Source organism: Candidatus Rokuibacteriota bacterium (genome assembly GCA_016188005.1).
Lineage (GTDB): Bacteria > Methylomirabilota > Methylomirabilia > Rokubacteriales > CSP1-6 > UBA12499.
In genome coordinates this window covers 1-57175 of sequence record JACPIQ010000083.1, presented here as the reverse complement: position 1 = coordinate 57175, position 57175 = coordinate 1, and the positions used below count along the sequence as shown (strand labels likewise).

General features: G+C 71.5%; 51 protein-coding genes and 2 pseudogenes. 43 read left to right on the top strand and 10 right to left on the bottom strand.

Features of this window, described 5'->3' with window-relative positions:
- Window positions 1-314: 314 nt before the first annotated feature.
- The 15 genes from HYV93_16290 (at window position 315) to HYV93_16220 (ending at window position 16820) form a co-directional block, all read left to right on the top strand.
- Window positions 315-1463: an acyl-CoA dehydrogenase family protein gene (locus tag HYV93_16290; GenBank protein ID MBI2527531.1), complete on the top strand. Its 1149-nt coding sequence runs from the start codon at window positions 315-317 to the stop codon at window positions 1461-1463.
- A 5-nt stretch (window positions 1464-1468) separates the two neighbouring features.
- A complete protein-coding gene (locus tag HYV93_16285) occupies window positions 1469-1912 on the top strand; it encodes a cobalamin B12-binding domain-containing protein (GenBank protein MBI2527530.1) in 444 nt (147 codons plus the stop codon).
- Complete coding sequence (locus HYV93_16280; protein ID MBI2527529.1) at window positions 1896-2141, top strand: hypothetical protein; 246 nt, start codon at window positions 1896-1898, stop codon at window positions 2139-2141. The genes HYV93_16285 and HYV93_16280 overlap by 17 nt, the downstream gene beginning before the upstream one ends.
- A complete protein-coding gene (locus HYV93_16275) occupies window positions 2141-3127 on the top strand; it encodes a TAXI family TRAP transporter solute-binding subunit (GenBank protein MBI2527528.1) in 987 nt (328 codons plus the stop codon). Before HYV93_16280 ends, HYV93_16275 begins: the two co-directional genes overlap by 1 nt.
- Before the next feature lie 3 nt (window positions 3128-3130).
- Window positions 3131-5155, top strand: a complete 2025-nt coding sequence (locus HYV93_16270) for a TRAP transporter fused permease subunit (GenBank protein ID MBI2527527.1) — start codon at window positions 3131-3133, stop codon at window positions 5153-5155.
- A 19-nt stretch (window positions 5156-5174) separates the two neighbouring features.
- The gene (locus HYV93_16265; GenBank protein ID MBI2527526.1) at window positions 5175-6803 is read left to right on the top strand and encodes an AMP-binding protein; all 1629 of its coding nucleotides are present in this window, start codon (window positions 5175-5177) and stop codon (window positions 6801-6803) included.
- A 2-nt stretch (window positions 6804-6805) separates the two neighbouring features.
- The gene (purB, locus tag HYV93_16260; protein MBI2527525.1) at window positions 6806-8173 is read left to right on the top strand and encodes an adenylosuccinate lyase; all 1368 of its coding nucleotides are present in this window, start codon (window positions 6806-6808) and stop codon (window positions 8171-8173) included.
- On the top strand, window positions 8170-9558 hold the full coding sequence (locus tag HYV93_16255; GenBank protein MBI2527524.1) for an MmgE/PrpD family protein: 1389 nt from the start codon (window positions 8170-8172) through the stop codon (window positions 9556-9558). Before purB ends, HYV93_16255 begins: the two co-directional genes overlap by 4 nt.
- 40 nt (window positions 9559-9598) lie before the next feature.
- On the top strand, window positions 9599-10375 hold the full coding sequence (locus tag HYV93_16250; protein ID MBI2527523.1) for a hypothetical protein: 777 nt from the start codon (window positions 9599-9601) through the stop codon (window positions 10373-10375).
- 11 nt (window positions 10376-10386) lie between these two features.
- Window positions 10387-12072, top strand: a complete 1686-nt coding sequence (locus HYV93_16245; GenBank protein MBI2527522.1) for a methylmalonyl-CoA mutase — start codon at window positions 10387-10389, stop codon at window positions 12070-12072.
- 148 nt (window positions 12073-12220) lie between these two features.
- Window positions 12221-13213 (top strand): LLM class flavin-dependent oxidoreductase, encoded by a 993-nt coding sequence (locus HYV93_16240; GenBank protein ID MBI2527521.1) that lies wholly within the window; start codon window positions 12221-12223, stop codon window positions 13211-13213.
- Complete coding sequence (locus HYV93_16235; protein ID MBI2527520.1) at window positions 13210-14361, top strand: acyl-CoA dehydrogenase family protein; 1152 nt, start codon at window positions 13210-13212, stop codon at window positions 14359-14361. Before HYV93_16240 ends, HYV93_16235 begins: the two co-directional genes overlap by 4 nt.
- Window positions 14362-14392: 31 nt before the next feature.
- Window positions 14393-15424 carry an LLM class flavin-dependent oxidoreductase gene (locus HYV93_16230; GenBank protein MBI2527519.1) on the top strand — a complete coding sequence of 344 codons (1032 nt, stop codon included), beginning with the start codon at window positions 14393-14395 and terminating at the stop codon, window positions 15422-15424.
- A complete protein-coding gene (locus HYV93_16225) occupies window positions 15421-16434 on the top strand; it encodes an LLM class flavin-dependent oxidoreductase (protein ID MBI2527518.1) in 1014 nt (337 codons plus the stop codon). Before HYV93_16230 ends, HYV93_16225 begins: the two co-directional genes overlap by 4 nt.
- A 107-nt stretch (window positions 16435-16541) precedes the next feature.
- Complete coding sequence (locus HYV93_16220; protein MBI2527517.1) at window positions 16542-16820, top strand: hypothetical protein; 279 nt, start codon at window positions 16542-16544, stop codon at window positions 16818-16820.
- An 18-nt stretch (window positions 16821-16838) separates the two neighbouring features.
- On the opposite strand, the gene HYV93_16215 is transcribed toward HYV93_16220, so the two are convergent.
- Together HYV93_16215 and HYV93_16210 are read right to left on the bottom strand one after the other, a co-directional pair.
- Window positions 16839-17711: an isocitrate lyase/PEP mutase family protein gene (locus HYV93_16215; protein MBI2527516.1), complete on the bottom strand. Its 873-nt coding sequence runs from the start codon at window positions 17709-17711 to the stop codon at window positions 16839-16841.
- Window positions 17712-17877: 166 nt separating this feature from the next.
- On the bottom strand, window positions 17878-18591 hold the full coding sequence (locus tag HYV93_16210) for a lactate utilization protein (protein MBI2527515.1): 714 nt from the start codon (window positions 18589-18591) through the stop codon (window positions 17878-17880).
- Window positions 18592-18704: 113 nt separating this feature from the next.
- On the opposite strand from HYV93_16210, the pseudogene HYV93_16205 reads away from it, so the two are divergent.
- The 3 genes and pseudogenes from HYV93_16205 (at window position 18705) to HYV93_16195 (ending at window position 19749) form a co-directional block, all read left to right on the top strand.
- Window positions 18705-18908 (top strand): annotated as a pseudogene (locus tag HYV93_16205) (MmgE/PrpD family protein).
- A 43-nt stretch (window positions 18909-18951) separates the two neighbouring features.
- Window positions 18952-19143, top strand: a complete 192-nt coding sequence (locus tag HYV93_16200) for a hypothetical protein (protein MBI2527514.1) — start codon at window positions 18952-18954, stop codon at window positions 19141-19143.
- A gap of 12 nt (window positions 19144-19155) precedes the next feature.
- Window positions 19156-19749: an MmgE/PrpD family protein gene (locus HYV93_16195; GenBank protein MBI2527513.1), complete on the top strand. Its 594-nt coding sequence runs from the start codon at window positions 19156-19158 to the stop codon at window positions 19747-19749.
- On the opposite strand, the gene HYV93_16190 is transcribed toward HYV93_16195, so the two are convergent.
- Entirely contained in the window at window positions 19744-21183 is a 1440-nt protein-coding gene (locus HYV93_16190; GenBank protein ID MBI2527512.1) for a hypothetical protein, read from the bottom strand. The two genes, HYV93_16195 and HYV93_16190, sit on opposite strands and share 6 nt — an antisense overlap.
- A 373-nt stretch (window positions 21184-21556) precedes the next feature.
- On the opposite strand from HYV93_16190, the gene HYV93_16185 reads away from it, so the two are divergent.
- The 7 genes from HYV93_16185 to HYV93_16155 all read left to right on the top strand — a co-directional run bounded on the left by HYV93_16185 (window position 21557) and on the right by HYV93_16155 (window position 30818).
- Window positions 21557-22915: a tetratricopeptide repeat protein gene (locus HYV93_16185; protein MBI2527511.1), complete on the top strand. Its 1359-nt coding sequence runs from the start codon at window positions 21557-21559 to the stop codon at window positions 22913-22915.
- Window positions 22915-23199 carry a PqqD family protein gene (locus HYV93_16180; protein MBI2527510.1) on the top strand — a complete coding sequence of 95 codons (285 nt, stop codon included), beginning with the start codon at window positions 22915-22917 and terminating at the stop codon, window positions 23197-23199. The genes HYV93_16185 and HYV93_16180 overlap by 1 nt, the downstream gene beginning before the upstream one ends.
- Window positions 23192-25327 (top strand): ATP-grasp domain-containing protein, encoded by a 2136-nt coding sequence (locus tag HYV93_16175; protein ID MBI2527509.1) that lies wholly within the window; start codon window positions 23192-23194, stop codon window positions 25325-25327. Before HYV93_16180 ends, HYV93_16175 begins: the two co-directional genes overlap by 8 nt.
- A 40-nt stretch (window positions 25328-25367) precedes the next feature.
- Window positions 25368-26735: an alanine racemase gene (locus HYV93_16170; GenBank protein ID MBI2527508.1), complete on the top strand. Its 1368-nt coding sequence runs from the start codon at window positions 25368-25370 to the stop codon at window positions 26733-26735.
- Window positions 26732-28420 (top strand): urea transporter, encoded by a 1689-nt coding sequence (locus HYV93_16165; GenBank protein ID MBI2527507.1) that lies wholly within the window; start codon window positions 26732-26734, stop codon window positions 28418-28420. The genes HYV93_16170 and HYV93_16165 overlap by 4 nt, the downstream gene beginning before the upstream one ends.
- Before the next feature lie 71 nt (window positions 28421-28491).
- On the top strand, window positions 28492-29799 hold the full coding sequence (locus HYV93_16160) for a homogentisate 1,2-dioxygenase (GenBank protein ID MBI2527506.1): 1308 nt from the start codon (window positions 28492-28494) through the stop codon (window positions 29797-29799).
- Entirely contained in the window at window positions 29799-30818 is a 1020-nt protein-coding gene (locus tag HYV93_16155; protein MBI2527505.1) for an LLM class flavin-dependent oxidoreductase, read from the top strand. The genes HYV93_16160 and HYV93_16155 overlap by 1 nt, the downstream gene beginning before the upstream one ends.
- 112 nt (window positions 30819-30930) lie before the next feature.
- Here HYV93_16155 and HYV93_16150 read toward each other — a convergent pair whose 3' ends face one another.
- The gene (locus HYV93_16150) at window positions 30931-31869 is read right to left on the bottom strand and encodes a P1 family peptidase (GenBank protein ID MBI2527504.1); all 939 of its coding nucleotides are present in this window, start codon (window positions 31867-31869) and stop codon (window positions 30931-30933) included.
- A gap of 1 nt (window position 31870) precedes the next feature.
- The gene (locus HYV93_16145; protein MBI2527503.1) at window positions 31871-33010 is read right to left on the bottom strand and encodes a hypothetical protein; all 1140 of its coding nucleotides are present in this window, start codon (window positions 33008-33010) and stop codon (window positions 31871-31873) included.
- Between the two features lie 167 nt (window positions 33011-33177).
- Between HYV93_16145 and HYV93_16140 the strand changes: the two genes are divergently transcribed.
- Complete coding sequence (locus HYV93_16140; protein ID MBI2527502.1) at window positions 33178-33531, top strand: hypothetical protein; 354 nt, start codon at window positions 33178-33180, stop codon at window positions 33529-33531.
- Between the two features lie 220 nt (window positions 33532-33751).
- On the opposite strand, the gene hisC is transcribed toward HYV93_16140, so the two are convergent.
- A complete protein-coding gene (gene hisC, locus HYV93_16135; GenBank protein MBI2527501.1) occupies window positions 33752-34846 on the bottom strand; it encodes a histidinol-phosphate transaminase in 1095 nt (364 codons plus the stop codon).
- A gap of 60 nt (window positions 34847-34906) precedes the next feature.
- Here hisC and glnD point away from each other — a divergent pair, with 60 nt between their 5' ends.
- From glnD to HYV93_16115, 4 genes are all read left to right on the top strand, one after another.
- The gene (glnD, locus tag HYV93_16130; protein MBI2527500.1) at window positions 34907-37627 is read left to right on the top strand and encodes a [protein-PII] uridylyltransferase; all 2721 of its coding nucleotides are present in this window, start codon (window positions 34907-34909) and stop codon (window positions 37625-37627) included.
- Window positions 37628-37639: 12 nt separating this feature from the next.
- Entirely contained in the window at window positions 37640-38239 is a 600-nt protein-coding gene (locus tag HYV93_16125) for a CDP-alcohol phosphatidyltransferase family protein (GenBank protein ID MBI2527499.1), read from the top strand.
- A gap of 132 nt (window positions 38240-38371) precedes the next feature.
- Entirely contained in the window at window positions 38372-40477 is a 2106-nt protein-coding gene (locus tag HYV93_16120) for a transglycosylase SLT domain-containing protein (GenBank protein MBI2527498.1), read from the top strand.
- Window positions 40470-41009, top strand: a complete 540-nt coding sequence (locus tag HYV93_16115; protein MBI2527497.1) for an RDD family protein — start codon at window positions 40470-40472, stop codon at window positions 41007-41009. The genes HYV93_16120 and HYV93_16115 overlap by 8 nt, the downstream gene beginning before the upstream one ends.
- Here the strand turns inward: HYV93_16115 and HYV93_16110 are convergent.
- Complete coding sequence (locus HYV93_16110; GenBank protein ID MBI2527496.1) at window positions 40911-41591, bottom strand: M48 family metalloprotease; 681 nt, start codon at window positions 41589-41591, stop codon at window positions 40911-40913. The two genes, HYV93_16115 and HYV93_16110, sit on opposite strands and share 99 nt — an antisense overlap.
- 161 nt (window positions 41592-41752) lie before the next feature.
- On the opposite strand from HYV93_16110, the gene msrP reads away from it, so the two are divergent.
- The 4 genes from msrP (at window position 41753) to HYV93_16090 (ending at window position 45371) form a co-directional block, all read left to right on the top strand.
- Window positions 41753-42703, top strand: a complete 951-nt coding sequence (msrP, locus tag HYV93_16105) for a protein-methionine-sulfoxide reductase catalytic subunit MsrP (protein MBI2527495.1) — start codon at window positions 41753-41755, stop codon at window positions 42701-42703.
- Between the two features lie 4 nt (window positions 42704-42707).
- Window positions 42708-43373, top strand: a complete 666-nt coding sequence (locus HYV93_16100; GenBank protein MBI2527494.1) for a sulfoxide reductase heme-binding subunit YedZ — start codon at window positions 42708-42710, stop codon at window positions 43371-43373.
- Window positions 43374-43409: 36 nt separating this feature from the next.
- Window positions 43410-43754, top strand: a complete 345-nt coding sequence (locus tag HYV93_16095; GenBank protein ID MBI2527493.1) for a hypothetical protein — start codon at window positions 43410-43412, stop codon at window positions 43752-43754.
- A gap of 165 nt (window positions 43755-43919) precedes the next feature.
- Window positions 43920-45371, top strand: coding sequence for an NAD-dependent malic enzyme (locus HYV93_16090; GenBank protein MBI2527492.1), 1452 nt, complete (start codon window positions 43920-43922; stop codon window positions 45369-45371).
- A gap of 65 nt (window positions 45372-45436) precedes the next feature.
- Here HYV93_16090 and HYV93_16085 read toward each other — a convergent pair whose 3' ends face one another.
- On the bottom strand, window positions 45437-45583 hold the full coding sequence (locus tag HYV93_16085) for a hypothetical protein (GenBank protein MBI2527491.1): 147 nt from the start codon (window positions 45581-45583) through the stop codon (window positions 45437-45439).
- Between HYV93_16085 and HYV93_16080 the strand changes: the two are divergent.
- Window positions 45576-45839: pseudogene (locus tag HYV93_16080) on the top strand (ABC transporter ATP-binding protein). The gene HYV93_16085 and the pseudogene HYV93_16080 overlap by 8 nt on opposite strands.
- 151 nt (window positions 45840-45990) lie before the next feature.
- Here the strand turns inward: HYV93_16080 and HYV93_16075 are convergent.
- Together HYV93_16075 and HYV93_16070 are read right to left on the bottom strand one after the other, a co-directional pair.
- Entirely contained in the window at window positions 45991-46269 is a 279-nt protein-coding gene (locus tag HYV93_16075; protein MBI2527490.1) for a NifU family protein, read from the bottom strand.
- Between the two features lie 83 nt (window positions 46270-46352).
- Entirely contained in the window at window positions 46353-47744 is a 1392-nt protein-coding gene (locus HYV93_16070) for a radical SAM protein (protein ID MBI2527489.1), read from the bottom strand.
- Between the two features lie 199 nt (window positions 47745-47943).
- Between HYV93_16070 and HYV93_16065 the strand changes: the two genes are divergently transcribed.
- The 8 genes from HYV93_16065 to HYV93_16030 all read left to right on the top strand — a co-directional run.
- Complete coding sequence (locus HYV93_16065) at window positions 47944-48942, top strand: nitronate monooxygenase (protein MBI2527488.1); 999 nt, start codon at window positions 47944-47946, stop codon at window positions 48940-48942.
- A gap of 22 nt (window positions 48943-48964) precedes the next feature.
- Window positions 48965-49825, top strand: a complete 861-nt coding sequence (locus HYV93_16060; protein ID MBI2527487.1) for an SDR family oxidoreductase — start codon at window positions 48965-48967, stop codon at window positions 49823-49825.
- A 2-nt stretch (window positions 49826-49827) separates the two neighbouring features.
- The gene (locus HYV93_16055; protein ID MBI2527486.1) at window positions 49828-50835 is read left to right on the top strand and encodes a methyltransferase domain-containing protein; all 1008 of its coding nucleotides are present in this window, start codon (window positions 49828-49830) and stop codon (window positions 50833-50835) included.
- A gap of 85 nt (window positions 50836-50920) precedes the next feature.
- Window positions 50921-51592 (top strand): EthD family reductase, encoded by a 672-nt coding sequence (locus HYV93_16050; GenBank protein MBI2527485.1) that lies wholly within the window; start codon window positions 50921-50923, stop codon window positions 51590-51592.
- A gap of 141 nt (window positions 51593-51733) precedes the next feature.
- Window positions 51734-52735 carry an LLM class flavin-dependent oxidoreductase gene (locus tag HYV93_16045; protein ID MBI2527484.1) on the top strand — a complete coding sequence of 334 codons (1002 nt, stop codon included), beginning with the start codon at window positions 51734-51736 and terminating at the stop codon, window positions 52733-52735.
- Window positions 52736-52912: 177 nt separating this feature from the next.
- Complete coding sequence (locus HYV93_16040; GenBank protein ID MBI2527483.1) at window positions 52913-53692, top strand: fumarylacetoacetate hydrolase family protein; 780 nt, start codon at window positions 52913-52915, stop codon at window positions 53690-53692.
- Between the two features lie 164 nt (window positions 53693-53856).
- Window positions 53857-54672 carry a thioesterase family protein gene (locus HYV93_16035; GenBank protein ID MBI2527482.1) on the top strand — a complete coding sequence of 272 codons (816 nt, stop codon included), beginning with the start codon at window positions 53857-53859 and terminating at the stop codon, window positions 54670-54672.
- A 416-nt stretch (window positions 54673-55088) separates the two neighbouring features.
- Window positions 55089-57175, top strand: a 2087-nt coding sequence (locus HYV93_16030; protein MBI2527481.1) for an indolepyruvate ferredoxin oxidoreductase family protein, incomplete at its 3' end; no start/stop codon positions are given.

Below are 57175 nucleotides of genomic sequence, written 5' to 3'. Positions count from 1 at the left end.
CTTGACAGTCCGATGCCGGCTGTGTTGGACTCGTGCCCGTGTATGTAGGCGCCTGTGAAGACGCACACTGCCGGCCTTGTCGTCCTTGTCCGGTCCGTGCGAATCCGTCGCTGCTCGCTGAGCGGGCTTGCCAGGCGCTCCGCGTGGCCGTGGGTTCCCCGCGGATTCATCAGATGACGCGCACGTACGTCCCGGCCGACGGCAGGCAGGTCGAGTTCGCGGTGTCCTCCTAGGTCCCGGCGACCGCTACCGGTCCGAGAGCACGATCTCGACGTGACGCACCCAGCTTGCCGCACGACTGTGCGGAGGGTCTCATGAGGTGGGAGATTCCGGACGAATTCGAGCTCCTCGTGAGCAGCGTCCGGCAGTTTGTCCAGCGCGAGCTCGAGCCCGCGGTCGGGTCGATCGAGCGGACGGGCGAGATTCCCGAGCGCGTCATCGAAATGCTGCGGAAGGGCGGCTACTTCGGCCTCACGATCCCGGTCGAGTACGGCGGCGCCGGGCTCGGCGTCGTCCCCTACTGCCTGCTCCAGGAGGAAATGGGACAGACCCACTCGGCCTTCGGGACGCTCATCGCCGGCAACAACGGGATCGGCGGCCACGCGCTCGTGCACTTCGGCACCGAGGAGCAGAAAGCGAGATACCTCCGCCCGATGGCGCGCGGCGAGCTGATCGCGGCCTTCGCCAACTCGGAACCCCCGGCGGGCTCGGACGCCGAGGCGATCGAGACCAGCGCGGCAGCGGTCGACGGCGGCTTCGTCCTGAACGGGCGCAAGCACTTCATCTCGCGCGCCACCGTGGCCGGCCTCTTCACCGTGATGGCGGTGACCGATCGGACGGCGACGCCGCGGCGCAAGGGGATCACCGCGTTCCTCGTGGAGCGCGGGACGCCGGGGTTCGTCATCGGTCCGCCTCACAGGACGATGGGGACGGACGTCGTGCCCGCCGGCGAGCTCGTGTTCGAGGACTGTCGGATCCCGGCCGCGAACGTGATCGGCAAGGTGGGCGGCGGGTTCGCGGTGGCGATGAGCACGCTGGCCCAGGGACGGCTGAACGTCGCGGCCAAGTGCGTGGGGACGGCCCGGCGGCTCCTCGAGATGAGCGTCGCCTACGCGAAGGAGCGTGTCCAGTTCGGCAGGCCGATCGGGCGGAATCAGGGGATCCAGTGGATGCTCGCCGATTCGGCGACTGAGATGGCCGCCGGCCGCGCGCTCCTCTACTCGGTGGCGCGCGAGCTCGAGCAGGGGCGTGACGTCAGACGCGACGCCTCGATGGTGAAGCTCTTCTGCGCGGAGATGGTCGGGCGGGTCGCGGATCGCGCCGTCCAGATCCACGGGGGCATGGGGTACATGAGCGAGCTGCCGATCGAGCGCATGTACCGCGAGGTGCGGCTCTGGCGGATCGTCGAGGGCACTTCGGAGATCCAGCGCGTGATCATCGCGCGCGGCTTGCTGGAGGAATGATGAGGATGGCGCACACAGACGGCGGCTCGAAACCGATTCGCGTGCTCCTCGCCAAGCCCGGCCTGGACGGCCACGACCGGGGCGTCAAGGTCATCGCGCGCGCGCTGCGCGACGCCGGGTTCGAGGCGCTCTACACCGGGCTCCACCAGACCTGCGAGCAGATCGTCGCGATCGCGGTCCAGGAGGACGTCGACGCGATCGGCGTCAGCATCCTGTCCGGCGGTCACATGGGGGCGCTGTCGCGGATCATGGAGCTCCTCCGGGAGCAGCACGTCGCGGACGACATCCTCGTCGTCGCCGGCGGCTTCATCCCCGACGAGCGCGAGGTCGCGGCGCTCAAGGCGCTCGGCGTGCGGGAGATCTTCGACGTCGATACGCGCACGGACACGGTCGTCACGTTCCTGCGCGAGGCGGTGGCGGAGCGGCGAGCCGGTGCGGCACGCCGGTAAGATCCAGGCGGCGGCGCTCGTCGCGCTGTTCGTGGCCCTCACCGTCATGGGGATGCGGAACCTCCAGCTCATGCGGTTTCATCTGTTCGCGGCGCTCCTGGTCGCGCTCATCGTCGCGGTGCTGGTCGTCTTCGCGGTGTCCACCCGGGGTGCCCCGCCCCCCGGAGAAACGCGAGGGCGCGCGGGCGCCGGACACGGCGAGGGCGCGCGCGGGAGAGGGAGAGAATGATGGACAGGATCCTCAGGGTCGGTCTCGTGACACTGCTCGTCCTCGGCGCCTTCGCGTCCGGCGCCGCCGCGCAGGGGGACTACAAGTTCGTGCGCATCGTGGGCGGCACGCCCGAGGGCAGCTGGGGCATCACGGGCAGCAAGCTGGCGGAGCTCATCAACCGGTCGGTCAAGGGCGTCACGGCGAGCGCGAGCCCCGGCGCCACGGTGGCGAACGTCGTCAACGTGAACGACAGCCGGGCGCAGCTCGGCATCACCACCGCCGACGTCGTGCACGAGGTCGCCCATGGGCTCGGCCAGTGGAAGGGCAAGGAAGCGAAGAACGTCCGCTTCCTCGCGTCGATCCACACGGTGCCCGCGCACGCGTTCGTGCGCGCCGAGAGCCAGATCAAGGAGTTCAAGGACATCGCGACCAAGCCCGTGCGGGTCCAGGGGATCAGCAAGGGCTCCCAGACGTACCGGCACGTCGAGCAGAGCCTCCAGATCTACGGCTCCTCGGTCGAGGATCTCTTGAAGCGCGGCGGCGTCATCCACTACGTCAGCGACGGGCCGGCCGCCGAGATGATGAAGAACAACCAGATCGATCTGATCTACCGGAACACCGGCGCACCGTCGTCGTGGATCCTCGAGGCGGAGACGGGGATGACCCTGCGCTTCCTCCCGTTGGGCGACGCGTATCTGAAGGCGATCACGACCCGCATCCCGGGCCTCGTGATCGACGTGATCCCGGCCGGCACCTACAAGGCGATGAAGGAGGACTACAGGACCTTCTCCGTCGTCACCGCCCTCATCGTGCCGGCGAACATGCCCGATGCCGTGGCGGAGGGGATCACCGCCGCGCTGTGGGACAACCTCGAGGAGTTCAAGAAGATCGGCGGCTTCGCGAAGTCCATCACGTTCGAGCAGGCGCTCCGCGGCAACACGATTGCCGTGCATCCCGGCGCCGCCCGCTACTACCAAGCGAAAGGGCTCCGGGTCGGACCGTAGGCGATGGATTCCGACACGCCGCTCGACCTCGAGACGTCTGCCGGCGCCAGCCGGCGCAGCTCGCTCGACGACTTCCTCGATCGGTCCCGGCCGTGGTCGGCTCGTGGCATCGCGTTCCTCGTCGCGCTCACCGCGCTGGTCTTCAGTGTCTATCACCTCCTCATGGGGTACTTCGCGCAGCCTCAGGCGATGACGCACCGCATGGTCCACGTCTCCCTGATGCTGTTCCTCGTGTTCCTCGTGTTCCCACTCCGCGCGAAGGGGCGGTTCACCGTGGCGGCCGCGCGTGCCGTCGACGGCGCCGTGCTCGCGGCGGTGGCCACCGTCACGGTGTGGGTGCTGCACGACGTCGACGCCTTTCTCTCGAAGGAGTGGGAACCCCTCAGCGCGTTCGACGTCGTGATGGCGCTCGTGCTGATGGCGCTGGTGCTCGAAGCGGTCCGGCGCACGGACGGCATCGTGCTCGTCCTGGTCGTGGTGTTCTTCCTCGTCCACGCGTTGTTCGCCGACCATTTCCCGTTCATCTTCTACGGGCCGCCGACCCCGTGGGACGGGCTGCTGAAGATCGAGGTCGTCCTCTCGATGGGCATCTTCGGACTGCCCATCATGGTCATGGCCGACTACCTCACGCTCTACATCATCCTCGCCGTGTTCCTCATGCGGTGCGGGACCGGGAAATTCTTCATCGACATCGCGATGGCGATGTTCGGGCGGCAGACCGGCGGCCCCGCGAAGGCCGCGGTGATGGCGAGCGGCCTCTTCGGCACGATCTCGGGCAGCAGCGTCGCGAACGTCGTCGGCGTGGGGACCTTCACGATCCCGCTGATGAAGAAGATCGGCTACCGGCCCTACGTCGCCGGCGCCATCGAGGCCGTCGCCTCCTCGGGCGGCCAGATCATGCCGCCGGTCATGGGTGCCACGGCCTTCGTGATGGCCGAGCTCATCGGCGTGAGTTACGCGACCGTCGCGCTCGCGGCGGCGATCCCCGCCACCCTCTACTACGTGTCACTGCTGCTCATGGTGCACTTCGAGGCGTGCAAGCACGATCTCCGCGGCCTCGACCGGAACGCGGTGCCGCGGGTGCTCCACGTGCTCCGGCACGAGGGGTACCTCGTCGTGCCCCTGCTCGTGCTGGTCGGCCTGCTCGCGAACGGCTCGTCGGTGATCCGCGCGGGATTCTGGAGCGTGATCGCCGCGTTCGTCGTGAGCTTCGTGCGGCCGAGTTCGCGGATGGAGCCCCGGCGGCTGCTCGGGGTGCTCATCGACGGCGCGAAGCTGGCCGTGCCGGTGTCGACGGCATGCGCGGGCGCGGGCATCTTCATCGGCGCGATGACGGCCTCGGGCGTGGGCGATCGCCTGTCGACGCTCCTGATCAACGCCGCCGGCGGACAGCTCTGGTTCGCGCTGTTCCTCACGATGATCGCCTCGTTCATCCTCGGGCTCGGGCTGACGACCACCGCCGACTACATCATCCTCGCCACGCTGGTCGTTCCGGCGCTCGTCCAGCTCGGCGCGCCCCTCATGGGCGCGCACATGTTCGCCTTCTACTTCAGCTCGATCTCCGGGATCACGCCTCCGGTCGCGATGGCGGCGTTCGCGGCCGCAGGCATCGCGGGCGCGAGCATGCAGAAGACGGGATGGGAGGCCTGCCGCATCGGGATCGCGGCCTTCCTGATCCCGTACATGTTCGTGTACGCCCCGGAGCTGCTGCTCAGGGGCGAGCTGCTCCAGGTCGCCTTCGTGTCGACCACGGCGATCCTCGGGACGGGCGCGCTTGCCGCGGCCTTCCAGGGCTGGCTGCTCACCAGGGCGACCTGGCTCGAGCGCGGCCTCCTGGTCGGTGCGGCGCTGCTTCTCACGAGACCCACCGCCACGACGGTCCCGTTCGGCGCCGGCACGTTGGCGGTGGTGATCGCGGTCCAGCTGGTGCGGAGGCGCCGGGCTCGCGCGCGGGCAGCGGGGGAGTTCGGCGCATTGCACGAATCGCTGGTCACCGACGTCAAGGGAGCCACCGATCATTCCCATTGAGACTGTCGTCACGTCCGAGATGATCGCCCGCTACACGGAGGCGGGCTTCTGGGGTTCGCGCATCTGGACCGATTACCTCGACGAGACGGCCGAGCGCGCGCCGGACCGCCCGGCGCTCATCGACGCGTCCGGGTCGCTCACGTACGCGGAGCTGCGGCGGGCGGTCGATGGGCTCGCGCTTCACCTGCTGGACCTCGGCGCGACGAAGGGGGACCGCTTCGGCATCCAGCTGCCGAACTGGCGCGAGTTCGTCGCGACGCGGTTCGCGCTGGCGAAGATCGGCGCCGTCGCGGTCCCGATGCCGGCGGACTGGCGGCGGAAGGAGGTCGAGTACGTGCTGGGCGCGACGGCGGCGATGGGCTTCGTCGCGCCCGCTCAGTACCGCGGGCGCGACTACGTCGAGGAGTACGCGCCCATGCGCCAGGCGCTGCCCGGCCTCCGGACAGTCATGGCGGCGCGCCCGACGGCCGGCGTGCCCGACGGCTGGCGCGCGCTGCCGCCGCTCGGCGGGCTCACCGTGGACCCGCGCGCCGCGGAACGGCTCCGCGCCGCCCGCCCCGGCCCGAACGACGTGGACCTCATCGTGACGACCTCGGGCAGCACGGCCGCGCCGAAGCTCGTCGTGCGGACGCCCAACTGCTTCCTCACGACGACGAAGCAGTTCGTCGGCTCGCGCGGGTTCCTGACGGGGACCGACGTCGTGGCAGGACTCGCGCCGATCGCGCGCGGCGTCGGCTACTGGATCGGCGTCGCGGCGCCCATCCTCGCCGGCTGCACGATGGCGCTCCTCGAGCACTTCACTCCCGAGGGCGCGCTCCGCTGGCTCGCCGACACGCGGGCGACGGCGGCCATCGCCGTGCCCACACAGATCGTGAAGATGCTCCAGGTGCCCGACGTCGAGCGCTACGACCTGCGCGCGTTCCGCCTCTTCGTCAACGGGGGCGCCGCGATTCCGCCGAGCGCCGCCGAGGAGGTCGAGCGCCGGATGGGCTGCGTCACGATGAGCGCCTACGGCGCTGTCGAGGGCGGTATCCCGACCTGCACCTCGATGGACGACCCGCCGGACAAGCGCTACCGCACCGTGGGGCGCCTCATGCCCGGCATGGAGATGCGCATCGTGGACGATGCCGGGCATGCGCAGCCGGTCGGCACCCCAGGCGAGCTCGTCTACCGCGGGCCGAACCTCTCGGTCGGCTTCTGGGCCAACCCGGACGCCTACCGGCAGCTGTTTGACGGCGACGGGTGGTTCCGGAGCGGCGACCTCGGCGTGATCGACGCGGCGGGCTATCTGACGATCGTCGGGCGCAAGAAGGAGATCGTCATCCGCGGCGGGATCAACATCAGCCCGACGGAGGTCGAGGGACTCCTCCAGGACCATCCCGGCGTCCGGCAGATGGCGATCGTGAAGATGCCCGACCGCGTGCTCGGCGAGCGTTGCTGCGCGTACGTCGTGCCGGCGCCGGGCGCCACGGTCACCGTCGAGTCCCTCGCCGAGTTCCTCGCCGCGCGCGACGTCGCCAAGTACAAGTTCCCCGAGCGCGTCGAGCTCCTCGACGACCTGCCGACGACGGGCGAGGGCGGCAAGGTGCTGCGGCGCGCGCTCGAGGACGACATCCGCACGAAGCTCGAGCGCGAGGGGAAGGTCTGACCATGGCCTCGAGCGCCTTCGACTACGTGACGCTCGGCTCCGAGTTCAACACGCCGGCGATGCGCGCGGTGTGGGAGGAGCGGAACCTGCTTCAGAAGTGGCTCGACGTCGAAGCCGCGCTCGCGCGCGCGCAGGCGAAGGTCGGGATGGTGCCGGCGGAGGCGGCCGAGGAGATCACGCGCAAGGCGAAGGCCGAGCTCGTCGACCTGGAGCGCGTGCGCGCCGAGATCAAGCGCGCCGGGCACCTGATCGTCGGCGTCCTCCGCGGCTGGTCGCCGGTGATCGAGCACGGCGCCGAGAAGTGGGTGCACTACGGCGCGAGCTCGCCGGACGTGCTCGACACGGGGCTCGCCCTCCTCCTGAAGGAGGCGGTGGAGGTCGTCCAGGCGGACCTCCAGGGCATCCACCGGCTCCTCATCGAGCTGACCGAGCGCCACGCGCGGACGCTCATGGCGGGCCGGACGCACGGCCAGCACGCGCTGCCCATCACCTTCGGCTTCAAGCTCGCCATCTGGCTGGCGGAGATGGGCCGGCACCTCGACCGGCTCGACGCGTGTCGCGGGCGCGTGCTCGTCGGGAACCTCACCGGTGCCGTCGGCACCCAGGCCGCGTTCGGTCCACGTGGCGAGGAGATCCAGCGGCTCGCGCTCGACTCGCTCGGGCTCGGCGTACCGGAGATCGTGACGCACATGCTCCAGCGCGACCGCCACGCGGAGCTCGCGGGCGTGCTCGCGAGCGTCGGATCGTCGCTCGGCAAGATCGCGCACGAGATCTACCTCCTCCAGAAGACCGAGGTCGGCGAGCTGAGCGAGGGCTTCCGGAGCGGCGACCAGGTGGGGTCGAGCAGCCTGCCGCAGAAGCGGAACCCGCTTCGCTGCGAGAACATCTGGGGCATCGCGAAGGTGCTGCGGGGGCTCTCGGTCTCCGTGCTCGACGCGCAGGAGATCGAGCACGAGAACGACACCTCGCTCTTCGCGGCGAGCTTCGTCGCGCTGCCGGCGATGTTCATGCTTGCCGCCCGGGCGCTCCACGACACGCGGCACATCCTGAAGGGACTCGTCGTCGATCAGGCGCGGATGCTCGCGAATCTGCGGTCGACCCACGGCCTCATCGTCGCCGAACGCGTGATGATCGCGCTCGCGGAGAAGCTGGGCAAGCCGGCGGCGCACCGGCTCGTCTACGAGGCGGCCATGGACTGCTACGCGAAGTCGATCCCGCTCGCGGAGGCGCTCGGCGCGCGCGCGGAAGTGCGCGCGCTCCTCACCACGCGCGACCTCGAGACGCTCTGCGACGCGGAGACGTACATCGGCACGGGCGCCGAGCAGGCGCTCGACGTCGCCCGCCGGGCGCGCGCGAGGTACGGGGCGTGACCGAGGCGGGCGCCGCGACCGATGCGCTCCTCGCGTTCGCGACGAAGACGACCGTCGCCGACCTGCCGGCGCCCATGCGCGCGTGGGCGGCGCAAGCGGTGATGGACACGATCGGGGTCGCGATCGGTGGTCGCGACGCGGCTGGGATCGTCGAGGCGCGCGGGCTCGTCCGCGCCTGGGGCGGGAAGCCCGAGGCGACGCTCTGGGGCTCACGCGACCGCGTCCCCTCGCCGCACGCGGTGCTCGTCAACGCGTCGGCCTCGCGGGCGCTCGACTTCGACGACGTGTTCGACGCGATCCCGTTCCACCCGAGCGCGTACCTCGTGCCCGCGGCGGTCGCGGCCGGCGAGCTGGCGGGTGGGGGCTCCGGCGCGGATCTCGTCGCGGCCGTCGCCGTGGGCGCCGAGGTGATGATTCGGCTCGCGCTCGGGCGGGGCCCGACGGACCCGGACGCGGCGCGCGTGCCCCTCTCGCGCGTGCTCGGCCCGACGGTTGCCGCGGCGCGCATGCTGGGGCTCGACGTCGCGCGCACGCGGCACGCGCTTGGCCTCGCGTTCTGCCTCTCGGCCGGCGAGCTCCAGAGCTACGAGGATGGCGCGCTCTCGATCCGGCTTCAGCAGGGGTTCGTCGCCGAGGCGGCGCTCCGCGCGGTGTGCCTCGCGGCGGCCGGGATCACCGGGCCGTGGAACTTCCTCGAGGGGCGGAGGGGGCTCGCGCGCGCCGATGGGATCGCGGACGCGTCGGCGGTCGTCGACGGGCTCGGCGAAGTCTTCCACGCGGTGGAGACCGACATGAAGCCGTATCCGTGCTGCCGGTGCTCGCATCCCGCGATCGCGGCGGCGCTCCGGCTCCGCGCGGCGCATTCGCTCGCCGTGGAGGCGATCGCCGCGGTGCGCGTCACCGTGGCGCCGAAGACGGCGGCGATCGTCGTCGAGCCGCGCGCGGTGCGGTTCGCGCCTGCGACGGTGCCAGTCGCCCAGTTCAGCCTGCCGTACGCGGTGGCCGCCGCGCTCGCGACCGGCGAGGTCGGGCTCGCGGCGTTCTCCGCCGAAGGACTGCGCGATCCGGTGACGCGAGGGCTGATCGGGCGCATGCAGGTGGACGTTGACGAGGCGCTCGGCACGCGCGCAGCCGGGATGATCGCGCCGGCGCGCGTCGAGGTCGCGCTCGCGAGCGGCGTGCGCGTCGGCGTCGAGGCGACGCCGGAGACGTGCCGCGAAGACCTCGCGGGCGGCGGCGCCGAGCGCAAGTTCCGGAGCTGCATGGCCGCCGGCGGGCGCGGCTCTGTCACCGAGCGCGCGCTCGGTGTACTCGCGCACCTCGAGGACCGAGCGGACGCGGTGTCGTCGCTCGTCTCCATCATGGCGGGTGAGGGGTCGTGCTGATCTCTGGCGGTGGCGAAGGGTGACGGAAAGGAGACTGGCGATGCGGCTTTGGGTGCAGAGTGCGGCGGCGCTCGAGACGGACGCGAGGTATGAGGTGTACCGGCGGGCGCTCGCGGAGCACGTGAGCGGGATCGCGCGGCCGGGTGCGGAGATCGAGGTGCATGGGGCGAGGGTGATGGTGCCGGAGCTCGACTACGTGTACGTCGAGTATCTTCACACGCGGCAGATCATCGAGAACGGGATCGAGGCGCAGCGGCACGGGTTCGCGGGGTTCGTGGTGAACTGCTGGGACGATCCAGGGCTCACGGAGCTCAGGAGCGTGCTCGACATCCCGGTCGTGTCGATCGGCGAGAGCTCGATGCTCGTGGCGACGACGCTCGGGGAGCGGTTCGGGCTCATCACCCGGAACGAGCGCGTGGGCGCGCGGGTGTGGGAGAACGCGACGGCGTACGGGCTCGCCCCGCGGGGGATCCGGCCCGTGTACTGCCGCGTGTCGCTGCCGGATCTCGGGCAGGCGTTCGCGGAGCCGGCGCCGATCATCGATCGGTTCATCGAGGCCGGGCGGCGCTCGATCGCCGAGGGCGCCGAGGTGCTGATCCCGGCGTGCGGCATCCTCAACCTGCTGCTGCGCGTGAACAAGGTCACGCAGATCGACGACGCGCCGGTGATCGACGGGACGGCGGTGGCGGTCAAGCTCGCGGAGGGGATGGTGGACCTGTGGGCGGCGGGACTCGCGCCCAGTCGCCGAACGCGCTACGCGCGGCCGCCCGCGCACGTGCTCGAGTCCGTCAGGACCGTCTACGGGCAGGGCCACTGAAAGGAGACGCGATGGACGCCGACGATTATCTGAAGAAGCTCCAGGCGGCGCGCGAGGCGTGGGAGACGGCGAACCAGGAGGCGTTCGCCGCAGAGGAGAAGCCCGAGTTCGTGAACGACTCGGGGATTCCGCTCAAGCGCGTCTACACGCCGGTCGACCTCGCGGAGAAGCGGTTCGAGTACCTGCAGGATCTCGGGTTCCCGGGCGAGTTCCCGTACACGCGCGGCATCACGCCGTCGATGTACCGGGCGGCGCCGTGGCGCATCCGCCAGTACGCCGGCATCTCGACGGCCGCGGAGACGAACCGGCTGTTCAAGGCGATGATCCACCAGGGGCAGAACGCGCTGTCGCTGGCGTTCGACCTGCCGACCCAGCTCGGCTACGACTCCGACGACCCGCGCGCGCGCGGCGAGGTCGGCAAGGTCGGCCTGACGATGAACTCGCTCCGCGACTGGGAGACGGTCTTCGACGGCATCGACGTCAACTCGATCTTCGTCAACTCGGTGTCCAACGCGCAGTCGGTGATGACGCTCGCCATGCACGTGAGCGTGGCGAAGAAGCAGGGGATCGATCCGCGCGTGCTCAAGGGGAGCCTGCAGAACGACATCCTGAAGGAGTACATCTGCCGGGGGAACTTCATCTATCCCGTCGAGCACGGCATGCGGCTCGCCGTCGACAGCTTCATGTACTGCATCGACCATCTGCCGGAGTACTGGCCGGTGAACCTGGGGCAAGTGCACCTGTCGGAAGCCGGCGCGAGCCTCGTCCACGAAGCGGCCTTTGCCCTCGGCAACGCGCTCGCCTACATGGACGCGGTCGCGCGCCGCGGCGGCGACGTCGAGCGCTTCGCCTCGCGCTTCTCGTTCGCCGTCTGCCAGGACCACACCGACTTCTTCGGGGAGATCGCGAAGCTCCGTGCCCAGCGGCGACTCTTCGCGCGCCTGGTGCACGAGCGCTACGGCGTGAAGAACCCCGACGCGATGATGATGCGGGTCTTCAGCACGAACGGCGGCTCGACGATGTGCCGGCCCCATCCCGTCGACAACCAGACGCGGAACGCGATCGCGTGCCTCGTCGGGGCGCTGTCCGGTGTGCAGATGATCGGCCTGCGCACGATGGACGAGGTGCTCGGCATCCCGAGCCGGGATGCCGTGCTCGCCTCCATCCGCACCCAGGAGATCGTCGCCTGGGAGGCGAACCTCCGCAGTGTCGTCGACCCGCTCGGCGGCTCGTACTACGTGGAGTGGCTCACCTCCGAGATGGAGGAGCGGATCCGCAAGGAGCTGGACACGATCGACGCGCTCGGCGGGATGGTGAAGGCGATCGAGCGCGGCCACGTCCAGCGCGCGATCATGGAGGACGCCTACACGATCCAGCGCGAGTTCGAGTCGGGAGACCTTGTCCGGGTCGGCGTGAACAAGTTCGTCGCCGAGAAGAAGGAACCCCAGGCGATGAAGCCGTACGAGTTCAACCCCGAGGACGAGGCCTACCAGGTGCGTGCCCTCGCGGAGCTCCGCCGGAGCCGCGACAACGCCCGGGTGCGGCAGGCGCTGGACGAGGTGCGCGCGGCGGCGTCGGGCGACGCGAGCGTCATGCCGGCGATCGTGGACGCAGTCGACGCCTACGCCACGGTCGGCGAGATCTGCGGGGCGCTCAAGGACGTCTTCGGCGCGTACAACGAGCCGGCCCTCTTCTGAGCCGCGGCCCCACCGTGTGCCCGGCATCCTGGCCTGTTCCTCCCGCGACGTGTGGGCGGCGTGCGCCACCGGCGCGTTCGTGGGCGCGGGGAGAGGCGTGGGGCGCGAAGCGTTCTCTCATCGAAGCCAGAATCCATGAGGAGTCGAGATGGAGTTCGGACTGATCCCCTGCAAGTGGGACTATGGCGACGCGATCCGGGAAGCGACCCTCGCCGAGACGCTCGGCTTTGACTCCGTCTGGGCGGTGGAGCACCACGGGGATCCCCTCGTCTGCCCGTCGCCGCTCCTCGCGCTGGCGGGCTACGCCACCCGGACGACGCGGATCAAGATTGGTTCGTACGTGGTGGTCCTGCCGCTCCACCATCCGGTCGAGGTGGCTGAGGCCGGCGCCTTCCTCGACGTGATGTCGAACGGGCGCTTCGTGCTCGGTCTGGGCCTCGGCTACCGGGACGAGGAGTTCCAGCTGTTCGGTGTGCCGATGCGGGAGCGGGTCGACCGGCTCGTGGAGGGCGCCGAGATCATCAAGGCGCTCTGGACGACCGAGGAGGTGACCGTGAAAGGCCACTTCCACACGGTTCCACGCGTCACGATCCATCCCCGCCCGGTCCAGCGCCCGCGCCCGCGGATATGGATCGGTGCCGCCGTCGACAAGGCGATCCGCCGCGCGGCCGTCATCGCCGACGCCTGGGTCGCCAGCCCCGCCGGAGACCTCGACGAGCTGGCGCGAGGCACGGCGGCGTACTGGGAGGCGGTGCGCGAGGCGGGGGTCCCGGCCGGCGACCGGGAGATCGTGGTCTCCCGCGAGGTGTTCGTGGGCCAGACGCGCGCGGAAGCGCTGAAGGTCGCGGGCGAGGCCTTCCTCGGGCTCTACCGGCACACCTATATCCAGTGGCACCCGCGGTTCCGTGGAATGAAACCCGAGGACGTGACCTTCGAGAGCTTCGCCGAGAACCGGTTCATCGTCGGCGATCCCGCGGAGTGCGCGGCGAGGATCCTCGCCTTCCACCGGCAGCTCGGCTTCCGCCACTTCATCTGCCGGATGCACGCGCCGGGCATCCCACTCGAGGCGGTTCAGCGTTCGATGGAGCTCTTCGCGAAGGACGTGGCTCCGGCAGTCCGGGCCGCCGTCGGTGCCGCGTGAATTTCGATCTCACGCCCGAGCAGCAGCTGATCCAGCGGACGGCGCGTGAGCTGGCGGAGCGTGAATTCCGCACCGACGCGCTGGACTGGACCCGGCGCGACGCTTTCCCGTGGGATCGTGCACGGACGCTCGCCAGGGCCGGACTCCTCGGCCTGACGATCCCCGAGGCGGATGGCGGCCAGGGCGGCAAGCTCCTCGACGCCGTGCTCGCGCTCGAGCAGGTGGCGCAGGTCTGTCCGCGAAGCGGCGACGTCGTCCACGCGGGCAACTTCGGCGCGATCCGCATCCTCGCGGGATGGGGGACGGCGGCGCAGAAGGCGACCTTCCTGCCCGCGTTGCTGGCGGGGGAGGCGCTGATGGCCGTCGGGCTCACGGAGCCGGAGGCGGGCTCGGCGGCGACCGATCTCCGCACGAGCGCCCGAATCGAGGGTGATCGGGTCGTCATCAACGGGCAGAAGGTCTTCACGACCAACGGTCCTCACGCGACCCTGTTCCTCGTCTACGTGCGCTTCGGCCCCGGCGTCCGCGGCATCGGCGCCGTGCTCGTGCCGCGCGACACGCCGGGCTTCCGCAGGGGCGAGCCCGCGCACTTCATGTCGGGGGAGCGGTGGACGCCGCTCTACTTCGAGGAGTGCGCGGTGCCCGTCGAGCTGATCGTCGTGCCCGCGGGCGGCTTCGGCCGGCTGATCATGACGTTCAACATTGAACGGCTTGGCAACGCGACCCGCTCGCTCGCGCTCGGCCAGGCGGCGTTCGACTACGCCGTCGGCTACGCGGCGGAGCGCCGGCAGTTTGGCCGGCCGCTCGCCGAGTTCCAGGGGATCCAGTGGAAGTTCGCCGAGATGAAGATGAAGCTCGAGGCGGCGCGGCTCCTGCTCTACCGGGCCGCCACCCACGCCGACCGCGGCGCGCCGAGCGCGCTCGACACGGCACTCGCCAAGGCCTACGCGAACACCGCGGGGTTCGAGGTCGCCAACGAGTGCCTGCAGGTCCTCGGCGGCTACGGCTACTCGGCGGAGTATCCGCTCGAGTACCTGATGCGCCGGACCCGCGGCTGGATGATCGCGGGCGGCACGGTCGAGATCCTGAAGAACCGGATCGCGGAGGAGATCTTCCACCAGCGCTTTCCGCAGCGACCGAGTGATTGAAGGCACGGGCGCGTCGGCCCGAGGCGCCGAGATGAGATTCGGCCTGTTCGTGTCGCCGCAGCATTTCGCGGTGGACTCTCCCGTCGCCAAGGTCGCCGAGCATGTGGAGCAGGTCCGGCTGGCGCACGCGCTCGGCTTCGACTCCGTCTTCCTCGGCCAGCACTTCCTGGCCGAACCGTACAGCTACCTGCAGCCCTTGCCGATGCTCGCCCGGCTGGCTGCTGAGGGGCCGGGAATGGTGTTCGGCACCGCCGTGCTGTTGCTGCCGCTCTACCATCCGGTCGGGCTCGCGGAGTACATCGCGACGCTCGACGCGATCTGCGATGGCAAGTTCATCCTCGGGGTCGGCTTGGGCTATCGCGACGAGGAGTTCAGGGCGTTTGGAGTCGACAGGCGCACGCGGGCGTCGCGGCTCGAAGAGGCGCTCGTGCTGCTGAAGAAGCTCTGGACCGAAGACACGGTGAGCTTCCACGGGCGGCACTTCCACATCGACAACGTCAGCACGAAGACGAGGCCGGTCCAGAAGCCAGGTCCGCCGATCTGGCTCGGCGCTCATACCGACGCGGCCGTGAAACGCGCGGCCCGAGTGGGCGACGCCTGGCTGCTGACGCCGACCGACGAGCTCGCGCTCATGGAGCGACAGCTGACGCTCTACCGCGAGACCCGTCTGGAGGCCGGAAAGGACGCGGACTCGGGAATCCCGATGATGGTCGAGACGTACGTGGCTCCTGACGCGGCGAGCGCGCGGAGCGACGTCGAGCCGTACCTGCGCAACAAGTACGGCGCTTACGCCCGGTGGAAGAGCACGGGGACGCGGGGCGACGAATCGACCGGCATGGAGCGGCTCTTCACCGAACGCTTCATCATCGGGGACCCGGAGCGCTGTGTCGTGATGCTGAAGTCACTGCACACGCGGCTGGGCGTCGATCATGTCCTGTTCCGGGTCGAGTGGCCCGGGATGGAGCGAGACAAGGTCCTCAGGACGATCCATCTGATCGGCCGCGAGGTCATGCCGGCCCTGAGGGCCGCATCCCCGGATCAAGGAAGGACGATGCCGTCGTGAAATACGGCCTCCTCATCTCTGCGCAGCATTCCCCCACCGAGGATTTCGCCGAGAAGGTGCGCCAGCACGCCGAGCAGGTGGCGACGGCGTACGCCTATGGGCTCGACTCCGTGTTCTTCGCGCACCACGCGCTCGCCAACCCGTACGCGTACTTCCACCCGCTGGCCCTGCTCGCCCGGCTGGCGGCGGAGGGGCCCCGGATGATCTTCGGTACGGGGGTGCTGATTCTCCCGCTCTACCATCCGGTCGACATGGCGGAGCACGTCGCGACCCTCGACGCGATCTGTGGCGGCCGGCTCGTGCTCGGCGTGGGCCTCGGGTACCGCGACAACGAATTCGCGGCGTTCGGACTCAAGCGGAGCGCGCGCGTCCAGCGGTTCGAGGAGTCGCTCGCGCTGATGAAGAAGCTCTGGACCGAGGACTCGGTGACGTTCCAGGGAGAGCACTTCCAGGTCGAGAACGTGACGACGAAGACGCGCCCCGTGCAGAAGCCTCACCCGCCGATCTGGATCGGCGCGAAGAAGGACGTGGCGGTGGAGCGCGCGGCGCGGCTCGGAGACGCGTGGATCATCACGCCGACCGACGAGCTCCAGCAGGTCCAGCGGCAGGTGAAGCTCTACCGGGACGCGCGCGTCGCCGCGGGGAAGTCGGGCGACCCCGAGATCGCGATGATCGCCGAGACGTACGTGGCGCCCGACCGGACGGCGGCGCGCGGCGAGGCCGAGCCGTACCTCCGCAATAAGTACTCCGCGTATGCGCAGTGGAAGCGCCGGAGCGGCGAGCAGGTCGACGACTACTACAACATGGAGCAATTGCTCACCGACCGGTTCATCATCGGCAATCCGGCGGACTGCATCCGGGCGATCACATCGCTCCACGCGGCCCTCGGCGTCAATCACTTCCTCTTCCGGGTGCAGTGGCCGGGAATCGAACCCGCGAAGGTGCTGCGGACGATCCGCCTCATCGGAGAGGCCGTCATTCCCGCGCTCAAGTCGGAGATCAGCCGCTAGGAGGGAACACGGTATGGCGTTCATCAACCTGGTTGGAGTCAAGCTCCCCCCCGGAGAAGGCGGATGCGTATGACGAGTGGTGCACCGGAACACACATCCCGGAGGCGATGAAGTTCAAGGGGATACGGAAAGCGACTCGCTATCGAGTCGCCGGTACCTCCAAGGGCACTCCGGGAGTGAATGAGCTGACGATCATCGGGGCCAAGGAAGGTTATCCCAGCTTCATCACCATTTTCGAGTTCGACTCTGCCGAGGACTTCCAGAAGTACGAGGCCAGTCCCGAATTCGCGGCGGCGCAGAGGGATTGGTTTGCCAGAAAGGGAGAGCTGAAGGTCGAAGCCTTCTGGCGTGCGCAGTTCGAATCCATCGCGAGCTGGGAGCGCTAGGCGGGACGCCTTCCCCCCCTACCCTCCGTAGGTCGCCTCGATCCGTCGCACCTCCGGGAGCCCGACGATGTCGTGGTACTGCTCCCACGACACGAAGGCGCCCGGCAGGTGATCCGTGGAACCGACCTTCTTGATCTCGGCCAGGACGTTCAGCGCGGCTCTCGCGGCGCTGAAGAGGATCGTCAGGGGAAACACCACGAGCTTCACGCCGAGCAGTCCGAGGCGTGGCACCGCGATCGCCGGCCGGTTCGGGGCCGGGTCGGCGTTGATGTACGCGAGGGGGTGCCGGACCGCTTCCAGGATCTTCGAGACGTCCTCTTCCCCGTTCGGACCTGAGAACATCAGCAGGTCGGCTCCCGCGTCACGATAGGCGATGCTGCGCTCGATCGCGCGGTCGAGGCCCTCGAGCCCGATCGCATCCGTCCTGGCAATGACCTTGAGGTTGTGATCCCTGCGCGTGTCGGTGCAGGCCTTGATCTTGCCGACCATCTCCCGACGCGTGATCAGTGTCTTGCCGGCCAGCACGCCGCACCGCTTCGGCGTCCGCTGGTCCTCCAGCTGGAGGCCCGAGACGCCGGCTCGCTCGAATTCGCGCACGGTACGGACGACGTTCACGGCGTTCCCGTACCCGTCGTCGACGTCGACGAGGAGGGGGATCGCGACGCTGTCGGCGATCTGCGCGGCGCGATCGAGCACCTCTTTCATGCTCAGCACGCCGACATCGGGCTTGGCCAGGCTGCCGGCGACGGCGAAGCCCGACATATAGACCGCGTCGAAGCCACTGACCTCGACGAGGCGGGCACCGAGCGCATCGGCAACCCCGGGAGCCACCACGGGTCCCTCGCCGGCCAGGAGACGGTCGAGCCGGGCGTTCTTGTCGTGCGCCGACATCTGCGTGCCCTCCTCCGGGCCCCGGCACGATGAGGCGTCTCACCCCACCGAGAGGCGGGTGCCGACTGCCAGCGCCAGGGGCGTGTCGGACATGAGTGTGCGCGGGGCGGCCCTTCCGACCTGGAGCGTCGCGCGGGTGGGGCCGGTGACCCCAGCTGTCTCTGTGCTAGAGGCCGCTTCTATACCCGATCCTGGTCTCGCGATAGGCCGCGGCGATTCTCTCCCGGCGTGCCTCGGGCCAGTCCGGTTGCCATGCCAGGCCCAGGTCCTCGCCCACGAGGACGATGGCGACATCGGTGAGCCTGGGTTTCTTCTCGATAATGGTGGTGACATTGCACATCCGCTCTGGTGACCTGCAGTCAGTACAGTACCCCTTCGTCGCGCACGGCGTCCTCCTGCCCTTCGTCCTGGCGTGATAGGGGGCGATGACGTTCTTGATCCGGTCAAGCGCCTCGTTCACATCCCGGACGATCTTGTTCGTCCCGATGACCAGGATGACCTTCCTCGGCCCGAAGATCATGCCCCCCACCCGGTTCCCCACGCCATCGATGTTTACCAGCTTGCCGTCCAGGGTCAGGGCGTTGCTGCTGGCCAGCAAGACATCGGCGCGCAGGCTCTGCCGGTGGACCTCCTCCACCGGCAGGTCGCTCGGCACGAGAGGGTCGACGACCGCCGTCCCCCGCTCTCTGAGGCGCGCCACGATGCCGAGCTGCCTGACGGTGGTGGAGCCGGGAGCTCCGACGGTCGCCTCCAGGGGGATCATGCCGAGCACCAGGTCGGCCGCCGCGCCACGATCTCCCACGAACTCCACCGGGCTGAAGCGGTTTCCCTTCAACGTCTCGATGAGTGTCTCGACATTCTTCGCAGTTCCAGCCTCCATTCGGGGCCTCCTCCGCGCGCGTACGTTGTCGTCTCAGCCTCGCCTACCGTAACCGACTATACTAGCGGGGGCCAGAGGTGGATTTCGCCGAGCCAGGCGGGAGAGGGGGCGCGATGACACCGAGCGAGGGCGGTCCCACCCGAGAGATCGCTCGATTCGTCGCGCGGGTCCGGTACGAGGACCTGCCGCCCTCGGTGGTGACCCGGGCGAAGGCGCTGATGCTCGACGCGCTCGGCTGCGCGATCGGCGGGACGCAGCTCAAGCTCGGGCGGCAGATCATGCAGCTGTTCGCGGAAGTCCGGTCTGCCGCTCGCGGAGCGGCCGCGCAGCCAGATCAAGAACAACTTCGGCTGGGCCAGCATGGGGGCGGTCCTCGCCCCGCAGCTCACGCGGTGCGGCGTCCTCGGCAACCGGACGTTCCTCGACGGGCCACGCGGGTTCTGGGTGATGGGCGGATCGGGCCGGTTCGACGAGCGGGTGCTGGTCGAGGGACTCGGCGAGCGTTATCACCTCGAGGAGGTCGCGCTGAAGCCCTTCGCGTGCTGCCGCTAGACGCACACGGCGGTGGAAGCGATCGCGCACCTCCGCGCCGCCCACGGCGTGTCCGCCGCCGACGTCGCGCGCGTGCGCGTGCGGACGTTCGCGGAGGTCGCGGGCGCCTTCAACCTCCCGGCGCCCCAGACGATCATCGACGCGCAGTTCGCGTTGCCGTACGTGATCGCGCTCGAGCTGCACGACCGGTCGCCGGCCGCGGGCATGGACGAGAAGGACATCCGCGACCCGCGCATCCTGGCGACTGCGCGGCAGGTCGAGCTCGTCGAGGACCCCGCGATGACGGCGGCCTTCGAGGACACCGGCGAGATGCCGGCCGAGGTCGAGGTGCAGACGGTGGACGGTCGCGCGTATCGCCGGCGTGTCGGGGTCCCGAAGGGTGATCCGGCCCGGCCGCTCGGGACGGACGAGATCGAACGGAAAGCGCGGCTCCTGATCGAGCCGGTGGCCGGCGGCGCGAAGGCGCATGCGTTCATCCAGCGGATCAGGGACCTCGAGCGCCACGGCGCGGCGGACCTCCTGCCGCCCCTGTTCGACGGGGACGGAGCCGCGCCGCCTGTGGCACGCGGGTGGCGCCTCGGCGAGCCGACACCGATGGGATCATGACCCCGGCGGCGGCCCGCTCTCGACCGGCAGAGTGATCAGGACCGTGGTCCCGACCCCGCGCTTGCTCTCGACCTCTACCGAACCCCCGTGGCCTTCCACGACCCGCCGTGTAATGGCCAGGCCGAGCCCCGTGCCGTGGTTCTTGGTCGTGTAGAAGGGCTCGAAGATGTGCCCGAGCCGCTCCTGCGGAATACCTTCGCCCGTGTCCTGGATCGTCACCCGGACCCACGACTGGCCATCGCGGACCAGGCGTTCCGCCTGCACCCGCAGCACACCGCCGGCGGACAGCGCGTCCACCGCGTTCTCCAGCACCCCGAGGAAGGCCTGCTGGAGCTGGACCTCGTCAGCCACCAACCGGGGAAGATCAGGAGCCAGGTGGCGCTCCACCGTGACCTGCCGGCTGGCGATGCGTTCGCCCAGGAGGGAGAGCACTTCCTCCAGCACGGCGCCGAGATCCATGCTCGCCGCCCTCAGCTCGAACGGGCGGACCGAGTCGAGCAGGGCTCGGAGCCAGCGCCCCAGCCGGTCCACCTCGGCCATGATGCTGGCGAGATACTTCTCCGTGACCGCGCGGTCGATCACGCGGTCGAGCGCGACCTGCGCCGCAGCGCGGATGTTGGCGAGCGGGTTGCGGATTCCGTGGGCGACCGCTGCGCTCACCTCGCCGATGGCTGCAAGCCGCTCGGCCGCCCGGAGCTGTTTCTGCGCCTCGCGTAGCTCCAGGTTGGCGCCGCTGAGCGCGATGGCCTGACGCTCGAGGTTCCGGCGCTGCACCTCGAGCTGCCGCGAGGCGCGATGCACCATCCCGAACAGAACGGCGTACAGGAGCACGGCTCCCGCCAGTGACGTGATGACGATGGTCCAGCGGTCGCGCCACAGGTTCGCGAGCGCCGGTGCGGGGTTCTTGTAGACCTCGACGACGCCGACGATGCTGGCGGTGCCCGGCGTGGCACCTGGGGAGAAGGAGAGAGGGACGTAGAGCTCGACGCTCTCCGTGAAGTGCCACTCATAGAGATTCTCCGCCTGCCGCGCGCGCTCGAGGCGGGCGACCGCCGACCCGCGTAGCGCCTCGGCGAGCCCGGCGTTGCCGGGGAAGCGGATGCCCACCAGGCGAGCCTCGTCCGACCAGATGACGCGCATGTCGGGGTCGTACAGCTTGATGCGTCGGATTTCCAGACGGCCCAGCGCCCGGCGGAAGACGCGGTCGAAACGCTCCTGGGTGACGGGGTTCCGCCAATCGCGGAAATCGTCGGCGCGCAGGAGCGAGTAGGCCTCCGTGCGGATGGCGTCGGCGCTCACCGTCCGCTCCCACTCGAGGAGGTCGTCACGGAGGAGAGTCCACTGGACCACCACCTGGAGCGCCGTGATCAGCCCGATGATGACGAGGCTCATGAGGGCGAAGGTGCGGCTGAGGGAAAGGGACCGTCGCCTCATGTGGCTCCCAGGCGATTCTACGTCAAGGCGGCCCGGCCGGCCCGGCTGCCATCGCCCGGCCCCGGTGTGGGCAAAACCCCAGGGGCTGTGCAAATCAGCACGGTCCGGAGGCCCCGGGCAGGCCCAACTCGTTCCCGCGAAGAACTCTTGGCTCTGCCCTACCCATCCGGCGTGAGCGGTTGCAACATGCGGACCGATGCGCCCATGGGTGCTCAGGCATCGCCTGGCGGATTGGCACATCCCTTGCTAGCATGGGCGCCAGACGCCTCGGGACGCCACCGGACAGTGCAGTGTGCACGTCGGGGAAGTTGGGAGCGCCACAGAGCCCCGTCACGCGGCGGGGAAAGCCCCGAGCACCGCTGAGGTCAAGGACGTGAGACGGAGAACGCCCGCACCCGGGATCATCGTGCTGGCGCTGGCGATCACGCTGGGGTGTGGCACCGTCATCGCCCAGGCCCAGTTCGACCTGGCGGTCATCGCATTCGAGCGCCAGGACTACGATGGCGCCATCGCGCGCCTGGACCAGACGATCCGGGAGGGGGGCGACTCCGCCCGCGTCCGGACCCTGCTCGGGTGGGCGCGGTACAGGAAAGGCAATCTCGCGCAGGCGCGGGCCGAGTTCGAACGCTCCCTGCGCATGAATCCCGCCGACCCGAACGCCTTCTACGCGCATGAGGGCCTCGGCTGGATCGCGTACAAGTCCGGCGAGCACGACCGCGCCATCGCGGCCTTCTCGGAGTCGCTCAGGCGGTCCCCGGGATACCCGAACTCCCATACCGGCCTCGGCTGGAGCTATCTGGGCAAGCGCGATCTGCTGCGTGCCGAGGCGAGCTTCAAGGAGGCGCTCGATCGCGTCCCCGACGAGCCTGACGCGCGCCGGGGGCTCGGCTTCGTCGCCTATCACCGTGGCCAGTGGGACAAGGCCATCGAGCGCTTCCAGGCCGTGCTGCGCCGGAACGAGCGGGATACCTTGGCCCGCTCCGCTCTGGGGTGGACGTACTACTACAAGGGCGACTACGCGAAGGCCCGCCCTGTCTTCGTCGACGTCGCCCGCAGAGAACCGACTTGGGCGGATCCGCTGGCCGGGCTGGCCTGGGTCGCCGAGCGCCAGGGACGGCCGGAGGAGGCGAAAGCCCACTTCCGCGCCGCGATGACGAAGTCCGCCCGCTACGTGACGACTCCCGATCTGAAGACGCTGCTCGCCGCGCGCCCTGCGTGGCTCGACCTCTGGCGAGAGCTCGGGTGGAGCCTCTATCACCAGCGCGCTTTCGCCGAGGCGGAGGCCGAGTTCGAGAGGCTCCTGGCCAGGCATGCGAGCGACGCCGACGGGCTGCGAGGTCTGGGATACGCGCGCTACGCGCTGAAGCGCCACCGCGATGCCGTGGCTCCGCTGCGGCGCTCGCTGGCCTCCGGCGTGACGCTGCCACCCGTGCGCGAGCAGGTCGAGATCCCCGGGACCTCGAGGCTCCACCCGATCCTGAGCAACGCGGCCTCCACGCTGGCCTGGAGCCTCTACTACTCGGGGGATCTCGCGGGGGCGCTCCAGCAATTCAGGGAGGTCACGCAGCGTCATCCCGACTGGCCGGATCCGTGGAGCGGTCTCGGCTGGACCTCGCTCAAGCTCGGGAAACGAGCGGAGGCGGAACCCTTCTTCCGCCGGAGCCTCCAGGCGGAGCGGGACTACCCCGACGCGTTGCAGGGCCTGCAGGCGCTGGGAAAGGCGGCGAAGTGATGGCCGGCGGGGGCCTGCCGCCATCCGTCCGCTTCGCGGAGTCGGTGACGCTCAAGGTCGGGCCCGAGCGCGGCTTTCTCTTCGATCAGCGCACCGGCAGGGTGTACTCCCTGAACGGCTCGGCGGCGCTGGCGTCCTTCCGGCTGAGCGAGGGCGCGGCGACCCAGGACGTCATCGCCGCTGTCCTGGAGGCCTTCGAGGTGGATCTGGAGACGGTCCGTGCGGACCTGGCTCGCTTCGTCGCCCAGCTCGTCGAGGAAGGGCTGGCCAGCGTCGATGGGTGAGACCTGGATCGGCGTCACCGGACTGCATGCCACGGACAACCCTCACCCGGGGCTGGCGGTGATCCGCGCGCTCCGCCGGGCCGATCCGTCGTGGCGCATCCTGGCGTTGATCCCGGACCGGCTCGTGACGGGCGCCTTCGCCCCCGACCTCGTCGATGCCCACGCCCTCGTCCCCTCGCCGTGGGCCGGGCGTGGGCCGCTGGCTGCACGGCTGGCCGCCATCGTCCGCCGCCACCCGCTGGACGTCGTGATCCCGACGCTCGACGGCGAGCTCGATCACTACGCGAGGCTGCGGGGGACGCTGCGGCGCCTGGGCGTCCGCAGTTGCCTGCCCTCGACAGGTGCCCTCCACGCCTGCGCGAAGGCGCGCCTGGCGGCGCTGGCCCGGCGAGCGGGGGTGGCGACGCCGGAGACGGAAGTGCTGGGCTCGGCCGATGCCGTCTGGCGCGCCGCCGCCCGCCTCCGCTACCCTCAGGTGCTCAAGGGCGCCCTGGTCGACTCGGCGGTGGCGCACTCGGTCGAGGAGTTCCGCGTGGCGGGCACGGAGCTGGCCGCGCAGTGGGGGTACCCGTTGCTGGCGCAGCCTCTCGTCCACGGCGAGGAGTACGACGTGGCCGTGGTTGCCCGGCGCGGTGAGCTGCTCGGTGTCGCCGTCATGAAGAAGCTGTCGGTCACGAACAAGGGCACCGCCTGGGCGGGTGTCACGGTGGAGGAGCCGGGGCTCGTGGCGGAGACGCGCCGCCTCGTGCGCGCCCTCCGCTGGGACGGCGGCCTGGAGGCCGAGTTCATCCGCTCGCCCGACGGTCGCGCCTACTGTTTCGAGATCAATCCGCGGTTCCCGTCCTGGATCGCGCTGGCTGCGGACGCGGATGCCAACCTCCCCGCCCTGCTGGTGCGTCTGGCCCTGGGTGACGACGGCGAATCGCTCGGAGCCAGGCCGGGGTGGCTGTTCGCGCGGGTGGTCGCCGAGCACGTCTTCGCGGGTAACCCGCTCGCCTGCCTCGACGGGCGGCAGGTGCGGGTCGGGTTGCTGCGGCCGGCCGGGGCGCCTGCGGCGCCCGGGGCCGCGAAGGGCGCCCTCGCGCGGTCGGGGCGTGTCGCCATCACGGGCCTCAACGCCTCGGACAACCCCTCTCCCGGCCTGACGGTGGCCCGCTCGCTGCGGCTGGCATCCCCGCCGCCAGGACTGGTGGGCCTGACCCATGAGGTGCTGGCGACTGGCGCCTACGTGGACGGGCTCTGGGACGAGGTGCGCCTGCTGCCCTTCCCGTCGCGGGAGGAGGGCGGATATCCGGATGCGCTCGTCGAGCAATGCCGCGCCGCGGGTGTGGACTGCCTGCTGCCCACGCTGGACATCGAGATCCCACTCGTGTCCTGGCTCGTGCCTCGCCTGGCCTCCGCGGGCGTGGCGGCGCTCGTCCCGACGGCCGACGCGCTGGCCGCGGCCTCCAAGCCGCGGCTGCCGGCGCTCGCCGCGCGCAAGTTCCGGCTGCCGCGCGCGATGTCCATCGCGGGCTTCGACGATCTGCCGGACGCCGCCAAGGAGCTGGGGGCGACCTTCGTCCTCAAGGGCCCGCTGGCCGACGCCCGGGTCGTGAGATCGCCGGCAGAGGCGCGGGTCATGGCGCGGCGGCTGGCCGCCACGTGGAATTTTCCCCTGATCGCCCAGGAATACGTCGACGGCGAGGAGTTCGGCATCGCCGCCGTGGCGGACCGACGCCATCGCGTGGTGGGCGCGGTGGTGGTGCGAAAGGAGATCCGCACGCTGAACGGCAACACGTGGGGCGGCTCTGTCGTGAGTGACCGCCGGCTCAAGGGCCTGGCCGACCGGTTTGCCGAGGCGCTCGCCTGGGTCGGCCCCTTCGAGCTCGAGGTGATCCGCCATCCGCGGCGCGGCGCGTTCCTCATCGAGGTGAACCCGCGCTTCCCCGGCTGGGTCTACCTCTCGGCTGGCGCCGGCGCCAACCTGCCCTGGGCCGCCGTGCGGCTGGCTCGCGGCGAGCGTGTCGTCTCCCTCGAGGCCCGCCCGAAGAGCTTCTACGTGCGGATGGCCTGGGACGCGACCTCTCCGATCGACCGGATGGCGACCCTGGCGGTGGAAGGGAGGGTCGGCGGCCATGTCGGCTAGGGGATCCTCACGGCCGAGCCGGAAGCGGCCCTATGAGCCCATGGGGCTCACGCGCCACACCTTCGGCGCGATCAGCAAGTACTCCGGAGCCGCGCTCAACACCCGGGCCCCGCTCGTGCCGACGAGCGTGGTGGACAGCCTCGACGGCTGTGACGTGCGCGCGCTGGCGCGCCAGTTCGGCTCCCCGCTCTTCGTCGTTGCGGAAGCACGGCTGCGCGAGGAGTTCCGGGCCTTCCGCGCCGCGTTCCGCCAGGTGTACCCCCACACCGAGGTGGCGTACTCGTACAAGACGAACTACCTCACGGGCATCCGCGCGATCCTGCACGAGGAAGGGGCGTGGGCCGAGGTGGTCTCGGGGCTCGAGCACGACATGGCCGAGCAGCTCGGCGTGCCCGGCGAGCGCACGATCTTCAACGGTCCTTACAAGACCGACGAGGACCTTCGCCGCGCCGTCAAGGCGGGCGCGTGGATCAACGTCGACAACTTCGACGAGCTCACGGCCCTCGAGCGCGTCGCTGGCGAGATGGGCCGCACGCCCGCCATCGGCCTCCGGCTGGCCGTCGCGGTCACGGAGACGCCCTGGGAGAAGTTCGGCTTCAGCCTGGAGGCGGGGCTGGCGGAGGAGGCGGCGCGTCGTGTGGCGGAGTCCGCGTCCCTCAGGCTGGCCGGGCTCCACATCCACCTTGGCACCGATCTGCCGAGGCCTGAAGTGTTCAGAGACCTGCTGGCCCTGGTCATCCCGCTGATGGCCAAGCTCGAGCAGCGCCACGGCGTCCGCTGGGAGATGCTGGACCTGGGCGGCGGCTTCCCCAACCGGCACCGTTATGCGCGCGGCCGTCCGGGCACATCGCCAGACGACGTGTTCCCGGCCTTTGCGGGGGCCATCGCGAAGCCGCTCGCGTCAGCGCTCCGGCGCCTTGCCAGCCCGCCGAAGCTCGTGCTCGAGCCCGGCCGGGCCGTCGTGGAGCACCCTGTGTTCCTGCTCACGACGGTCGCGGCGGTCAAGCGCCTGCCGGGCGGTGCCAAGGCTGCGGTGCTCGACGCCGGCGTCCACCTGCTGCCCACGGCCTACTACTCCCTGCTCGACATCGCCCCCACCGAGACCACGCCCTTGTCCGTGGAGGACGTGACGCTGTTCGGCCCCCTCTGCATGCAGGTGGACTGCCTGGGCTCGGGGCTTCGCCTGCCTCCGCTGCGGCGCGGCGTGCTGCTGGTGGTCAAGAATTGCGGCGCCTACACGGATTCCCAGTCGCTGCAGTTCATCCAGCCGCGGCCGGCCGTGGTGCTGGTGTCGGCTGGACGCGCCGATCTCCTCCGCGAGGCCGAGTCCCTGGAGCACTTCGTGGGCCGGGACCGGCTCCCGCCGAGGCTCGGGCCGCTGTCGACCAGGCCTCGTCGGAGGCCGTGACGCTCCTCGGCGTCGCACGGGGCGCCCCCGCAGCGGCTGGCGCATGGGCCGCAGCCCACGGGCAGGTGTTCTTCTGTGCCTCGGCCCTGAGCGGCCTCGCCTTCCTCGTGGGCTTCGCCTTGCTCGCCCCGCGCGCGACGGGCATGGGCGCGGTGGGGGGCGCGGCGGCCACCCTGGTGGCCCTGGCGCGCGGCTACCCGCGACGGCCGTGGCGCAGCGGGCTGTACGCATATGCCGGTGTCCTGGTCGGCCTCTACTGGGGCGTGCTCTTCGAGCCCGGGCCTGCCACGTGGGCCGGCCTCGTCGCCGCCGCTGCCGCGTCGGCCCCGCTCACGCGCCTGGCCTACCGGCTCTTCATGCCGAGACAGATCCCGACGCTGGCGCTCCCTGCCCTGGTCCTCGTCTGGCTCACCGCTCCCCTTCTCGGCCGTGCGACCGGAGCGCCACACCTGGCGGTGGGCTGGGAGCTCCTCGGCTGGACCGCTCTCTTCCTGGGCCTGGTCGCCCACTCGCGGCTCCTCGCGCTTGCCGGCCTGCTGGGCGCGCTCTGCGGCGTGGCGATGAGCCTGCTCCTGGGCGTGGCGATCGAGCCCGGCCTGATCGCCAACACCGTCCCGACGGCGATGGCGCTGGGCGCCGTGTATCTGCCGTTCACCGGGATCTCCCTGCTCGTGGCCGGGCTCGGGGCGGCAGCGGCGGGCGGCCTCTGGTGGGGCGCTCTGTCCGTCGCTCCCGCGTGGCTGCCACCCCTGGTGGCTCCGTTCAATCTCGTCACGCTCGCGGTCCTGGCCGTGCTCCGGGTTCACGCGCTCCGCCGATGGCTCCCCGGCTGCCCGGCACCCCTGCCGCTCGAGAGCATCACGAGTGCGGAGCGGAGTCGCGCCGCCTGGCTGTCCCGCCGGACGCTGCTCGACTTGGTCCGCCGGGCCAGGCGGATCGGCGTGCTGACCGGCGCCGGCGTGAGCACGGAAACGGGCCTGCCTGACGTGCGCGGCGCCTTCGGGCTCGGCCAGTCACAGCGCCGGGTCACCCTCGCGGACTTCCTCGCCTCGGCAGAGGCGCGCGCGGAGTACTGGCGCCAGGAGGAGCGCTTCTTCCGTCTGGTCCAGCGCGCCGGCCCTGCGGCGGCCCACCACGCCGTCGCAGCGCTCCACCGCCAGGGCCGCCTCTCGGCCGTCGTCACGCAGAACGTGGATGGTCTGCACCAGGCGGCCGGCGTCCCTCCAGATCGGGTGATCGAGATCCACGGCAACATCCACGGGGCGCGGTGCCTCGACTGCGGGCACGCGGTGCCCCGCGGCCTGCTCAGCGAGCGGATCGCCGCTGGCCCCGGCACCCTCTACTGCGAGCGCTGTCAGGGGCTCCTCAAGGGCGGCGGCGTGCTGTTCGGGGAGCCAGTGGCCCCCGAGCGCCTGGATGCCGCGCTCCGGGCCCTGCTGGCCTCCGACCTGTGGCTGGTGCTCGGGACCTCACTGGCCGTGGCGCCCGTGTCCGATCTGCTCCGGTGGGCGTCCGAGGCCGGCATTCCCGTGGCGATCATCAACGCGACGCCGACGCCGCACGACGATCTGGCCACCGTCACGGTGATGGCCGACGTGGGGGCGACGCTGCTCGAGGTGGCGGACAGCGCCCCCCGGCCCCCCGGTGGCCCCCCGGCCGTTGACAGCTCGGTCCGGTCTTGCTAGGTATCTCGCACCAGCGTTGCTCTGTGCGTCGGCCCATTCCAGCTCTCGCGAGGGGGGCCGGGAGGAATCCCATGGGGACGTTCGAGTACTTCAGCGGCATTCCCGAGGTCGGGATCGTGCCCCGCGCGCCGCATGCGGGCTCGCTGCTCCGGCATGTCTACGAGCAGGAGCACGGCCGTGGCGGCTTCGCGGGCAAGGTCAGCCACACCTATCACCTCTACCCGCCCAGCAACTGGCTGCCCGGCGAGACGCGGCAGCTTCCGGCCGGCGCCTTCGCGCCCGACTGGGACTCCCCCCTGCGCCCCCTCGGCGGGGTCCACCACGCGCTCGAGGTGATGGCGCCCGCCGCGCCGCGCGACGTCTATCGCGGGATGGCCCGCCTCGTGGCCAACGCCACGGTGGCGATGAACGTCACGGCGCCCCGGGCATCCATGGACTACTTCTTCGAGCACCACTCGGCCACGCTGGTCTACTTCGTCCACCAGGGCGCCGGCACCCTCGAGACGACGTTCGGCCCCGTGGCCTACACGAAGGGCGATTTCCTCGTCGTGCCCAAGGGGATCACCCACCGCTTCGAGCTCGGGGCGGGGCCCCAGTACTACTGGATGTACGAGAGCTTCGCCGGCGACCCCGACAAGGCCGAGGCCCCCACCACCGGGCAGTTCATCACCCACAGCCGCAGCGACTACCGCTTTCCGCTGTCGCTCGAGACGCGCAACGAGGCGGGGCGCTTCGAGGTCGTCTCCAAGGTGGACGCCGCCTACACGCGCCGCGTCCACCCGACGCATCCCTTCGACGCGGTGGGCTGGCGCGGCAGCTACCTGCCCTACAAGCTCGCCGTGGAGGACGTGCGGCCGCTCTGCGCCGACCGCTCCCACGTGCCGCCCTCGGGCCACACGGTGTTCATCCTGCCCGGCTGCTATCTCTGCGTCTTCACCGTCCGCTCCGTGGAGAAGGAGGGGATGTGGATCCCCTTCTTCCACAAGAACCTGGACTACCTCGAGACCATCGCCTACCACTTCGGCGACTTCTTCAGCCGGGGTGGCGTCTTCCGCGAGGGCATGGTGTCGGTGCACCCGGTGGGGTTGCCTCACGGGCCTCATCCGCCGGCGCTCGAGGCCTTCCTGGACGGGCGGCGTCCCGACTCCTTCGAGGAGGTCGGGATCATGGCGGACTTCGCCACCCCGGCGCGGATCTCGGACGTGGCGCTGGGCCTGAGCGACGCGGACTACATGCGGAGCTGGGCGGCCTACGCCAGGGAGCCGCGCTTCCGCTTCAGCGAGACGCGGCTCCGGGAGGTGAGGCTTGTGGCCGACCGCCTGGCCGGGGAGCGGGACAGCGTGCGGCCCATCGTCCCCGAGTACGAGGACGGCCAGTGATGCGGGTCGGCATCTTCTCCGTCGCGGATCACTATCCGGAGGAGCTGAGGCGCCGCGCGAGCGAGCTCTACGGCGAGTTGCTCGACCAGGCGGAGGCGGCCGACGCCCTCGGCTTCGACTCCTTCTGGATTGCGGAGCACCACTTCCACGAGTATGGGGCCATCCCGCGCCCGCCGGTGTGGCTGGCCGCCGCCGCCGAGCGCACGCGGCGGATCCGCCTCGGGTCGGCCGTGGTCGTCCTGCCCTTTGACAACCCGCTCCGCACCGCCGAGGACTATGCCATGGTCGACGTGCTCTCCGGCGGGCGGCTCAACCTCGGCGTCGGGGCGGGATACCTCCGGCACGAGTACGCGGGCTTCGGGCTCCCCCTCGAGGAGAGGCGGGAGCGTTTCGACGAGGCCCTGGAGGTGTTGCTCCGCGCCTGGACGGGCGAGCGCTTCTCCTATGCCGGGAAGTTCCACCGCGTCGAGGACGTGCGGCTCAACGTACTGCCGCTCCAGACACCGCGGCCCCCCCTGTGGATCGCCACCCTCCGGGCCGACACCGCGGTGCGCATCGGCGCCAGGGGGCTGCCGGTGATGCTCATCCCGTACGCGAGCGCGGAGACGCTCGAGGAGATGCGGGCGGGCGTCGCCGCCTACAAGGAGGCCTACGTGCGGGCCGGCGGCCGCCCGGAGGAGGCGACGGTGCCGTTCGGCTTCCACTGCCACTGCGCGGAGAGCACGGCCGGGGCGCGGGCCGAGGCGCGGGAGCCCATGGAGCGCTACGTGCGGACACGCCTGTACGCGGTGCAGCGCCCGTTCGACACCCTCGTGGCGCAGGACGTGGTGGCATTCGGCGACCCCGACGAGGTCGTCCGCGTGGCGCGCCGCTATGAGGCGGCGGGTTTCACCCACTTCCTCGCCATCGCCAACTTCGGCGGGCTGCCGCACCGGCAGGTGCTGCGCTCGATGGAGCTCATGGCCGGGCACGTCCTCCCGGTCTTCCACCCGGCGGCAGAGACAGTCCCGCCCGCATGAGCGTCACCGCCGTGGCCGCCCCCCGGGCCCGCGCCTGCCCGGCCGACGGTGGTGGCCGCGTCCCTGGCTCCCGCCATCGAGCGGAGGTGTCGGGCGCGCCGGCGCCGCCGGCTCAGAGGTCCCGCGCGGCGGGCAGTCCCGGCAGGGAGCCCGCCGCGCGGACGGCGCGCACGATGGCCTGGGCCACGACCTCGGCCGCCGCCTGGCCCACCGCCTCCAGGTCGGCTGGCGCCTCCCCCACCGACAGGCAGAACAGCGCATCCCCGTCGGTGTCGAGATGCGGGGGGGAGAGGGCCCGCCCGAAGCCCGCGGTGGCCATGCGTGCCACGTCCCGGGCCTCCTCCTTGGTGAGGGCGGCCGTCGCCGCCACGACGCCGATGGTGGTGTTCGTGGTGTGGAACGTGGGCGCCGGCGCGCCTGCGCGCAAGGCCGCGGCGGTGTCGATGAGCCGCCGGCCGTCCGCGGCATCGCGCGCCCCCGCGACCAGCTGGCCGGTCTCGGGATCGCGCACGTCCCCCACGGCGTTCACCACCATGACTGCGCCGACCGTCACCCCGGCGCGCCGCGTGACGGCCGAGCCGAGTCCGCCGCGCATGGCGCGCGCGTGGCCGTGGAGCTTGCCCACGGTGGCGCCGGTGCCGGCGCCCACATTGCCCTCGGCGACGGGACCGGGCCGCGCGGCCGCAGCGGCCTGATAGCCCATGGCCCGGTCGGGCCGGGCGCGGTGATCGCCCACGCCGAGGTCGAAGACGATGGCGCCGGCCACCAGCGGCACCACGGTGACGCCCACGGGGAAGCCGACCCCGTGCTCCTCGAGGTACTCCATGGCGCCCCAGATGGACTCGAGCCCGAAGGCACTGCCCCCGGAGAGGACGACGCCATGCGTGGTGGGCGCGACGTGGCGGGGGTCGAGGAACTCGATCCCGTAGACTCCCGCGGCGCGGCCGGAGATCTCCACGGCGCCCACGGCGGGCCGGTCCGGGAGGATCGCCGTGCAGCCCGTGAGGCCCACCAGGTCCGTCGCGTGGCCGACGCGGAGGCCGGGGATCACGCTAGTGCTCTCGCGGGGAGGGCGCGCGGCTCACCTCGGCCGCCTTGACGCGGCCGAGGGCGACCTCACCGCCCAGCTCGAGCCCCCGGCCGACCATGGCTCGCACGATCGGGATGGACCCGACTGGGCGAGACTCGTCGCTCAGCGCCGCCGCCGTCGCGAGGGCGAGCGCGGCGGGCTCCTCGCGCCCGGTGGCCCGGAAGATCCACGCCATCTCTCGCAGCCGCCTCGCCCATCTCCCCCTCGCGGCCCCGCGGAAGGCCTTTGCGATGGCCCCGTCCACGATGGCCGCCTCGCGCTCCGCCTTGACCTGGTCCGTCACCACGAGCCGGCTGTCCTTCATCTCGAGGAGCGCGACGGCGTCCTCCTGGATCGCCGCGGGGTCCACGAACCACCCCGCCAGCTCCGGGAGCTGCATGAGCTCGGCCGACCGCCCCACGAGGGTCGGATCTGCCTCCGGCGCGGGCGCCGCCTCAGGCGGCGCGTCGGCAGCGGGGCGAGAGTCGAACAGCGCGCGCCAGCGCGAGAAGCCCGTCGGGGGGTCCGTGCTCGCGCCGGCGTGAGCGGCGAGCGCCTCGTCAACGAGGGCGCAGGCGCGGCCGGGATCGCTCTCGACCCACGGGAGCTTCTGGCTCTCGCGGAGCGAGGCGAGCTCGGCCTCGAGGCGCTTGCGGGTGATGGGACCGCCGGCCACGTCCACGATGCCCGCCTCGTCGTTGAGGAGAAGCGAGCAGAGCGTCAGCGCCCCGCCGAGCCCGCCTTCGAAGAGAATCCAGACCGCGCGCGACCCGGACCCGTCGATGCCGGAGAGCCAGGCGGCGACGGCGCGCTCCGGCTGTCGCCTCACGATGGGCGCCCGGGCCGGGGCGGCCACGACGCCCGGGGCGGCGATCCCGGATTGCTCGAGCCGGTACAGCGCCCGCCGGGCCACCTTGCGCAGGGCCTTGCCCGGCGGCTCGTGGGCCAGCCGGGCGATCAGGGGCGCCGCGGCGGCGCCGTGCTCTCTCACGAGGGCGCGGAGCGCGCTGTCCAGCGAGGCTTCGGAGACGCCGGCGAGATCCGGGAGGGCGCCCGTCGCCAGAGCGGCGTCGAGCGAGGCCAGGCACGCGGCGCTGTCGTCCGCCGGAAGGGATCGCGTCATCAGGTCGGGCAATGGCCGGAGGCCCGGCGCCTCGCGCGCTGGCAGGAGCGGGGGAGCCGTCCCGGTTCCACCTCCGCATGGTACCAAATCCTCGCCCCCCGTCGCTGGCGGGTGCTAGACTTGGCGCCATGATACTTCGAGGCGGGGACTCGACGGAGATGACCGAGATGGACAGTCACGACCTGGATCTCGTACGCCCGCAGCGCCCGTGGTTCCTGATCGGGGCCGCGCTCGTCCTGGTGGTGCTCGTGGCGGTGCTCTGGGGCAAGTGGGCGGAGAGCCGCACCGAGGCGCAGCGGCTCAGGGTCGAACTGAAGGACGTGTACGCCGAGGCCGAGATGCTGCGGTCGAAGTCGACCCACGCCGAGCAGCAGGTGACGCTGCTCGAGCAGCAGGTCAAGGCGCTCCGGACCGAGCGGGAGGAGGTGCTCTCGCGGCTGGCCGTGACACGGGCGCCCAAGGCCAAGGCTGCCCCCGTCCGGCCGGCGGCCCGCGACGGCCTCCCCCCCAGGCGCCGCTAGGTTCCCGCCCCGGCGCCCCCCTCCAGCACCCGCAGGGCGCCGAGAAAGGTCCAGATGCGAGGCGGCGCCCGACGGCTGCGCGCGAGGCGTACTCAGCTTGGCGAGCCGAGCCGGAGGCGAGGTGAGCGGATCCGGAGATCCGGGCGAGCGTGAGCGAGCCGCGTTGAGCGTGCGGCCGAGGGCGCCGTACCTCCGCAGATGGGCCTTTGTCGGCGCCCTGCTACCGGGAGAGGACGCGGTCCCAGACCCCGAGCACCCGGTCGTTCTGCTCTGGCGTCCCGATCGCGATGCGCAGGTGGCCCGGGAAGCCCAGCCCCTCGCCGTCTCTCACCAGGAGGCCCGCCTTCATGAGCGCTTGCCGGAGGGGCCCTGCCTGCTCGCCGGCGCGAACCAGCAGGAAGTTGGCCTGCGACGGCGCCACCCCGGCGCCCCGCGCCTCCAGCGCGGCCAGGAGCCGCGGGCGCTCGGCGAGGACGAGTCCGCGCGTCCGCTTGAGATGGGTGGAGTCCTCGAGGGCCGCCAGCGCCGCCACCTGGGCGAACCGGTTGACATTGTAGGGGGCCCGCACCCGGTTCAGGCGGTCGATGACCTCCGGCCGCGCGATGGCGTACCCCACGCGCAGTCCGGCCAGCCCCGCGATCTTCGAGAAGGTCCGCATGACGATCACCCTCGGGAAGCGGCGCAGGAGCACCACGCCGTCGGGCGTGTCCGGGTCGTCGCAGAAATCCCGGTAGGCCTCGTCCACCACGACGACGGGCGGGTCGTCGCCGAGCCCCTCGATGAAGCGCAGGAGCATGCTCCCGCGGACGATGGTGGAGGCCGGGTTGTGCGGCGTGCAGACGAAGACGAGCTTCGTGCGCGGGGTGATCCGGCGGCGCATGTCGTCGAGGTCGGTGTGGTAGCCGGCCAGCGGGCTCCGCACGACGGTGGCGCCGCCGAGCGCGGCCTCGGTGGCGTAGGGCTCGAAGGACGGGTCGGGGATCAGCACCTCGTCGCCGGGATCCAGCGCCGCGCGCCCGATGAACGTCACCACCTCGTCGGCCCCGTTGCCGATGATCAGCCACTCGGGCTCGACGCCCAGCGCGCGCGCGAGCGCCACCCGCAGCGCCGTGGCGCCGCCGTCCGGATAGAGGTGGGCGCGCCGGGCTTCCCGGCGCAGCGCCTCGATCACGGTCGGCGAGGGGCCCAGCGGGCTCTCGTTGGCAGAGAGGCGCACGACGCCTTCCATGGCCAGGGTCCGCTCGATCTCCTCGAGCGAGGGGCCCGCCTCGTAGGGCGTCACCTGATCGAGCGCCGCGCGCCAGATGCGTCGCATGGAGAGCCATTGTAGCCGGAGGGGCAAGTCTGCGCCAGATTTGACAGCCTTCAGCCCCGCATGTACCGTTTCGCCATGACGGGGGAGCTCTTTCGCCAGGTGCGGCGGGTGGAGGCCCAGGCCGAGAAGGGCCTCGAGGGCGCGCCGGCCGAGCGGACCGAGCGCCGTCGGCGGCTGCGCCTGGAGCTCCTCAGGCAGCACCTCGCCTCCAACGTCGACTTCCTCCGGGCAGCGCATCTCGGCGGCGCTTCCGGCCAGCAGTCCGTCCAGGCCTACGCCGCGTTCATGGACGGCTTCCTCGCCACGCTCTACGGCCTGGCCGTGCAGGACGCCAAGCAGGAGGGCGCGCCGCCGGCGCCCATGGTGCTCGTGGCGCTGGGCGGCTATGGCCGCGGCGAGCTGCACCCGCTCTCGGACCTCGACCTCATGGTGATCTACGACGGCGACCTGGGGCCCATGGTCCAGCGCGCCACGCAGGGCCTGCTCTACACGCTCTGGGACCTCGGGCTGCAGGTGGGCCACTCGCTGCGGAGCCTCCCCGACTGCGTGGCCATGGCCCGCACCGACTTCACGAGCCGCACCTCCATGCAGCAGGCCCGCTACCTCGTCGGCGACCGGCGGCTCTTCGGCCGCTTCCGCAAGGTGCTCGCCGAGAACGTCTACCGGAAGGACTTCGGCCAGTTCCTGGAGACGACACTCGCCGAGCGCGACCAGCGCTACCGGAAGTTCGGCGGCTCGCCGTACATGGGTGAGCCCAACGTGAAGGAGTCCGCCGGGGGGCTGCGCGACATCCACACGGCCATGTGGCTGGCCTCCACGAAGTTCGGCACGCGCACGCTGCGGGAGCTGGCGGAGAAGCGGCTCATCACCGACCGCGAGCAGCGTACGGCCGACGCGGCGCTCACCTTCCTCTGGCGCGTGCGCAACGAGCTGCACTTCCTCTCCGGCCACAAGAACGACGTGCTGTCGCGCGACGTGCAGCCGCAGATTGCCAAGAACTTCGGCTATGCGAGCGACGAGGTGTCGCTGGGCGTGGAGAAGTTCATGCGCGACTACTACCTGCACGCGCGGGTGATCCACCGCGTCTCCCGGCGGCTCATCGCCCGCTGCCGCGAGACACTCTCGCGCCCCCGCCCCGTGGGACGCCGGCTGCGGCAGGAGGCGCTGGCCGACGGGCTCTTCGTGCTCGACGGGCAGCTCCGCCTGGTGGAGCCCGACGGCCGCGCGTTCCGCGAGGATCCACTCCGGCTCATGAAGGTGTTCTGGCACTCGCACCGGCTCGGCGCCGAGCTGGGGATCGACCTCGAGCGCGCCGTGGAGGACTCGCTGGACCTCGTGGACGAGCGGTGGAAGGCCTCCCCCGAGGTGCGGGACCTCTTCCTCGCCATCTGCCGGGACTGGGGGCGGGTCGCGCAGACCCTGCGGGGGATGCACGAGCTGGGGCTCCTGGGACGCTACCTGCCCGAGTGGGCCGCGCTGACCTGCCTCGTGCAGTACGACGTCTATCACCGGTTCACCGCCGATCAGCATTCGCTGCTGGCCGTGGAGAACCTGGAGGCCCTCGCACCGGGGCACTCCGCCGAGGCCGAGGGCGCGGCGGAGGTGCTCAACGACGTCGCGCGCCCGGATCTCCTGATGCTCGGCATGCTGCTGCACGACATCGGCAAGGGGAAGGGCCACGGGCACGTGGCCAAGGGGATCCCCCTCGTCGAGGAGCTGACGGCGCGCATCGGGCTGCCGCCCGAGGACGCCCAGGCGGTGACTTTCCTCGTGGCGCACCACCTGACCATGTCGCACGTCGCCCAGCGGCGCGACATCGACGACCCGAAGACCATCGCCTCGCTGGCGGAGGCGGCGGAGACGCCCGAGCGCCTCCGCATGCTCTACCTCCTCACGGTCGCCGACATGCGGGCGGTGGGCCCGGGCATCATGACGGGCTGGCAGGCGCGGATCCTGTGGGAGCTGTGCGCGCGCACCATGGCCCGGCTCACCGGCGGCCGCTCCGAGCGCGTGAACCGGGACCGCGTGGCCGGCCGGGTCTGGGACGAGCTGGGGCGCGAGGGCACGCGGCGCGCGGTGCTGGCCCACCTGGCCATGATGTCGGAGCGCTACGTCATCACCACGCCGCCGCAGCGCATCGCCGCGCATCTGCGGCTCGTGGAGCGGCTCGAGGAGGACGGGGCGGCGATGGAGCTGTTCCACCATCCGGATCTCGGCTCCTCCGAGCTGGTCCTCGCCACGCGGGACGTACCCGGGCTCTTCTCGCTCATCGCAGGCACGCTGGCCTCCGAGGGGGTCAACATCCTCTCCGCGCAGATCCACACCCGGGCCGACGGGATCGCGCTGGACACCTTCCAGGTCAACGACCCGTTCGGCGGCACGGTGACGGACGATGCCCGGTGGCGCCGCACCCTGGATTCCCTGCACCGCGTGCTACGGGGCGAGCAGGCCGTGGAGGATCTCCTGGCGGCGCGCCGCGCCGCGCGCCGGGCCGAGGAACCCGTGCCCGGACCGCCCAAGATCTCGGTGGACAACCACCTCTCGGACACGCACACCGTGGTGGAGGTCAAGTGCCCCGACCGGGTGGGGCTCCTCTACCTCATCACCCGCACCTTCGCCACGCTCGGGCTCGATATCGGCAGCGCACGCATCGCCACGGAGATCGACCAGGCCTACGACACCTTCTACGTCGCCGACCGGCAGGGGCGCCGCCTCGAGGAGCCGGCCGCCATGGACCGGCTCCGGGAGGCCCTCGAGGATGCGCTGCTCAAGCCCCTGTAGCGCGGCGGCGAGATGCTGAGCCACTACAAGAGCCGCTTCCAGGGTATCGGCGATCCCGTGGCGCGCCTGCTCCTGCGGGCGCGCCTGAGACCCAATCACCTCACCATCGTCGGGCTCGGCGTGTCCTGTCTCGCGGCCTGGGCCTTCGCCGAGGGACAGCTCCGGCTCGCCGCGGTGCTCCTGGCGCTGTCCGGGCTCTTCGACTTCTTCGACGGCTCGCTGGCCCGGATGGCGGGCCAGGAGTCCTTCTTCGGGGCCTTTCTCGACTCCGTCGTGGACCGTTACTCCGACCTCGTGGTGCTGCTGGGCATCCTGGTTCTCTGCCAGCGCGCGGGGGACGGGCCCGGAAGCGCCTTCACCATGGCGGGTCTCGTGGGGACCGTGATGGTGAGCTACACCAAGGCGCGCGCCCAGTCCATCGGCATCGCTTGCGAGATCGGCATCATGGAGCGGCCGGAGCGCCTCATCCTGCTCATCGCGGGCGCCCTCTTCAACCTCCTGGTCCCCGCGATGGCGCTCCTCGCCGCGCTCACCCACGTCACGGCGCTGCAGCGGATCCTCTACACGCGCCGCGCCGCCCGGGCCGCTTCCCTCCACGCCCTCCCGCAGTAGGAGGTGCGGGACCGGGACGACGCCGCGGAGGCCGTGGCCGTTCCTCGATGAGGCCCTGCGCGCGCTTCCCCCCGCGCAGGCGCCTCGCGCAGGGGGCGGAAGCGAGGGCCCGCGAGGGGGTACACTGGCGTCATGTGGGGGGGGCTCCCGGTGGTCGCCGTCGCGGTGCTGGTCGGCCTGGGTCACAGCGCCGCCCTCGGTGCAGGCCATGCCCTCCCCAGAGCGCCTGCGACGGCCACACCGGTGAGGCTCAGCCCCGAGTGGCGGGGGCGGCTGGCCTCCGCGCTGGCGCAGCACCGCAACGGGGATGCGAAGGCGGCCGCCCGCGACTTCGCCGACATCGCCGCAGCACCCACCCCCATCCCCGAGTATGCGCTGCTGCTCCAGGCCGAGGCGCTGTCCCGGCTCGGGGACCCCGCCGGCGCCAGAGAGGTGGCGCTCCGCGCGGCGGAGAAGGCCGGCAACGGGCCGCTCCTGGACGACGCCCTCCTGCTGGCGGCGCGGGAGGCCGCCCGGGCGGGAGACGACGCGGGGGCCGCCCTGCACTATCGCCGCTTCCTCGACCGCTATCCCGAACATCCGGAGAGCGCGGGGGCACGGTACGCCCTGGCCCAGGCGCTCCTGGCCACGGGCCGGCCGGCCGAGGGGCTCCGCCTCCTCCGGGCGATCTGGATCGGCGCTCCGGGCTCACCCCAGGCCGATCCCGCGCAGAAGCAGGAGCGGCTCCTGGCCGACCGCGGAGCGGTGGTGTTGCCCGTGACCACGCGGGAGCGGCTCGACCGCGCCGAGCGCCTCCTCGCGGCGGGACTGGCAGGGACGGCCCGCGCCGAGGCGGAGGCGCTCCTGCGGGACGGGGCGGCGGGCGACACGGTGCTGCGCGCCCTCCGCGTCGTCGCCGAGGCGGCCCGGCGTACGGGGCGCGCGGAGGAGGCCCTGGGAGCGGTGGACCGCGCGCTGTCACTGGCCGACGCGGCGAGGCGGCCCCCATGGTTGCTCGAGCGGGCGCGGCTCCTGCAGCGCTCCCGGCCTGCGGCCATTGCCGCCCTCGATCTCCTGGTTCGCAATCATCCCCAGAGCCCCGAGGCCCCGGAGGCCCTGCTCCTGAAGGCGCAGCTGCTGGAGGCCGCGTCGCTGCCGGCCGAGGCCGAGGCGGTGTACCGCCGGCTTGCTGCCGAGTATCCGGAGGCGGACGAGGCGGGGCGCGCCCTCTGGCGGCTCGGCTGGCTCGCCTGGCTCCGCGGGAGCCTCGAAGAGGCGGCGCTCCGCTGGGGGCGTCTGGCCGCCGTGCGCGGGGGCTCGAACTACCGGGAGGCCGGCGGCTACTGGATGGGGCGGGCCCGCGAGGAGCGCGGGGACATGGACGAAGCTTCCCGGCAATGGGCGGCGCTGGCGGCGAGCGCGCCGCGGAGCTACTACGGGCTGCTGGCCTCACGGCGGATGACGCGCAGGCCGGTGACCGCACCGACGGAGGGGGCGCCTCGCGCCCTGTCGTTTCCGGCCGATCCGCTTGATCCGCTCCGCGGGGAGCCCCGCTACGCCAAGGTCGAGGCCCTGCGGGCCGTGGGCCTCTCGGCCTGGGCCGACGGCGAGATGGAGGAGCTGGCCCGGCGAGCCGCCGGAGAGCCGGTGCGGCTCTTCGCCATCTCTGCCGCCTACGTCGAGGACGCGCGCTATCACCTCGCCCTTCGTATCCTGAGGCGCGACTTCCTGGGGCTGGCGCGGGCCGGGCACCCCTGGCTGCCGCGGGCGTTCTGGGAGATGTTCTATCCGCTGGGATGGCGCACGGAGCTGACCGGTGCCGCTTCCCGCGCCGCCCTCGACCCGCTCTTTGTTGCCGCGGTGGTGCGGGAGGAGTCCTCCTTCAACCCGCGGGCGCGCTCGCGCGTGGGGGCCCGCGGCCTCATGCAGCTCATGCCCGAGACGGCGCGCCCGATGGCACGGCAGCGCGGGCTCGCCTTCCAGGGCGGCGAGGTGCTGGAGGAGCCCGGCCCGAACCTCGAGCTGGGCACAGCCTTCCTGGCCGGGCTCGTCCGCGAGTTCAGGGAGCCGCGCCTCGCCATCGCCGCCTACAACGCCGGCCCCACGCGAGTGCGGGAATGGTGGGCCACGCGCCACGGGGACGATATCGATGTCTGGGTAGAGCACATCCCGTTCAACGAGACCCGGGCCTTCGTCAAGCGGGTGACCGTGTCCTGGGAGGAGTACCGGCGTCTCTACGGCCCGCCAGCCGGTGACTGATCAGGCAGGGTCGCTCACGCGGGCCGGGCTCGGGCGGCGCTGGGCCGCGGCTCTCCTCGACGCCCTGATCGGACTTGGCGCCGTCGCCCTCTGCGCCATGTGGCTGCTGCTGGGGCTCTGGGCGCTCCGCGGGCTGAGGCGGGACGCGGTGGAGGCCCTGCTCCTGCTGGGGGCGCTGCTCCCCCTCGGCCTGGCGCTCCACATGGCCTACCACGTCGCCTTCGTGGGTGGCTGCGGCCAGACGCCGGGGCAGATGGCGCTGGGGATCGCGGTGGTGCGGGGCCACGGCGCCCGGGCCGGGTACCCCCGCGCGCTGCTCCGCGTGCTCGGCGGCCTGCTCGACGCGCTGGCGCTCTGGCTCCCGTCGGCGGTGCTGCTGCTGGGGCCGGACAGGCGGGGGCTCGCCGACAGGATCGCCGGGACGCGGGTCGTGCTACTGCGCGGGGCCGGCGATGGCGACGGGAGTCAGGGGCGCCTCCAGCGGCTCGAGAGCGGCCAGCCGCTCGTGGAGCGAGGGGTGGCTGGCCAGTAGCCCGCCCAGATCTTCCCTGGGCTTGGGGCTCGCGGCGGCGAGGGAGGACAGCGCCAGCGCGAGGACGCGGCGGGGCGCAGCATGGCCCATCGCGCGCAGGATCTCCACCGCCTTGCGATCGGCCTCGAGCTCCTGGCGCCTGGAGAAGGCCCTCACGGCGATCGGGTTGACCAGGAAGTCCACCAGGTTCACGCCGGGCGCGACGACGCCGAGCACGGTGAAGCCCGCGCTGATGGACAGCGCCAGCGCCCGCCGTGTGCCGATGTGGCCCAGCACCTCGTGCGCCACCTCATGCGCCACCACCGCCTCCACGACGGGCAAGGGCTGCGCGGCGAGCCCCTCGGTGAAGTAGAAGGTGGCCTCTTCGTCGCTGAAGGCCGCGGACACCTTCGTCTTCACGAAGGCGAAGGAATAGCGGGCCGGGTCGTCGCCGGCCGCCACCGCCGCCCGATGCAGCACCCCGGCGACGCGGCTCGTCGCGGGATCGCTCGGCAGTGGGTAGTAGGCGCCGGGCGGCACGACTGAGCAGCCGGCGAGGAGCACGGCGAGGGGTGATGCGGCGACGAGAGTCCGGATGGTCATGGGGCCTCGCGCGAGTGGCCATCAGCATAGGCATAGGTCCGCCACGATGCCTCAAGAAAAGCATGGCCCCGAACGGCGTGACGCGGCGCAGAACGGGAGGGTGCGGTGGCGGCATGGGCTTGGAGGGACTGGTACACTGAGGCCCCACAGGAGGGTATGCCATGCTGATCAGGCGCGCCGGCAGATTCAAGGCCTCCGAGATCACGCCCCCCCAGCTCTATCTCCAGAGGCGCGCGTTCATGGTCGGGGCCGCGGCGCTCGTGCTGGCGCCTGCCGGCGCCACGGCGGCCCCCCCCGCGGGACAGGCGCTCAAGGCCCCGCGCAATGCGGCCCTGAGCCGGTCCGAATCCCCCACGGCCTTCGAGAGCGCGACCACCTACAACAACTTCTACGAGTTCGGTGTCGAGAAGGACGACCCGGCGCGCCTGGCCGCCTCCCTCCGGACTCGGCCGTGGGCGGTGCAGGTGGACGGGCTCGTGGCCCGGCCCCGGCGGCTCGACATCGAGGAGATCCTCGGGCTGGCCCCGCTGGAGGAACGCGTGTACGCGCTGCGCTGCGTGGAGGGCTGGTCGATGGTGATCCCATGGATCGGCTATCCGCTCTCGACGCTGCTGAAGCGCGTCGAGCCCACGAGCCCGGCGCGCTTCGTGGAGTTCACCACGCTGCATGACCCGGAGCAGTTCCCCGGTCAGCGCAAGGGGCTGCTGAGCTTCGGAGGCCTCGACTGGCCCTATGTCGAGGGCCTCCGTCTGGACGAGGCCCTGAACCCGCTCACCCTCCTCACGGTGGGCATGTACGGCCAGGTGCTGCCGAACCAGAACGGGGCGCCCGTCCGCGTCGTGGTCCCGTGGAAGTACGGCTTCAAGAGCGCCAAGAGCCTCGTACGGATCCGCCTCGTGGCGGAGCAGCCGAAGACGGCGTGGGAGAAGGCCGCGCCCCGCGAGTACGGCTTTTACTCCAACGTGAACCCGGCCGTGGACCACCCGCGCTGGAGCCAGGCCACGGAGCGGCGGATCGGCGAGTTCCGCCGGAGGAAGACCCTGCCGTTCAACGGCTATGCCGACCAGGTGGCCGGGCTCTACGCGGGCATGGACCTCAAGAAGTATTACTGACGGGATGCAGTGGCGGGCCCGGGTCCTGCTGAAATGGGGCGTCTGGGCCGTGGGGCTCGGGCCGCTCGCCTTTCTCCTCTGGCGCGCCTGGGCGGGCAGCCTCACGGCCAATCCCATCAGCTTCGTCACCAACACGCTGGGGGACTGGACGCTCAGGCTCCTCCTGGCCTGCCTGGCCATGACGCCGCTCAGGATCCTTTCCGGCTGGGCGTGGCCCGTGTCGTTGCGGCGGCTCCTCGGCCTGTTCGCCTTCTTCTACGCGGCGCTCCACTTCTCGGTCTGGATCGTCCTCGATCACTTCTTCGACTGGGGCGCGATGGGGGCCGACATCGTGAAGCGCCCGTACGTCACGGTGGGGATGACGGCACTCACGCTCCTCGTGCCACTGGCGGCCACCTCCACGGCGGGCATGATCAGGCGGCTGGGCGGCCGGGCATGGCGGCGCCTTCACGCGCTGGTCTACGCCATCGGCGTCCTCGGGGTGCTCCACTTCCTCTGGCTGGCCAAGAAGGGCGTGCAGGATCCCTACTGGTACGCGGGGGTGCTGGCGCTCCTGCTCGGCGTGAGGCTCTGGGACAGGGCGCGGCGGCTGGCTGCCCGCGGGCGCCCCCCGCTCGGCGAAGCCGCCCTGGCGGTGGATCCCGTGGGGCAGTCTCGCTCGCACAGCTGATCCCGCAGCACCGCTCAGAGAGAGCAGCGCACCCGGGTGAGGATCGGTAGTACACTCGGCCTACTTTCGCCCACCGCACGGGCCATTGTCGGCACGCTTTCCCTGACCCGGCTGTCCCGGGCCCGCGGGCGCGTGGTCCTCACGGCGGGCCGGGCCAGCGAGGTGAGCGAGGAGCGCGAGGAGCTGGGGCATGGCGTCTTCACGTACTATCTCCTCGAGGGCCTCCGCGGCAGGGCCGACCTCGACGGCGACGGCATCATCACCGTCGACGAGATCTACGCCTATGTCTCCCGGAAGGTTTCCGAGGCCACCGGCCAGAACCAGCACGCGCTGAAGAAGGGGGAGACGGAGGGCCAGCTCGTCCTGGGCCGGACGCGGTAGCCGCAGCGGAAAATGAGACAAACGACTCATGGACTCAAGCTGCCCGCATGGCGGATGGTGCTGAGAGAGCCAGAAAGCACCTCTTCCAGCCCCTGCGCGACCCGACCGGAGACCATCGCCGCGACCTGAGCCCTACGGCAGACGCCATCAAGGAGGATCGAGCCCATGCACACCGCTCCCAGCGCCAGCTACAGTATGACGGTCCGTCTCGAGATCCGGAACCGGACAGGGATGCTCGGCAAGGTCACCTCCGCCATCGGGGGTGCGGGGGCCGACATCGGGGCCATCGACATCGTCCAGATGGGGCCCAAGGTGGTCGTCCGCGACATCACCTTCAATGCCCGCGACAGCAAGCACGGGCAGCAGGTGGTGGACGCCCTCCGCCACGTGGCCGGAGTGAAGGTGGTCCATGTCTCCGACCGGACCTTCCTCATGCACCTGGGCGGCAAGATCGAGGTCCGAGGCAAGGTGGCGGTGAAGGGGCGCGACGACCTCTCCATGGCCTACACGCCCGGCGTGGCGCGGGTCTGCATGGCGATCCACGACGACCCGCAGAAGGTCTACACGCTCACCATCAAGCAGAACTGTGTTGCCGTGGTCACCGACGGCACGGCGGTGCTGGGGCTGGGCGACATCGGGCCCAAGGCCGCCATCCCCGTCATGGAGGGCAAGGCGCTCCTCTTCAAGGAGTTCGCCGGCGTGGACGCCTTCCCGCTCTGCCTGGCCACCAAGGACGTGGACGAGATCGTGGGGATCGTGCGCGCCGTGTCGCCGATCTTCGGGGGCATCAACCTCGAGGACATCTCCGCCCCCCGCTGCTTCGAGATCGAGGAGCGGCTGCGCAAGGAGCTGGACGTGCCCGTCTTCCACGACGACCAGCACGGCACGGCCGTCGTGGTGCTGGCGGCGCTGCTCAACGCGCTGCAGGTGGTCAAGAAGAAGATGAGCGACGTCAAGATCGTCTTCTCCGGGGCCGGCGCCGGGGGCATCGCCACGGCCAAGCTGCTCATGGCCATGGGGTGCAACCACGTCATCGGCTGCGACACCAAGGGCACGCTGTACCGCGGCCGCACCGAGAACATGAACCCCGTCAAGGCCTGGTTCGCCGAGAACACCAACGAGAAGGGCGTGCGCGGGACGCTCGCCGAGGCCCTCAAGGGGGCGGACGTGTTCATCGGGCTGTCCGGCCCGGGCGTGGCGACGGCCAAGGACATCCAGCGGATGGCGAAGCACCCCGTCGTCTTCGCCATGGCGAACCCCACGCCGGAGGTCATGCCCGAGACGGTGCACGGCATCGTCCGCGTCATGGCCACGGGCCGCTCGGACTACCCGAACCAGATCAACAACGTGCTGTGCTTCCCGGGCTTCTTCCGCGGTCTCCTCGACGTGCGGGCCCGCCAGGTCAACGACGAGATGAAGATCGCCGCCGCGCGGGCCATCGCCTCGATCGTCTCGGCGAGCGATCTGAGCGAGGAGTACATCATCCCGTCGGTGTTCGACAAGCGGGTGGGCGAGGCGGTGGCCGGCGCCGTGGCGCGCGCGGCGGTGCAGACGGGGCAGGCGCGCCGGGCCCTCCCGGCGGCGGCCAGCGGGAAGGCCGGCACCAAGGCCCCCTGACGCCCGGGCCCCGGGCGCCAGCGCGGGGACAGCCCCCGCCGCTGGCGGCAGGCGATTCGCCTCCGCTACGGCGTGAGGGCCTGCTTCCAGGCGATGATCGGCGGGACCTGGGTCTCGGCGGGCTTGGTGCAGCGCTTGCCGCGCACGCCGTAGCTCACGCTCCCCCCGCGGATCGGGCAGGTGCCGAAGGCCGTGCCGAACTGCACGCTCATGGGCGATCCGGACCTCATCATGGTGGACGAGCCCACCGAGGGGCTGGCGCCGAAGCTGGTGGAGCTGGTCGCAGGACTTCTCGAGCAGATCGCACGCCGCGGCATCTCCATCCTGCTCGTCGAGCAGAAGCTCACCATCGCGCTGCGGATCAGCAGGAGGCTCTACGTGATGGGGCATGGCCGGATCGTGTTCGAGGGCACGCCCGAGGACCTCAAGGGCAACGCGGCCGTGCGCCGGGAGTGGCTGGAGGTCTGACAGGCGCCGCTCCCGCCGACCTGGTGACGGACGACCGGGCCGGGCAGGACCTCCGGCTCCGGCCGGGGCTGACAGCCTGACGCGCCTCCTCCTCGCCGCTCCCGCTCGCCCGTCGGGGGAGGGGGAAGCGAGGAAGGGCGAGCGGTAGGGGCTACTTGCCGGGCGTGTAGTAGGGGTTGCTTCCGGAGGAGTGGTCGGTGGTATCGAGGACTTCCTCGACCTCCGGAAGCTCCTCCTTGATCAGTCGCTCGATCCCCGCCTTCAGGGTGATGTCCGCCGCACCACAGCCCTGACAGCCCCCGCCCAGCTGGAGATAGACCTTGTTCTCCTGGACGTCGATCAACTCGACAAAACCGCCGTGACCAGCCACGGCCGGGTTGATGGTCGACTCGATCAGCTCCTGCACCCTGGCCTTGAGATCGTCGCTCATGAGGGCCTCCTTGTGACCTCCTACTAGACCACCACTGTACCCGAATATCCAGTCAGGGCCAACTGGCCCCGGGTGGGCTCGGCTCAGCAGAACCACGGCTCGGTCATGCGCGGCGGGCGGGCCCGGTCGCGGGGGAGGCCGGGGGCCACGGCGGGGCCCGGAGTGAGGCCGGCCGCCGCGGCCCAGTGCGCGCGCACCCGATCGAAGGTGATGGCGGGATCCTCACCCTGCTCGGCGGCCTGGGCCGCCACGGCGGCCACGGCCGTGTGGAGCGCCTCCATGCGGGGATCCGGGTGCGCCCACCGGTAGGAGAACTCCTCTTGGACGAGCCCCTCCAGGAAGGGCTGTAGCGCCGGGCTCTCGAGGAGCAGCGAGCCAGGCGGCACCAGGAGCCGCAGCGAGTACTGCACCGGGTCCACGTGATCCACGAGTGCCTCGCGCTCGACGAAGTCCAGCATGTCCCGGTAGTCCTCGAGCGCCGTCCACGGCGTGAAGGCGACCCAGGTGGGATGGAAGGCGATGCCGGCCTCGCGCACCGCTGCGAGCGCCTCCCCCACGTCGGCGCGCGTATGCCCCTTGGCCAGGTGGCCGAGCACCGTATCGCTGAGCGACTCGACGGCAGAGACGACGAAGATGGCGCCCAGCCTGGCGAGCTCGGGGAGGAGCCGGCGGTGCCTCAGCAGGTGCTCGACCTTGGCGGTGAAGTCGAAGGTGATCCCGGGGAACTCGGCGTGCAGCCCCCGGGCTACCGCGAGGGCCTGGCCGGGCCCGTTGAGGAAGTCCGGATCGCCGAAGGTGATGTGGGTGGCGCCGGCGGCGACCTGCTGGCGGATGTCCGCCTGGACCGTGTCCCGGGGGACCGCGAAGAAGCGGCCACCGTAGACAGGCGGGATGGGACAGTGGCGGCAGAGGTGGAGGCAGCCGCGGCTCGCCTCGACGTAGCCGGCCACCTCCCGTCGCCCGGCGCGCTCGAGCCGCGCGTACTTCTTGAGCCCCGGCAGCGACGCGCGGCTCGGCCGCGGCAGGGGGTGGCGTGCGAGGTGGGGCGGCGCGGGCGCCCGGGCCGTGGCCACGCCGGGCACGCGGGGCTCCTGGCCTCTGGCGAGGGCGTCGGCCAGATCGGCCAGAGGCGGCTCGGGCTCGCCGCCGATGACGCTGTCCACGCCGTGGGCGAGGAGATGTCCGGCGTTGAGGTGCGCGTAGAGCCCGAAGAAGCAGATGTGGCAGCCGGGGTTCACGGCGCGCACGCGCCCGGCGGCGGTCACACCCACCCGGAGCGCCGTGTGCATCGGGACCGAGATGGCCACGAGCCGGGCCCGGGCGGCCTTCTCGGGATCGAAGGGCTCCACCGACACATCCAGCACGGCCGGCGCGTAGCCGCGTTCCGCGAGCACGGCCGCCGGCCAGGCGACGCTCAACGGCTGATGCCCCAGCTCGTAGCAGGCGATCAGCAGGATGTCCCCGGGCGCCTTCATGGAGCCCTCATCGTACACCTGCCGTCGAGCCCCGCCGACCCGCCCGATCCGCGCGGAGTCTGGCACGGGGACCGGGCCTGATGGTAGGGTTGGGAGGCCATGCGCCCCATCACCCTGATCTCCAGCCACGTCGTCTCCGCCCTCGCCATCTTCCGGAAGCCCCGGGGCCGCTGAGCCCCGCGGCCGGGAGGCACACGCCATGACGACCGGGACCCGGAGCGCGCTCCATACCCCGCTCTGCGACCTCCTCGGCATCCGCTACCCGATCTGCCAGGCGGGCATGGGCTTCGTGGCGCGCTCTGGGCTCGCGGCGGCCGTGTCCGAGGCAGGGGGCCTGGGCGTGCTGGCGGCCGCGCACAACACCCCCGAGGGACTGCGCGAGGAGATCCGCCGGGTGCGGGATGCCACCGACAAGCCCTTCGGCGTCGACGTGCTCTTCGCCACCATCCGCGCCGCCGGGGAGGAAGTGGACCGCTTCACGGATGCCGTGCGCGGCTCCATCGACGTGGCCCTCGAGGAGCGGGTGCCAGTCCTCATCGCCGGGCTCGGAAACCCGGGGCCCGTCACGGCCGAGGCCCACCGGCTCGGGATGAGGGTGATGGCCCTCTGCGGCAACGTCAAGCAGGCCCGGGATCACGCTGCCAGCGGCGTGGACGTGGTGATCGCCCAGGGGCATGAGGCGGGCGGGCACACGGGGCGGATCGCCGGGCTCGTGCTGATCCCGGCCATCGTGGACGCGGTGCGGCCGGTGCCCGTGGTCGCCGCGGGGGGCATCGCGGACGGGCGCGGGCTGGTGGCGGCGCTGGCGCTGGGCGCCGTCGGCGTATGGCTGGGGACGCGCTTCATCGCCACCGCCGAGGCCCATGCCCACGACAACTACAAGCAGAAGATCGTCGCCATCGACGAGGAGGGGACCGTGGTGACGCGTGCCTCCAGCGGCAAGCCCTGCCGGCTCATCCGCAACAACTTCACCCGCGAGTGGGAGAAGCGCGCGGGTGAGATCCAGCCCTTCCCGGTGCAGCTCTCGCGCGTGGGATTCCCGGCCTCCATCCAGGCCCGCGAGCAGGGCGACATCGAGAACGGCAGCGCGGCGTGCGGCCAGTCGGCGGGCTTGATTCACGGGGTGCGGCCGGCGCAAGAGGTGATGGAGGCGATGGTGGACGAGGCCCGGGCCGTGCTGGCGCGGCTGCCCCGCTGACGGGCAGGTGAGCGAGGGCGAGGTGAGCGAGCGCGATCCGTATGGCGGCCTCACCGACGAGGAGCTGGAGAGAATCCCCACCGTCTTCCGCGACGGGCTCTTCGCGGGCCAGGTGGTGCTGGTCAGCGGTGGGGCGGGCGGGATCGGCCGCGCCCTCTGCTGCCTCTTCGGCCGGCTGGGCGCCTCGATCGTGGCGTGCGGGCGGGATGCCGCCAAGCTCGCCGGCCTCGAGGCCTGGCTGGGGCGGCTCGGCATCCCGTGCATGACTCGCGCGATGACGATCCGGGATCCGGCGCAGGTCGCGGGGCTGATGGACGCCGTCTGGGAGCGCCACGGGCGGCTCGACGTGCTGATCAACAACGCGGGCGGCCAGTTCGCGGCCCCGGCGCTATCGATCACGCCGAAGGGGTGGAATGCCGTCATCGACACCAACCTCACGGGCACCTGGTACATGACGCAGGAGGCCGGGCGCCGCTGGATCGAGCGCAAGGAGTCCGGGTCGGTCGTCAGCATGGTGGTGCCCCCGCAGCAGGTGGGCGTCGGCATCCCGCACACGGCGGCTGCCCGGGCCGGACAGGTGGCGTTCTCCCGCAGCCTCTGTCTCGAGTGGGCGCCGCACGGCATTCGCATCAACTGCGTGGCGCTGGGCACGCTGGCCAGCCCGGGGCTCGAGCGGTACCCGCGCACGGCGCGGCCTTCCTTCGTCCACAACCCGATGCGTCGGCTGGGCGATGTCCACGACGTGGCGCAGGCCTGCGTCTACCTCGCCGCGCCCTCGGGCAAGTTCATCACCGGCGAGGTGCTCACGGTGGACGGCGGCTGGCAGGTCTGGGGCGACTTCTGGCCGCTGGGGAAGCCCGACTACTTCAAGATCGAGGAGTGACCATGGCCGACCCGAGGCTCGACACCGTGAGGCTCCAGCGGCTCTCCCGCTCCTACCGCGAGGCGGCCACGCTGATGGCCGGCGTCGAGCTGGGCCTCTTCACCCGCGTGGCGCACGGGGCCGACACGCTGGCGCGGCTCGCCGAGGAACTGGGTTTCACCCCGACCAATGCCGAGCGGCTGGTGACGGCCTGCGTGGCGCTGGGCCTCCTGGTGCGCGACGGGGCGCGGTTCCGCAACGCGCCCGACGTCGAGCGCTACCTCGTCGAGGGGGAGCCCGGCTATGCCGGGCCGTGGATCCTCTTCACCAAGCCCGAGTGGGAGGACTGGGGGCGTCTGGCCGAGCGCCTCAGGGACACGGGCCCGCCCGTGGTCCTGGGCAAGTACGCCCAGGGCTTCACGGTGGAGGAGGCGCGGAAGTACCACGAGGCGACCTACAGCATCGGCCTGGGCTCGGGCCGCCGCTTCGTCCGACAGGTGGACCTCGCGCGGCGGCGGCGCATCCTGGACCTGGGGGGCGGCTCCGGGTGCTACTGCATCGCCGCCTGCCAGGCGCATGCGCAGCTCCACGCGGTGGTCTTCGACCTGCCGCCGGTGACGGAGGTGGCGCGCGAGTTCATCGCCTCCCACGGGCTTGCCGGCCGCATCACCACCGTCAGCGGAGATTTCACCGCGGACCCGCTGCCGGCGGGCGCTGATGTCGTCATCATGGCGAGCAATCTGCCGCAGTACAGCCGCGAGATCATCCAGCGCGTGGTCGGCAAGGCGTGGGAGGCCCTCGAGCCGGGCGGCGAGATGCATCTGATCGGCGAGATGCTCAACAGCGAGCGTACCGGCCCCGCGGACCCGGCGCTGTGGGGGCTGGCCGAGACCGTCTACGGTAGCACCGGCCTCGCCCATTCCGTCACCGAGTGCGTGGGCTACCTGGAGGCCGCCGGCTTCACGGGCGTCACCGCGCAGGAGTTCATTCCGTCGGTCCTGATCCGCGTCACCGGGATCCGGCCCGCCTGACGTCACACGACGGCGCCCTGACGTGGAGTCTGCGGCCGGGGCAGGGGGGGCCGGCGCGGGCACGGCGCCAGGAGGAGGGAGAGACATGGTCAAGGTGATCGCGATTGTCAAGCGGAAGCCGGGGATGACGGTCGACGCCTTCCAGGACCACTGGCGCACGGCGCACGCTGACGTCGTGCGCCGGCTGCCGGGCCTCCGGCGCTACGTCCAGTCCCCGACGCTCCCCTCGGGCTACCGCAAGGGCGAGCCGGCGTGGGACGGCATCGCCGAGCTCTGGTTCGACTCGATGGACGCGCTGCGGGCGCTCCGCGGCACCCCCGCCCAGGCGGGGGTGGACGCCGACGAGCCGCGGTTCATCGACAAGGCGACCATGACGACGTTGCTCACGGACGAGCACGTCATCAAGGAGGCACCGGTGCCAGCGGGCGCCGCCAAGTGGGTCGAGTTCCTCACCCGTCGGCCGGACCTCACGGTCGAGGCGTTCCAGCGCCACTGGCGGGAGGTGCATGGGCCGATCGCGGCGGGGATCCCGCAGATCCGCCGGTACGTGCAGAGCCACGTGCGGCCGGGCGCCTACGCGAGCGGCCGGACCCCGCGCTACGACGGCGTCGCGCTCACGTGGTTCGACGACACGCAGGCCATGCGCGCCTCCGCGGCGACGGCCGCGTACGCGGCGACGCGCGCCGACGAGGCGAACTTCCTGGCGCCCGGGGAGGCGCCTGTCATCATCACCCGGGAGCACGTCGTCGTTGGCTGAGCGGCTGCCCGCGGGAGGGCGCCCGGGGCCGGTCCGGCGCGCAGTCGCCGTGCGACAGCGCGCGACGGCGAGCCGTACGTGTTGACGCCCTCACGTGGGGCGCCCGTCGCGGTTCATCTCCGGGTGCCCGGCACGGCGCCCATGGCAGACCTCATGCGGCTCGTCCAGAGCATCGAGGCGGCGGGATTCGACGGTGCCGGCATCCTCGACAGCCAGATGCTGGGCCGCGACGCCTTCGTCATCCTCGGCCAGGCCGCCGCCCACACCTCCCGGCTGGTCCTGTTCCCCGCCGTGACGAACCCGGTCACGCGCCACGCCTCGGTGCTCGCCGGCGCGATCCAGACGGTCGAGGAGCTGGCGCCGGGCCGGGTGAAATTCATCATCGGCACCGGCTACTCGTCGGCGAGCACCATCGGGCGCCCGCCAGCCACGCTCGCCGAGATGCGTGCCTGCCTTGCGACGGTGAAGGCGCTGCTCGCTGGAGATCCGGTTGACTTCGGGAGCACGCGGGGGCGGCTCGCCTATGCCCAGGGGCGGCCGATTCCCGTGCTGATGGCGGCGTCGGGTCCGAAGGCCATCGAGGTCGCCGGCGAGATCGCCGACGGCGTGCTGCTGCTGGTGGGGTTCAACCGCGGCATCGTGGAGCGGGCCCTCGAGCACCTCGAGCGCGGCGCGCGGCGCGCGGGACGCCGGCTCGAGGACCTCGAGGTCATCTGGGCGGTGCGGACCGGCACGGCGGCCACCCTGGAGGAGGCGCGCCGGCAGGCGCGGCCCGTCGCCGTGCACTGGGGCGTGCTGCGCTGGGGCGGCCACTGGCTCGAGCCCGCGGGACTCCGCCTCCCGGCGCTCGAGATCCCGGACGCGGTGCGGCGGATCTACCCCGATCTCTCGCATGCCCACGACTGGGACGAGGCCATCGCGGCCACGGCCTTCGTGCCGGACGAGGTGATCGCGGAGCTCTGCGATGCGATGGGACTCATCGGCGGGCCCGAGCACTGCGCCGATCGGATCGTCGAGATGGCCCGGCTCGGCGTGCGTCAGCTCTACCTCATGCCGGTGCAGACCTTCGTCGGCCCCGAGCAGGAGGTGCGGGTGTTCCGTGACGTCGTCTTCCCGCGCCTGCGCGCCGCCGGTATCCGGTGAGGCGTCCCGCGGAAGACCGTGCCCGCCAGCTCGACCGCCGCCGCGGCGCGGGGGAGCCGAGCGCGTGATAATAGGTGATTCCCTGATCGCCGGGGCTCCGCGCGACGGCGGGCAGGCTCCGAGTGGCCCGGCGCCCCCGCCGGCACTCCGACGATCCCGACAGGAGGAGCGCCCGCCATGAAATTCGCCCGCTTCCGCGTGGACGGCTACGACTACTACGGTCAGGTCGAGGCGGACCGGCTCCGGGCCATCCAGGGCGACCTGTTCAGCGGGGACTACCGGCTCAGCGGGGCCGTCTACCCTCTGGACCGGGTCAAGCTGCTGCCTCCCTCGCGCCCGGTGAACTTCTGGGGCGTCGGCGAGAACTACCCGCGCCACGTCGAGTTCCGCATCGAGCAGATGGGGCGCGAGATCGAGGAGCGGGCCAGGCGCTTCACCCCCTGGCACAAGGGTGTCGGCTCCCTCATCGCCTCGGGGGACACGGTGATGATGCCGCCGGACCTGAAGGTGCTCGAATACGAGGGCGAGCTGTGCGTCGTCATCGGGAGACCCGCGTACCGCGTCAGCCGGGAGGAGGCGCCCCACTACATCTTCGGCTACAGCGTCTCCAACGACATCAGCGGCGCCGACTACCGGGACGCCTTCATGTGGCGGATGAAGTGCAGCGACACCTTCGGACCCGTCGGGCCGTGGATCGAGACGACGATCGACCCCCACGACCTGGACATCATCACCCGAGTGGACGGGCGGGAGGAGGACCGGGGCAGCACCCGGGACATGATCCACGACTGCTATGCCATCGTCAGCAACATCAGCCAGTACTGCACGCTTCACCCGGGCGACCTCATCACCACCGGCGCGCCCGGGAGCACCCGGCCGCTCCGAGCGGGAGAAGTGGTGGAGGTCGAGATCCCGGGGATCGGAGTGCTGCGAAACCCCATCGCGGCGGGGAGATGATGACGGCCCCGCGCCCCCGCGGAGCGCCCCGGGTGTAGCATTCCCGTTGCAGCACGCCCCGCGCGGAGGAACGACTGCCGGCTTGACGGGTTCCGCGCTAGGGGGCATCAGCACCCGGCCGGTGGCGCGGAAGCGAATCCAGCCCGGACGCAGAGGAGAGCCAGGTGGAGCATCGAGGAGCGCTGAGTGGCCTCGACGAGGCCTTTTACGTGTCAGACGGACAGCGGTTCATCGCCACGCCCCACACGCGGGGGCCGTGGAGCCCCGATCTGCAGCATGCCGGCCCCCCATCGGCGCTGCTCGCGCGCGCCATCGAGCGGGCCGTGGCCGGAGAGCCGGCGCTGGCCGTCACGCGGCTCACCGTGGAGCTGCTCGCGCCCATCCCCATCGCCGCGTTCGAGATCCAGACCAGCGTGCTGCGGGCCGGTCGGAAGGTGCGGAGGATCGACGCGACGCTGACCACCGAGAACCGGGCGATCGCTCGCGCCACCGGACTGGCCATCCGCACGGCCAGCGGCGACATCCCGCCGTCTCCGGCTCCCAAGACCTGTCCCGATCCCCCCGACCGGGGGGAGCCCCATCTCTTCCCGGTGGTGCTCGGCTCCCCCGCGGGGTACGCCACGGCGGTGGAGGCGCGGCGCGTGGCCGGCGCCACCCAGGAGGGCGGCATCGCCGCGTGGATCCGCAGCCGCGTGGCGCTGGTGTCCGGCGAGACGCCCTCGCCGCTGCAGCGCGTGATGATCGCCGCCGATTCCGGCAACGGCGTGGCCGTGCCCCTGGACCCGCGGCGCTTCACCTTCATCAATGCCGACCTGACCGTGGCCTGCTTCCGCCCGCTCGAGGGCGAGTGGGTGTGCCTGGATGCGGTCACGGCGCACGATCCGGCCGGCATCGGCCTCACCGAGACCCGCCTGTGGGATCTCCGCGGTCCCATCGGGCGGGCGCTGCAGACCCTGGTGATCGAGCCCCGGGAGGCGTGACCCGACGGTCGCTCCGCTGAGGCCGCCGGGCGGGCTGGAGGAGCGTCCTGAGTCGGCACGGCAGGCCCGGGCTTTTCCGGCTTGACAGGGCTGGGCTCGGAGGACTATAAGCCAAACGAGCGATTGTTTTTGTACATGCGTGCCGCGATCAGAGCCCAGCGATCGGACAGCCGACTGCGCCGCTCCCTCGAGTGGGCCGCCCGAGCGCCCGGCGTGATCGGGAGTTGGTCCGCGGGCGCCGCGCGGGGCCAGGAACCGGCGCTCCTGGCGCTTCAAGTTCCACGCTCAGACCTGCGGCGGCGACCTCACGCGGCGGACCGCCGCCCAGCAACATCGTCCGGGTGGCCATCTGAGGCCTCGCGGCTGAGTCCCACGGCCGCCCTGCCGCCAGCTCTGCGCGCGGCACCGCGGCCCGGATGAAGGAGGGCAGCGTCATGGCGCTGGCCACAGTGACCCTGGACGACAAGTACACCCTCGAGTCCGGCCGGGTCTTCCTCACCGGCATCCAGGCCCTCGTCCGGCTCCCCATCATGCAGCGGCAGCGGGACGTGGCTGCGGGGCTCAACACCGCCGGCTTCATCTCCGGCTTCCAGGGCTCGCCGCTGAACGGCGTGGACCAGAACCTATGGAGGGCGGAGCCCTTCCTCGTCAAGCACCACATCCGCTTCCAGCCGGGGCTCAACGAGGAGCTGGGGCTCACGTCGGTGTGGGGAAGCCAGCAGGTCACGCTGTTCGAGGGCGCCCGCTACGACGGTGTCTTCGCGCTCTGGTACGGCAAGTGGGCGGGCGTCGGCCGCTGCGGGGACGTCTTCAACCACGGCAACTCCGCCGGGAGCGCCCGCCACGGCGGCGTGCTGCTGGTGGCCGGGGACGACCACATGGCGCGCTCCTCCACCGTCGCGACCCAGAGCGAGCCCATGCTGACCGCGGCCATGATCCCGGTGCTGAGCCCCGCGGGGGTGCAGGACTACCTCGACCTGGGCATCCACGGCTGGGCCATGTCCCGCTACTCCGGGTGCTGGATCGGGCTCAAGGCCATCGACGAGACCATCGAGAGCTCGGCCTCGGTGCACGTGGACCCGCACCGGATCACCGTGCGCCTGCCGGAGGACTTCGTGCTCCCGCCGGACGGGCTCAATATCAGGCTGCCGGACCAGCCGCTCCAGATGGAGCGCCGGATCCACGAGTACCGGCTCCGGGCGGCCCAGGCCTATGCCCGCGCAAACCGGCTCGACCAGACGGTGTTCGACAGCCCGAGGGCGCGGCTCGGCATCATCACGGCTGGCAAGTCCTACCTTGATGTGCGCCAGGCGCTGGACCACCTCGGCATCGACGCGCGGCGCGCCGCGGAGATCGGCGTCCGCCTCCACAAGGTCGGGATGACCTGGCCGCTCGAGCCGGAGGGGGTGCGCCGGTTCGGCGAGGGGCTGGAGGAGATCCTGGTCGTGGAGGAGAAGCGCCCGTTCCTCGAGTCCCAGGTGAAGGCCCAGCTCTACAACTGGCCCGAGCCGCGGCGGCCCCGGGTCATCGGCAAGTTCGACGACACGGCCGGGGAGGCGCCCGGCCGGGAGGAATGGCTCCTGCCCGCGCCCGGCGAGCTCACCCCCGAGGTGATCGCGCGGGTGATTGCCGGACGCATTGGGCGCTTCTTCGGCGACGAGCGGCTGCGGGAGCGCCTCGGCGTCCTCGAGGAGAAGGAGCGGGCCGTCGCCCGGCCCGCCCTGACCCAGCAGCTCCAGGGGTACCTGGGGGATGCCGGGCGAGTCCCGTACTTCTGCTCCGGCTGCCCCCACAACACCTCCACCCGGGTGCCGGAGGGCAGCCACGGCATGGCCGGCGTGGGCTGCCACTTCATGGCGACCTACATCTTCCCGGGCACCAAGATCTTCACCCATATGGGCGCCGAGGGGGTGGCGTGGATCGGCCAGGCCCCCTTCACCGACACCCCGCATGTCTTCGCCAACCTGGGCGACGGCACCTACTACCACTCGGGCGTGCTGGCGATCCGCGCCGCAGTGGCGGCCGGCGTCACCATGACGTACAAGATCCTCTACAACCACGTGACGGCCGCGACAGGCGGGCAGCCGTTCCCGGGCGAGCTGACCGTCCCGCAGCTCACGCGGCAGCTGGCCGCGGAGCGGGTGAGCCGGATCGTGGTCGTGACGGACGAGCCCGCCAAGTATGGCCGCGATCCGGGGTTCGCCCCGGGCGTCGCCGTCCGCCACCGGGACGACCTGGAGGCGGTGCAGCGCGAGCTGCGGGAGCAGAAGGGCGTCTCGGCCCTCGTCTACGACCAGACCTGCGCCGCGGAGAAGCGGCGCCGGCGCAAGCGGGGCCTCTACCCCGACCCGGCGCGGCGCGCCTTCATCAACGAGGCCGTCTGCGAGGGGTGCGGCGACTGCAACGAGAAGTCCAATTGCCTGTCGGTGCTGCCTGTCGAGACGGAGCTGGGGCGCAAGCGCGCCATCGACCAGTCCTCCTGCAACAAGGACTTCTCCTGCCT

Bases quoted from the DNA above. Each gene is read 5' to 3' on its own strand.
- HYV93_16170 (MBI2527508.1), top strand. From the start codon at position 25,368: ATGGGGCTCACGCGCCACACCTTCGGCGCGATCAGCAAGTACTCCGGA.
- HYV93_16120 (MBI2527498.1), top strand. From the start codon at position 38,372: ATGTGGGGGGGGCTCCCGGTGGTCGCCGTCGCGGTGCTGGTCGGCCTG.
- HYV93_16140 (MBI2527502.1), top strand. From the start codon at position 33,178: ATGGACAGTCACGACCTGGATCTCGTACGCCCGCAGCGCCCGTGGTTC.
- HYV93_16245 (MBI2527522.1), top strand. From the start codon at position 10,387: ATGGACGCCGACGATTATCTGAAGAAGCTCCAGGCGGCGCGCGAGGCG.
- HYV93_16190 (MBI2527512.1), bottom strand. From the start codon at position 21,183: ATGAGGCGACGGTCCCTTTCCCTCAGCCGCACCTTCGCCCTCATGAGC.
- HYV93_16215 (MBI2527516.1), bottom strand. From the start codon at position 17,711: ATGTCGGCGCACGACAAGAACGCCCGGCTCGACCGTCTCCTGGCCGGC.
- HYV93_16145 (MBI2527503.1), bottom strand. From the start codon at position 33,010: ATGACGCGATCCCTTCCGGCGGACGACAGCGCCGCGTGCCTGGCCTCG.
- HYV93_16075 (MBI2527490.1), bottom strand. From the start codon at position 46,269: ATGAGCGACGATCTCAAGGCCAGGGTGCAGGAGCTGATCGAGTCGACC.
- HYV93_16070 (MBI2527489.1), bottom strand. From the start codon at position 47,744: ATGAAGGCGCCCGGGGACATCCTGCTGATCGCCTGCTACGAGCTGGGG.
- HYV93_16285 (MBI2527530.1), top strand. From the start codon at position 1,469: ATGGCGCACACAGACGGCGGCTCGAAACCGATTCGCGTGCTCCTCGCC.
- HYV93_16065 (MBI2527488.1), top strand. From the start codon at position 47,944: ATGACGACCGGGACCCGGAGCGCGCTCCATACCCCGCTCTGCGACCTC.
- HYV93_16175 (MBI2527509.1), top strand. From the start codon at position 23,192: ATGGGTGAGACCTGGATCGGCGTCACCGGACTGCATGCCACGGACAAC.
- HYV93_16290 (MBI2527531.1), top strand. From the start codon at position 315: ATGAGGTGGGAGATTCCGGACGAATTCGAGCTCCTCGTGAGCAGCGTC.
- HYV93_16210 (MBI2527515.1), bottom strand. From the start codon at position 18,591: ATGGAGGCTGGAACTGCGAAGAATGTCGAGACACTCATCGAGACGTTG.
- hisC (MBI2527501.1), bottom strand. From the start codon at position 34,846: ATGCGACGCATCTGGCGCGCGGCGCTCGATCAGGTGACGCCCTACGAG.
- glnD (MBI2527500.1), top strand. From the start codon at position 34,907: ATGTACCGTTTCGCCATGACGGGGGAGCTCTTTCGCCAGGTGCGGCGG.
- HYV93_16250 (MBI2527523.1), top strand. From the start codon at position 9,599: ATGCGGCTTTGGGTGCAGAGTGCGGCGGCGCTCGAGACGGACGCGAGG.
- HYV93_16050 (MBI2527485.1), top strand. From the start codon at position 50,921: ATGGTCAAGGTGATCGCGATTGTCAAGCGGAAGCCGGGGATGACGGTC.
- HYV93_16160 (MBI2527506.1), top strand. From the start codon at position 28,492: ATGGGGACGTTCGAGTACTTCAGCGGCATTCCCGAGGTCGGGATCGTG.
- HYV93_16200 (MBI2527514.1), top strand. From the start codon at position 18,952: ATGGGGGCGGTCCTCGCCCCGCAGCTCACGCGGTGCGGCGTCCTCGGC.
- HYV93_16155 (MBI2527505.1), top strand. From the start codon at position 29,799: ATGCGGGTCGGCATCTTCTCCGTCGCGGATCACTATCCGGAGGAGCTG.
- HYV93_16040 (MBI2527483.1), top strand. From the start codon at position 52,913: ATGAAATTCGCCCGCTTCCGCGTGGACGGCTACGACTACTACGGTCAG.
- HYV93_16230 (MBI2527519.1), top strand. From the start codon at position 14,393: ATGAGATTCGGCCTGTTCGTGTCGCCGCAGCATTTCGCGGTGGACTCT.
- HYV93_16220 (MBI2527517.1), top strand. From the start codon at position 16,542: ATGAAGTTCAAGGGGATACGGAAAGCGACTCGCTATCGAGTCGCCGGT.
- purB (MBI2527525.1), top strand. From the start codon at position 6,806: ATGGCCTCGAGCGCCTTCGACTACGTGACGCTCGGCTCCGAGTTCAAC.
- HYV93_16180 (MBI2527510.1), top strand. From the start codon at position 22,915: ATGGCCGGCGGGGGCCTGCCGCCATCCGTCCGCTTCGCGGAGTCGGTG.
- HYV93_16045 (MBI2527484.1), top strand. From the start codon at position 51,734: ATGGCAGACCTCATGCGGCTCGTCCAGAGCATCGAGGCGGCGGGATTC.
- HYV93_16270 (MBI2527527.1), top strand. From the start codon at position 3,131: ATGGATTCCGACACGCCGCTCGACCTCGAGACGTCTGCCGGCGCCAGC.
- HYV93_16110 (MBI2527496.1), bottom strand. From the start codon at position 41,591: ATGACCATCCGGACTCTCGTCGCCGCATCACCCCTCGCCGTGCTCCTC.
- HYV93_16085 (MBI2527491.1), bottom strand. From the start codon at position 45,583: ATGAGCGTGCAGTTCGGCACGGCCTTCGGCACCTGCCCGATCCGCGGG.
- msrP (MBI2527495.1), top strand. From the start codon at position 41,753: ATGCTGATCAGGCGCGCCGGCAGATTCAAGGCCTCCGAGATCACGCCC.
- HYV93_16275 (MBI2527528.1), top strand. From the start codon at position 2,141: ATGGACAGGATCCTCAGGGTCGGTCTCGTGACACTGCTCGTCCTCGGC.
- HYV93_16055 (MBI2527486.1), top strand. From the start codon at position 49,828: ATGGCCGACCCGAGGCTCGACACCGTGAGGCTCCAGCGGCTCTCCCGC.
- HYV93_16090 (MBI2527492.1), top strand. From the start codon at position 43,920: ATGCACACCGCTCCCAGCGCCAGCTACAGTATGACGGTCCGTCTCGAG.
- HYV93_16125 (MBI2527499.1), top strand. From the start codon at position 37,640: ATGCTGAGCCACTACAAGAGCCGCTTCCAGGGTATCGGCGATCCCGTG.
- HYV93_16100 (MBI2527494.1), top strand. From the start codon at position 42,708: ATGCAGTGGCGGGCCCGGGTCCTGCTGAAATGGGGCGTCTGGGCCGTG.
- HYV93_16265 (MBI2527526.1), top strand. From the start codon at position 5,175: ATGATCGCCCGCTACACGGAGGCGGGCTTCTGGGGTTCGCGCATCTGG.
- HYV93_16240 (MBI2527521.1), top strand. From the start codon at position 12,221: ATGGAGTTCGGACTGATCCCCTGCAAGTGGGACTATGGCGACGCGATC.